The organism is Alcanivorax sediminis (assembly GCF_009601165.1).
Classification (GTDB): Bacteria; Pseudomonadota; Gammaproteobacteria; order Pseudomonadales; family Alcanivoracaceae; genus Alcanivorax; species Alcanivorax sediminis.
Genome location: NZ_WIRE01000001.1, coordinates 2,982,072 through 3,038,854, shown reverse-complemented (window position 1 = coordinate 3,038,854; position 56,783 = coordinate 2,982,072). Strand labels below are relative to the sequence as shown.

At 56.8% G+C, this 56,783-nt stretch carries 54 protein-coding genes (1 of these 54 only partly in view); 39 read left to right on the top strand and 15 right to left on the bottom strand.

Annotation, left to right across the window (positions count from 1 at the left end):
- A protein-coding gene (locus GFN93_RS13895; RefSeq protein WP_153501623.1) for a transglycosylase SLT domain-containing protein crosses the window boundary here: on the top strand, window positions 1-112 show its 3' portion. 473 nt of this gene lie to the left of the window's left edge; the window shows 112 of its 585 coding nt (coding positions 474-585); its start codon lies beyond the left edge, outside the window; its stop codon occupies window positions 110-112.
- A 403-nt stretch (window positions 113-515) separates the two neighbouring features.
- On the top strand, window positions 516-944 hold the full coding sequence (locus GFN93_RS13890; protein ID WP_153501622.1) for a hypothetical protein: 429 nt from the start codon (window positions 516-518) through the stop codon (window positions 942-944).
- Window positions 945-1,095: 151 nt separating this feature from the next.
- On the opposite strand, the gene GFN93_RS13885 is transcribed toward GFN93_RS13890, so the two are convergent.
- From GFN93_RS13885 to GFN93_RS13870, 4 genes are all read right to left on the bottom strand, one after another.
- Entirely contained in the window at window positions 1,096-1,332 is a 237-nt protein-coding gene (locus GFN93_RS13885) for a YheU family protein (protein WP_153501621.1), read from the bottom strand.
- Between the two features lie 237 nt (window positions 1,333-1,569).
- Window positions 1,570-1,962, bottom strand: coding sequence for an MAPEG family protein (locus tag GFN93_RS13880; RefSeq protein WP_153501620.1), 393 nt, complete (start codon window positions 1,960-1,962; stop codon window positions 1,570-1,572).
- The gene (mnmC, locus tag GFN93_RS13875; protein ID WP_153501619.1) at window positions 1,959-3,821 is read right to left on the bottom strand and encodes a bifunctional tRNA (5-methylaminomethyl-2-thiouridine)(34)-methyltransferase MnmD/FAD-dependent 5-carboxymethylaminomethyl-2-thiouridine(34) oxidoreductase MnmC; all 1,863 of its coding nucleotides are present in this window, start codon (window positions 3,819-3,821) and stop codon (window positions 1,959-1,961) included. The genes GFN93_RS13880 and mnmC overlap by 4 nt, the downstream gene beginning before the upstream one ends.
- Before the next feature lie 279 nt (window positions 3,822-4,100).
- Window positions 4,101-4,730, bottom strand: a complete 630-nt coding sequence (locus GFN93_RS13870) for a hypothetical protein (RefSeq protein ID WP_235901854.1) — start codon at window positions 4,728-4,730, stop codon at window positions 4,101-4,103.
- A 175-nt stretch (window positions 4,731-4,905) separates the two neighbouring features.
- Between GFN93_RS13870 and GFN93_RS13865 the strand changes: the two genes are divergently transcribed.
- Window positions 4,906-7,416 (top strand): hybrid sensor histidine kinase/response regulator, encoded by a 2,511-nt coding sequence (locus tag GFN93_RS13865; protein ID WP_235901852.1) that lies wholly within the window; start codon window positions 4,906-4,908, stop codon window positions 7,414-7,416.
- Here the strand turns inward: GFN93_RS13865 and GFN93_RS13860 are convergent.
- Window positions 7,413-7,748: a hypothetical protein gene (locus GFN93_RS13860; protein WP_153501617.1), complete on the bottom strand. Its 336-nt coding sequence runs from the start codon at window positions 7,746-7,748 to the stop codon at window positions 7,413-7,415. The genes GFN93_RS13865 and GFN93_RS13860 overlap by 4 nt on opposite strands.
- A gap of 330 nt (window positions 7,749-8,078) precedes the next feature.
- Between GFN93_RS13860 and GFN93_RS13855 the strand changes: the two genes are divergently transcribed.
- The 3 genes from GFN93_RS13855 to cmoB all read left to right on the top strand — a co-directional run bounded on the left by GFN93_RS13855 (window position 8,079) and on the right by cmoB (window position 10,376).
- A complete protein-coding gene (locus tag GFN93_RS13855; RefSeq protein WP_153501616.1) occupies window positions 8,079-8,525 on the top strand; it encodes a hypothetical protein in 447 nt (148 codons plus the stop codon).
- A gap of 151 nt (window positions 8,526-8,676) precedes the next feature.
- Window positions 8,677-9,408, top strand: coding sequence for a carboxy-S-adenosyl-L-methionine synthase CmoA (gene cmoA / locus GFN93_RS13850; RefSeq protein WP_153501615.1), 732 nt, complete (start codon window positions 8,677-8,679; stop codon window positions 9,406-9,408).
- Entirely contained in the window at window positions 9,408-10,376 is a 969-nt protein-coding gene (gene cmoB / locus GFN93_RS13845) for a tRNA 5-methoxyuridine(34)/uridine 5-oxyacetic acid(34) synthase CmoB (RefSeq protein WP_153501614.1), read from the top strand. The genes cmoA and cmoB overlap by 1 nt, the downstream gene beginning before the upstream one ends.
- On the opposite strand, the gene GFN93_RS13840 is transcribed toward cmoB, so the two are convergent.
- A complete protein-coding gene (locus GFN93_RS13840) occupies window positions 10,356-11,054 on the bottom strand; it encodes a diguanylate cyclase domain-containing protein (protein WP_194285807.1) in 699 nt (232 codons plus the stop codon). The genes cmoB and GFN93_RS13840 overlap by 21 nt on opposite strands.
- 194 nt (window positions 11,055-11,248) lie before the next feature.
- Here GFN93_RS13840 and GFN93_RS13835 point away from each other — a divergent pair, with 194 nt between their 5' ends.
- On the top strand, window positions 11,249-11,578 hold the full coding sequence (locus GFN93_RS13835) for a hypothetical protein (protein ID WP_153501612.1): 330 nt from the start codon (window positions 11,249-11,251) through the stop codon (window positions 11,576-11,578).
- A 49-nt stretch (window positions 11,579-11,627) separates the two neighbouring features.
- Here the strand turns inward: GFN93_RS13835 and GFN93_RS13830 are convergent, their stop codons facing one another.
- Complete coding sequence (locus tag GFN93_RS13830) at window positions 11,628-12,377, bottom strand: SCP2 sterol-binding domain-containing protein (RefSeq protein ID WP_153501611.1); 750 nt, start codon at window positions 12,375-12,377, stop codon at window positions 11,628-11,630.
- A gap of 231 nt (window positions 12,378-12,608) precedes the next feature.
- On the opposite strand from GFN93_RS13830, the gene GFN93_RS13825 reads away from it, so the two are divergent.
- From GFN93_RS13825 to GFN93_RS13800, 6 genes are all read left to right on the top strand, one after another.
- Window positions 12,609-13,829, top strand: a complete 1,221-nt coding sequence (locus GFN93_RS13825) for a hypothetical protein (protein WP_153501610.1) — start codon at window positions 12,609-12,611, stop codon at window positions 13,827-13,829.
- Window positions 13,829-14,155: a hypothetical protein gene (locus GFN93_RS13820; protein WP_153501609.1), complete on the top strand. Its 327-nt coding sequence runs from the start codon at window positions 13,829-13,831 to the stop codon at window positions 14,153-14,155. Before GFN93_RS13825 ends, GFN93_RS13820 begins: the two co-directional genes overlap by 1 nt.
- Window positions 14,156-14,316: 161 nt before the next feature.
- Complete coding sequence (locus GFN93_RS13815) at window positions 14,317-14,760, top strand: phasin family protein (RefSeq protein ID WP_153501608.1); 444 nt, start codon at window positions 14,317-14,319, stop codon at window positions 14,758-14,760.
- 246 nt (window positions 14,761-15,006) lie between these two features.
- Window positions 15,007-18,876, top strand: a complete 3,870-nt coding sequence (locus GFN93_RS13810; protein ID WP_194285806.1) for a beta strand repeat-containing protein — start codon at window positions 15,007-15,009, stop codon at window positions 18,874-18,876.
- Window positions 18,877-18,989: 113 nt separating this feature from the next.
- Window positions 18,990-20,105 (top strand): enoyl-CoA hydratase/isomerase family protein, encoded by a 1,116-nt coding sequence (locus GFN93_RS13805; RefSeq protein WP_328594674.1) that lies wholly within the window; start codon window positions 18,990-18,992, stop codon window positions 20,103-20,105.
- Between the two features lie 261 nt (window positions 20,106-20,366).
- A complete protein-coding gene (locus GFN93_RS13800; protein ID WP_153501606.1) occupies window positions 20,367-21,884 on the top strand; it encodes a cytochrome-c peroxidase in 1,518 nt (505 codons plus the stop codon).
- 216 nt (window positions 21,885-22,100) lie between these two features.
- Here GFN93_RS13800 and ygfZ read toward each other — a convergent pair whose 3' ends face one another.
- On the bottom strand, window positions 22,101-23,039 hold the full coding sequence (gene ygfZ, locus GFN93_RS13795) for a CAF17-like 4Fe-4S cluster assembly/insertion protein YgfZ (protein ID WP_153501605.1): 939 nt from the start codon (window positions 23,037-23,039) through the stop codon (window positions 22,101-22,103).
- 114 nt (window positions 23,040-23,153) lie between these two features.
- Between ygfZ and GFN93_RS13790 the strand changes: the two genes are divergently transcribed.
- On the top strand, window positions 23,154-23,414 hold the full coding sequence (locus tag GFN93_RS13790; protein ID WP_153501604.1) for an FAD assembly factor SdhE: 261 nt from the start codon (window positions 23,154-23,156) through the stop codon (window positions 23,412-23,414).
- On the top strand, window positions 23,380-23,772 hold the full coding sequence (locus GFN93_RS13785; RefSeq protein ID WP_235901850.1) for a hypothetical protein: 393 nt from the start codon (window positions 23,380-23,382) through the stop codon (window positions 23,770-23,772). Before GFN93_RS13790 ends, GFN93_RS13785 begins: the two co-directional genes overlap by 35 nt.
- A gap of 263 nt (window positions 23,773-24,035) precedes the next feature.
- Here GFN93_RS13785 and nadB read toward each other — a convergent pair whose 3' ends face one another.
- Window positions 24,036-25,634: an L-aspartate oxidase gene (nadB, locus tag GFN93_RS13780; protein WP_153501603.1), complete on the bottom strand. Its 1,599-nt coding sequence runs from the start codon at window positions 25,632-25,634 to the stop codon at window positions 24,036-24,038.
- 301 nt (window positions 25,635-25,935) lie between these two features.
- Here nadB and rpoE point away from each other — a divergent pair, with 301 nt between their 5' ends.
- The 14 genes from rpoE (at window position 25,936) to GFN93_RS13710 (ending at window position 37,964) form a co-directional block, all read left to right on the top strand.
- Window positions 25,936-26,520 carry an RNA polymerase sigma factor RpoE gene (rpoE, locus tag GFN93_RS13775; protein ID WP_328594671.1) on the top strand — a complete coding sequence of 195 codons (585 nt, stop codon included), beginning with the start codon at window positions 25,936-25,938 and terminating at the stop codon, window positions 26,518-26,520.
- 4 nt (window positions 26,521-26,524) lie between these two features.
- Window positions 26,525-27,094 (top strand): sigma-E factor negative regulatory protein, encoded by a 570-nt coding sequence (locus GFN93_RS13770; RefSeq protein WP_153501602.1) that lies wholly within the window; start codon window positions 26,525-26,527, stop codon window positions 27,092-27,094.
- Between the two features lie 3 nt (window positions 27,095-27,097).
- A complete protein-coding gene (locus GFN93_RS13765; RefSeq protein ID WP_153501601.1) occupies window positions 27,098-28,063 on the top strand; it encodes a MucB/RseB C-terminal domain-containing protein in 966 nt (321 codons plus the stop codon).
- A complete protein-coding gene (locus GFN93_RS13760; RefSeq protein ID WP_153501600.1) occupies window positions 28,063-28,542 on the top strand; it encodes a SoxR reducing system RseC family protein in 480 nt (159 codons plus the stop codon). Before GFN93_RS13765 ends, GFN93_RS13760 begins: the two co-directional genes overlap by 1 nt.
- Before the next feature lie 10 nt (window positions 28,543-28,552).
- Entirely contained in the window at window positions 28,553-29,986 is a 1,434-nt protein-coding gene (locus tag GFN93_RS13755; RefSeq protein ID WP_153501599.1) for a DegQ family serine endoprotease, read from the top strand.
- Window positions 29,987-30,167: 181 nt separating this feature from the next.
- Complete coding sequence (lepA, locus tag GFN93_RS13750; protein WP_153501598.1) at window positions 30,168-31,967, top strand: translation elongation factor 4; 1,800 nt, start codon at window positions 30,168-30,170, stop codon at window positions 31,965-31,967.
- Window positions 31,967-32,758 (top strand): signal peptidase I, encoded by a 792-nt coding sequence (gene lepB / locus GFN93_RS13745; protein ID WP_153501597.1) that lies wholly within the window; start codon window positions 31,967-31,969, stop codon window positions 32,756-32,758. The genes lepA and lepB overlap by 1 nt, the downstream gene beginning before the upstream one ends.
- Window positions 32,759-33,139, top strand: a complete 381-nt coding sequence (locus GFN93_RS13740) for a DUF4845 domain-containing protein (protein WP_153501596.1) — start codon at window positions 32,759-32,761, stop codon at window positions 33,137-33,139.
- Between the two features lie 20 nt (window positions 33,140-33,159).
- On the top strand, window positions 33,160-33,822 hold the full coding sequence (gene rnc / locus GFN93_RS13735; protein ID WP_153502026.1) for a ribonuclease III: 663 nt from the start codon (window positions 33,160-33,162) through the stop codon (window positions 33,820-33,822).
- Complete coding sequence (gene era / locus GFN93_RS13730) at window positions 33,815-34,729, top strand: GTPase Era (protein ID WP_153501595.1); 915 nt, start codon at window positions 33,815-33,817, stop codon at window positions 34,727-34,729. Before rnc ends, era begins: the two co-directional genes overlap by 8 nt.
- Complete coding sequence (gene recO, locus GFN93_RS13725; protein WP_153501594.1) at window positions 34,716-35,387, top strand: DNA repair protein RecO; 672 nt, start codon at window positions 34,716-34,718, stop codon at window positions 35,385-35,387. The genes era and recO overlap by 14 nt, the downstream gene beginning before the upstream one ends.
- Window positions 35,388-35,586: 199 nt before the next feature.
- Window positions 35,587-36,318, top strand: coding sequence for a pyridoxine 5'-phosphate synthase (gene pdxJ / locus GFN93_RS13720; protein WP_153501593.1), 732 nt, complete (start codon window positions 35,587-35,589; stop codon window positions 36,316-36,318).
- A gap of 439 nt (window positions 36,319-36,757) precedes the next feature.
- Window positions 36,758-37,477 carry a YebC/PmpR family DNA-binding transcriptional regulator gene (locus GFN93_RS13715; RefSeq protein ID WP_153501592.1) on the top strand — a complete coding sequence of 240 codons (720 nt, stop codon included), beginning with the start codon at window positions 36,758-36,760 and terminating at the stop codon, window positions 37,475-37,477.
- 64 nt (window positions 37,478-37,541) lie between these two features.
- Window positions 37,542-37,964: a GNAT family N-acetyltransferase gene (locus GFN93_RS13710; protein WP_153501591.1), complete on the top strand. Its 423-nt coding sequence runs from the start codon at window positions 37,542-37,544 to the stop codon at window positions 37,962-37,964.
- Here GFN93_RS13710 and GFN93_RS13705 read toward each other — a convergent pair.
- The 6 genes from GFN93_RS13705 to mfd form a co-directional block, all read right to left on the bottom strand.
- A complete protein-coding gene (locus GFN93_RS13705) occupies window positions 37,947-39,056 on the bottom strand; it encodes a dihydrolipoamide acetyltransferase family protein (RefSeq protein ID WP_153501590.1) in 1,110 nt (369 codons plus the stop codon). The genes GFN93_RS13710 and GFN93_RS13705 overlap by 18 nt on opposite strands.
- 145 nt (window positions 39,057-39,201) lie before the next feature.
- Window positions 39,202-40,209 carry an alpha-ketoacid dehydrogenase subunit beta gene (locus tag GFN93_RS13700; RefSeq protein WP_153501589.1) on the bottom strand — a complete coding sequence of 336 codons (1,008 nt, stop codon included), beginning with the start codon at window positions 40,207-40,209 and terminating at the stop codon, window positions 39,202-39,204.
- A complete protein-coding gene (gene pdhA, locus GFN93_RS13695) occupies window positions 40,202-41,272 on the bottom strand; it encodes a pyruvate dehydrogenase (acetyl-transferring) E1 component subunit alpha (RefSeq protein ID WP_153501588.1) in 1,071 nt (356 codons plus the stop codon). The genes GFN93_RS13700 and pdhA overlap by 8 nt, the downstream gene beginning before the upstream one ends.
- 10 nt (window positions 41,273-41,282) lie before the next feature.
- The gene (locus GFN93_RS13690) at window positions 41,283-42,323 is read right to left on the bottom strand and encodes a Leu/Phe/Val dehydrogenase (protein ID WP_153501587.1); all 1,041 of its coding nucleotides are present in this window, start codon (window positions 42,321-42,323) and stop codon (window positions 41,283-41,285) included.
- 243 nt (window positions 42,324-42,566) lie between these two features.
- On the bottom strand, window positions 42,567-43,160 hold the full coding sequence (locus tag GFN93_RS13685; RefSeq protein ID WP_153501586.1) for a CsiV family protein: 594 nt from the start codon (window positions 43,158-43,160) through the stop codon (window positions 42,567-42,569).
- Window positions 43,161-43,425: 265 nt separating this feature from the next.
- Window positions 43,426-46,896 (bottom strand): transcription-repair coupling factor, encoded by a 3,471-nt coding sequence (gene mfd / locus GFN93_RS13680; protein ID WP_153501585.1) that lies wholly within the window; start codon window positions 46,894-46,896, stop codon window positions 43,426-43,428.
- A 289-nt stretch (window positions 46,897-47,185) separates the two neighbouring features.
- Here mfd and tesB point away from each other — a divergent pair, with 289 nt between their 5' ends.
- The 10 genes from tesB (at window position 47,186) to nqrF (ending at window position 56,687) form a co-directional block, all read left to right on the top strand.
- Window positions 47,186-48,061 (top strand): acyl-CoA thioesterase II, encoded by an 876-nt coding sequence (tesB, locus tag GFN93_RS13675; RefSeq protein ID WP_153501584.1) that lies wholly within the window; start codon window positions 47,186-47,188, stop codon window positions 48,059-48,061.
- Complete coding sequence (locus GFN93_RS13670; protein ID WP_194285805.1) at window positions 48,061-48,645, top strand: uracil-DNA glycosylase family protein; 585 nt, start codon at window positions 48,061-48,063, stop codon at window positions 48,643-48,645. The genes tesB and GFN93_RS13670 overlap by 1 nt, the downstream gene beginning before the upstream one ends.
- A gap of 316 nt (window positions 48,646-48,961) precedes the next feature.
- On the top strand, window positions 48,962-50,401 hold the full coding sequence (locus GFN93_RS13665; protein WP_328594666.1) for a glyceraldehyde-3-phosphate dehydrogenase: 1,440 nt from the start codon (window positions 48,962-48,964) through the stop codon (window positions 50,399-50,401).
- Window positions 50,402-50,410: 9 nt separating this feature from the next.
- On the top strand, window positions 50,411-50,686 hold the full coding sequence (locus GFN93_RS13660; protein ID WP_153501582.1) for a hypothetical protein: 276 nt from the start codon (window positions 50,411-50,413) through the stop codon (window positions 50,684-50,686).
- A gap of 2 nt (window positions 50,687-50,688) precedes the next feature.
- Window positions 50,689-52,035, top strand: coding sequence for a Na(+)-translocating NADH-quinone reductase subunit A (locus tag GFN93_RS13655; protein ID WP_153501581.1), 1,347 nt, complete (start codon window positions 50,689-50,691; stop codon window positions 52,033-52,035).
- A gap of 2 nt (window positions 52,036-52,037) precedes the next feature.
- Complete coding sequence (locus GFN93_RS13650) at window positions 52,038-53,297, top strand: NADH:ubiquinone reductase (Na(+)-transporting) subunit B (RefSeq protein ID WP_153501580.1); 1,260 nt, start codon at window positions 52,038-52,040, stop codon at window positions 53,295-53,297.
- Window positions 53,297-54,145 (top strand): Na(+)-translocating NADH-quinone reductase subunit C, encoded by an 849-nt coding sequence (locus GFN93_RS13645; RefSeq protein ID WP_153501579.1) that lies wholly within the window; start codon window positions 53,297-53,299, stop codon window positions 54,143-54,145. Before GFN93_RS13650 ends, GFN93_RS13645 begins: the two co-directional genes overlap by 1 nt.
- A complete protein-coding gene (locus tag GFN93_RS13640; RefSeq protein ID WP_153501578.1) occupies window positions 54,145-54,810 on the top strand; it encodes an NADH:ubiquinone reductase (Na(+)-transporting) subunit D in 666 nt (221 codons plus the stop codon). The genes GFN93_RS13645 and GFN93_RS13640 overlap by 1 nt, the downstream gene beginning before the upstream one ends.
- A 12-nt stretch (window positions 54,811-54,822) precedes the next feature.
- The gene (gene nqrE / locus GFN93_RS13635) at window positions 54,823-55,443 is read left to right on the top strand and encodes an NADH:ubiquinone reductase (Na(+)-transporting) subunit E (RefSeq protein WP_153501577.1); all 621 of its coding nucleotides are present in this window, start codon (window positions 54,823-54,825) and stop codon (window positions 55,441-55,443) included.
- A gap of 14 nt (window positions 55,444-55,457) precedes the next feature.
- A complete protein-coding gene (gene nqrF, locus GFN93_RS13630; protein ID WP_153501576.1) occupies window positions 55,458-56,687 on the top strand; it encodes an NADH:ubiquinone reductase (Na(+)-transporting) subunit F in 1,230 nt (409 codons plus the stop codon).
- Window positions 56,688-56,783 lie beyond the last annotated feature (96 nt).

The following is a 56,783-nucleotide window of genomic DNA, read 5'->3' as shown; positions in this document are numbered from 1 at the left end:
CTATGCCCGTGGCACCTGGAAGAATAACCAGTGGATGAAAGGCGCGGCTCAGCGCACGGCGCAGATGGCCAACCAGTATCAGCAGCAGATGCGCGGATGCGGCAGGGGCTAGCGGTTAGCTACGAGCTATGCTCGGATCGCCATGCTTGCATGGCGATCAGACCACGGCGAAGAAGGAGGTGCAGGAGTCGCGAGAAGCGAGTTTCGAACCCCTAAAACCCTTTTAACTCGCACTGTTTTTCCTTTCGCAACTCGAAACTCGTGACTCGCTTCTGGGGCCCTGACTTTGCCATGATCAGAACCTCTCCCTTCGGTCGCCTCGCTTCGCTCGGATCGTCATGCAAGCATGGACTCCTACAAGGGAGAGGGCTGGATGTTTGCGGGGGGTGGAGATTGCGTGAGAGGATTTTGCCAAACAAACCGGTGAATCGTGGCGCTAAACTTGCTAGGTTAGGCAAAACCTTTATCGCGTTGCACCTTGCAACCTGAAACTAGCTCCTGCAGTAGGGTGTTTTTTGGATAACGAATCCATCGTTTACGGCTGTATCAAGCATTTGCCTTTTGGGTCACTTCAGGAGCGCAAGGCCAGCTGTTTCCATAACCGCCGGGCCATCCGCCAGCTACCTCAGGCAGATGAGTGGCCGTTTCTATGCCGGGAGATGTTTTCCGTTCCGGGTGACGACCTCATGGGCGGCACTTTCCAGACCCAGGTGATCCATTTCGGCATGTCCTATCGTGCTGTGGAATACGAGTGGGAACATTGGGTTGCCAAGTTCGAATCCCTGCTCAAGAACATGTATTGGGTGAATGCGGTGGTGCACCTGGAAACCGAGCTCTCTGGTTTTCATACCTTCGTCTGGGATAGCGCAGAGGTCTACCATGAGCCTTCCGACATGCCACTGCGCGTCAGATGTGAGTGGGCTCGGGAAGGAGCGATTTCGTAGGTAATTAATAGTTAATAATGAATAATTAATAACGTCGCGAGACGGCTTTTAACGTTTTGAAGCGCATGAGGCCGCGCCCAGTGTCTGAGCGCGGCCTCATTGCTTTAAGATGACGGAAATCGCTGCTCGCGCAGCTATTAATTATTCATTATTAACTATTAATTGCCTCCCCCGCCTGCTCTTTCCCCATCACCGACACGCTTTCCGTCACCTCATCAAACACGACAAAGGCATCGCCTTTCTTTAGCTGGGAGCGAACCTGCTCCACCTTCGTGGTGGTGGCAATTTCGGTGTCGCCGTAGTCGGTGCCGTCACGGGTAACGAATTCCTCGATGAGGTTGTCGAGGGTATCGGCGGGGATGTCTTTCCAGGGAACGATGAGAGGCATAAAGACCAGTTAATAGTGAACAGTGAATAGTTAATAGCGAAAAAACAGTTTTGAGCTGCGAGGCGCGGAACAGGCGATCGAGCTTCCAGTAGTAAGCTTCAAGCTGCAAGCTACAACGCGGTGGGAGTTTGGGGTTACTTCATAGTTCGTACCCGCGCTTCGCTTTGGCGCGGGCACTGAGTATCAGAAAATCAAAACTCGGCTCGCGCCTTGTAGCTTGAGGCTTGCAGCTTGTAGCTAGATCACCAACAACTGCACTCCGGCCGCGAGGATCACCAGCCAGCTGGTCACGACACCGATCTGGCGGGGCAGGTTGGCGCTGGGTTTGGGGAACAGCATGCCATAGCCGTAGAGGGCGCGGCCGGCGACGAGGGTGATGCCATAGATGTGCAGTGCCGTGTCGCTGGCACCGTTGAGTTCCAGCAGGGCCATGAGGATCAAGGCCAGTGGAACATACTCCACGGTGTTGCCGTGGGCACGGATGGCACGGGTGACGTCCTTGTGGCCACCGTCACCCAGTGACACATGTTTGCTGAGGCGATAGCGCACCACGTTGGCAGCCAGGGCGATGACGAGGAAGGCGCTGAGCGCGGCGTAAATGGCAGTAATCGGCAAGCTGACTAGATTCATGGTTTCCACTCGGGTTGTTTTCGTCGTTTGCGAACAATAAACCGATCCGGGGCGAGGGCGTCAACCAGTTGTTGGTCTACGGGCAGCGGACAGCCGCAGATCAGGTCGGCAATCAGGTCCGCGCAGAGCGGGGTACCCGTGATGCCTCGGCTGCCATGGGCCAGATTAAGATACAGACCACGGGCAGGTCGGTGGGGATTTTCGCTGGCGACGGGCATGGGGCCGCAGAGCGGCAGAAAATCGATGCTCTGACAGCGGAACGCAACACGCCGCTCGACGATATCGATATCACTACCTCCCAGTTCCTGCCAGCGCGCTGGCAGATAGGTTTTCAGTTGTGCCAGGTTTTCGTCGTCGTCTTCGTCCGTGGGACGAGGGTCCGGGTTGTGCAGGTTGAATGTGGCGCCAACGCAATGGCGGTCATTGACGGCAGGCGTCAGGTAGCCACCATGGCAGCGTGCCTGCTGCCATTGCCGGGAGGCTTCTGTGGCGCGGCAGTAACTGACCTGGCCACGGATATGTTTGAGCGGTAGCCAGCTTAATCCCGGCAGTTGGGCGGTGCTGCCAGCTGTGCACAGCACGATGGCATCCGCGTCAATGACGCTGCCATCGGTGAATACCGCGCGAGACTGTTCACCCTCATGCATTTGCGCCAGTTCACGTTGAATCAGGGTGATAGCGGGGTGGTCGAGCAGGTGCTGGCACCAGGCCGCTGGCTGAAGGTATCCCCCTCCCACCAGTTCGGCAGCCTCTTCACCTGCAGGACGCAGGAGTTCCTCCGGCCAGGCGCCGCTTGCCATGGCCTGGATCAGTTTGTCCTTCTGTTTGTCATCCACGAAATGCTGGATGACACCATTCAGGCGGCCCTGTTGGGGGCTGGATGGAAAGCCGTGGCGCTGTAACCAGCGCAGGGCGTGACCGTAGCTTTGCTGGTAAAAGCGATTTTGTGGGGTCAGGTGTGCGCTCGGAGTGCTGTATACCACGCCGGCAAGATTGCCTGACGCCTGTGTGGCTACCCCGGCCGGATCGGCCACGATGACCTTGCATCCACGTTCGGCCAGCGCTCTGGCGGTGGTGGCGCCTGCGAGCCCGGCGCCGACGACCACTACAGTGGGCAAGGCTTGTTGTCTTGCCGGGCTGGCGCTAGACCGGGTGCCGGTCAGCATATGCCGCTTGTGACCGAAGCCTTTGCGCTTCTCTATCTTGAAGCCTGCCTCTTGCAGCCCTCGGCGCACAAAGCCTGCAGCGGTGAAGGTGGCCAGAGTAGTGCCAGGGTGACTGAGACGCGCCAGCTGTCCGAACAGGGCTGGCTGCCACATGTCTGGATTGCAGGCAGGGGCAAAACCATCGAGAAACCAGGCATCAACGGGGTGATTGAATAGCGGCCAAAGCTGCTCGGCGTCACCATAAAGTAGCGTCAGACTGATGCGAGGGTGCAGCTGGAGGCGATGAAGGCCTGGCGTCGGAGCCGGGTACTCATTCAGTAACGTCTCTGCGAGCGCTACAAGCGCCGGCCAGTGGGAGAGCGCGTTCTGCAAATCGTCTCGGCGCAGCGGATGCTTTTCCACCGATACCAGATGCAGGCGGGCGCTCTGCGGTGCCTGCTGGAGAAAACGCTGTGCTGCCAGCAGACAGTTAAGGCCGGTACCAAAACCGGTTTCCCCGATAACAAAATATTGATCAGGTCCCATGGCCTGGAAGCGTTCTGTGAGCTGATTGCCATCCAGAAACACATACTGACTTTCCGCCATGCCATCCTGTCGCGAGAAATACGGATCATCGTAGTCTGAGGCGACGGGGGTGTTGTCCTGCCACTCGATATTGGCGGGTCGGATGGGGGAAAAGGTGGGGAGTGTCATGGTGATTAATAGCTACCAGCGTCGAGTTGCGAGTCGTGAGGGGCAGGCTTCAAGTCTCAAGCAGCAACGCGGTTCCGGGGGTTGTCGGGTATGGAACGCCTGGGCTGCGACGAAAGAGCAATCGCTACGTTCGGGTAAAGACGGAATATACAGGCCATGGGCGTTGGCTGCGAGCTACAAACTTGGACCGGCCCGGGGGCTGTTTTTCGCCATGTGGGTACAACACAGAGCGAGCGTGGCTCGTGTGGCACCGGCATCACTTCGTGTTATCGCTTGCTGTTATTCCTGTGCCGCCTTGATTTCGGCCAGGCTGCGCTTGGCCTGTTGCAGAAGCCAGCGAGTATTCTGTTGGTAGCTGGCGTTACTGATACGGATAAAGCTGCCATCTATCAGGGTAATGAGTACAGACTGGTTCTGGATCGGGTGATTGGGTTCGATCCAACGCATCTGGGCCTGGGCTGCAGGCTCGCCTTCCAGATCCATCAGGTTCTCGCTGAGGATGGACAGGGCGTTGGCCGGGTTGCTCAGCGCTTTTTGTACACGTCTCTGACGGGCTTCGCCGTAATAGCTGGCAACGGCACGCTTAGGGTCCATGGTATCCCAGCCTGCAGGCAGGTTGCTGAGGATGACCTGCAAGCTTTCCCGGCGAGACTCGCTCACGTAGCGGAAGGTCCGCGCGTTGTCAGAGCTGATTTCGCCATCGAGTTTGAGCCCGGCCAGGGTTGGCGGCATGTGGAAGCGTGACAGATCCGTGCGGGTAGCGGGCAAGGAATAGGGTACGGCCTTGACATTGGCGCGGTCTGCCTCGAGGGCTGGTAACTTGTGGGCATTGATCGTATTACCGCCATTCTCGTCTTTTTGTCGGGCACTTTCGCAGCCTGAAAGCGTCAAACTGGCTGTAATAAGCAATAAATAGCAAACTTTTACAGTTTTAAGCTGCTGTCTGGTGCAAGGTATTGTTGTCATTGGGAACGCAGTGTTGTGATGTTGCGACGAATAACCAGTGGCATGATAAGAGCATAGCCGTTTTCGGGACTGGCCGATGGAAAGACCATCACATAATGGATTGCATACGGGGACGGCCATGGCAATGTTGTTTGCCATTGTGACGGTCCCGTTTTTGATCGCCATGCTGCTGATCATCCAGCACCGAATCCAGATACTGGATGCCAATGCCGCCATGCGCAAGGATTTGGCGCTGTTCGAGAGTGGCCTGGCCGCCATGCGGCCCTTGCAGGACATGCGTGATTTCGCGCCGGTGGCCATTCACACCCAGGATCCGGAGATCGTTTCCCGCTACGAGCTGAGCCGCGCCCGCACGGCCAGTCGTCTGCATGCTTTTCTGGAATCCATACGAGACCGTAATTTACCCGCCCTGAACGACCAGTCGGGCCTGATCAGTGAGAGCTGGGCAGGGCTGACCGTGAAAACAGGCATTCCCATCGAGGATGTGTCTGGCCCCTACGATAACGTCAATCAGGTTGCCGACAGAGTGGCCAATACCCTGTCGACGATTCTCTATATTTCCGATATGTCCATCGGCCCGGGGCTGCAGCCGAATGAGGTGCTGTCCCTGCCGCTGACCTCGTTCCGAAAATGCGAAGAGAATATTGGCTTGATCAGGGCGCTAGCCTTGTATGTGAGCCTGCGTGGCGGTTACTTGGGCGATAATGATGCCCGCCGTATGGAAAGCGCCTGGCAGGAATTGAATCGCGAGCTGACCATCATTGATGGAGAGATCAAGGCGCTGGCGGCACGTACCGGTGCAGTGCAGTTGCAGCAGCAATGGCGTCTGGTCCGCCAGGAGCTGGAGAGCTTTCTGGAGTGGAGCGAGAGCGAGCTGATTCTTGCTCCTCAGGTGACGCTTGACTGGGAGCAGGCCTATGATCGCAGCCGCCATGCGATTCAGTCGCTGGATGGCTTGTCGGACATGCTGGTAGAGCTGTCCACTAACCTGCTGGTGGCGTCTCGTCAGGACCGTATTAACGAAAGCATCCTGCTGATTGTCGGCGTGGTGACGCTTTATCTGATGGTGTTGGGGCTCGGTATGATGGTTTACCGAAGTAACTCCCGTGCCATTAGTGCCCGGGCGGAAAGCCAGGCCAAGGATTTGTTTCTGGCTCGAATGAGCCATGAAATTCGTACCCCTCTGAATGGTGTGATTGGCCTGGCGGAATTGCTGCGGGAGACGGATCCGTCCCCCCGGCAGCGCGAGTACATCACCCTGATCGACAGCGCCGGGCGTACCCTCAGTGCGCTGATCAATGATGTGCTGGATTTCGCCAAGATCGAGGCCGGCAAGCTGGAGCTGGTCAACGAATCCTTTGAACTCCCGGAGTTACTGGTGGAGTGCACTCAGATGTTCCAGTTGTCTGCCAGTGACAATGGCGTGCTGGTACTGCTGGATGTGGACTCCGATACGCCTTCCTCGGTGGTGGGTGATCAGGTGAGGCTGCGTCAGGTGCTGATTAACTTGCTCGGTAATGCGGTCAAGTTCACTCGTGGGGGCAGGGTGGTGCTGTCGCTGAATTGCCGTTACGCCCACGGAGAGGATCCTCTGCTTACCTTTGCCGTGACCGATACCGGGATCGGTTTGAGCCAGGAGGAACAGGCCCGTTTATTCCAGCGTTTCTCCCAGGCATCGCCGGATACCTCGCGCAATTACGGCGGAACTGGCCTGGGACTTTCTATCAGTCATGAGCTGGTAGGGTTAATGGGAGGCGATATCCATGTGGATAGCTCTCCCGGAAAAGGGGCCAGGTTCAGCTTCAGTATTCAGTTGCCGGTGGATGAGCCGGCGTTCCCGATGGCGGAAATCACCGCGCCTCTGTCACTTCTGTGGGATGTTCAGGGGAACCTGGCTGATTGGTTGGGGCGAGACTCCCGTTTCCGGCGGGTGCACTGCCTGCGTGAGCTGGAGCAGCTGAACCGGGTACCTGATGACCATGGTCACCACCTGCTGATTAACGGTTTGCCACCCCGGCCCGAGCTGGATGAGATGCTTGCCTGGCTCAACGAGCACAGTCCCGACACCTCCATCATCCTGTTGTTGGGGATGCGCTGTGATATCCCCGGATGGTTGCCTCCGGAAGTTCGCTTGCTGCGTCGTTCTGTATTGACGGTGCACGAGTTGTTGCATCTGTTCACCGGCGGTATTCCTGTGGGGGGCGTGCCGGTTCGCCAGGAGCTGGTGGCGTCCATCGACCAGCTTAATGTGCTGGTCGCGGAGGATAACCCTATTAACCAGCTGGTGACACGTGGGTATCTGGAGAAGCTGGGGGTGGAGCAGGTGGTGATGACGACCAATGGTCAGCAGGCGCTTGAAGCTTTCCGTGACAGCGAGAACCCTTTTGATCTGGTGCTCATGGACCTGGATATGCCAGTCATGAACGGCTTTGCCAGTGCTGCGGCCATGCGAGATCTTGAAGATCAGCAAGGAAGGGCGCCGAGTCTGATTCTCGCTTTGAGTGCGCATGCCGTTGATGAGCAAGCCAGTGCGATTCGACGCGCCGGGATGGATGGGCAGATCATCAAACCCCTCTCCCTCGCTGCCATGTCCAGGGTGCTGTCCGATTACCTGGGCATCCGGGCCTAGGGCATCAGGTATTCGAGATAATCCTGCGCTGCAGCCGGTAGCAGTGGGCTGCTGAAGAGCAGTGCTCCCAGCCCCAGTAGCAGACTGCCATCGGCGGCCCAGGCTAGATTCCTTCGCAGCAGATGAATCAGAAGCCCCAATGTGGCCAACAATGCACCAGAATAGACGCAGGTCAGGCTAATCAGCTGAAGAGACCAGCGAATTTCAAGTGTGGCAATCAGCAGACCAGTGAGGGTTAGGGTGGCTGCCGTCAGGGTCAGCGGACTGAATGCCGCGGTACGTGTGCCGGGCAGACGGGTAAGTCGTTGGGTCTGGGTGGAGATTACAGCCATGGTGAGACGCTTCCTCTATATCCAGCCTCCCTGCTGGAGGTGTGATCATTTCTGGCAAGTCTGTTTGCGGTGAGTCACCAGCAGCAAATTACATGCCGGCCTTTGATATTTCATGACATTTTCAGCCTGTTCGTCGGCAAGTCTCTGATTTTTCAGCTAACGCTAAGCTTGTTGTATGGCAAAGATATGAATTTGGCCCGAATTTCGCATTGCGATATGTCATAAAAGTTCAATGTTTTTGCATCAGAGTGGTTACGCTAGGTAATTATTTGTTCGTATAATTGCCTCCCGTACCGATACGTTGGCTAATCAGAGGCAGAGGGAAAGGGTATGCGGATTCTTGCAGGTACTATTTTGCTGGCTTGTGCTTCGATATCACAGGCTCAGGTCGACCAGACTGTGGCGGAAAAATTGTGTCTGGCGGCGGCTGAAGACAGCGCCTTTGGTGTGCTGGTGGATGACTTGATCGAGCGTGACCAGTTGGCACTTTCCCGGGGCGAAGAGTTGTTGTCTCTGGAATGTGGGCAAGGCCAGACCGTGCTCTCACGTATGGTGCTGTCTCGCCAGGCGGAGAACCTGGAGTACGCTGTGATTGATATGGGTCTTAACCTGTCCTCGTCACAAGTGGAGCTCAACGGCAAGACCTGGCTACTGTCTGACGCAATGAAGGCACTGGCTGCGGCGGCTGATTCAGAAACCCAGGAATTTGTAGAGTCCTATCTGTCAGATCTGGCTGATGAAGAGTTCAACCCGAACCTGATGTTGAGTCTCAAGTAAGCCAGCCCCCTCTGCTAAAGCCTTTCAGGCTCTGGCCTGAAGGGCTGGTGCTGCTCTGCTGCACCTATTCCGGCACTTTCTCAGCCTGATCCCTACATCCCGGTCGCTGCCATCGCTATAATCACGCCGCATATGGCCAACCGGGATAGTCATGTCTGATCATCAGGACAAAATTTACGCCACTGCCCATCAACAGGTGGGGCGCTTCTCCTTTGACGAGACGGTGGTTCGTGTCTTTCCTGACATGATCCGGCGCTCCGTGCCTGGTTACCCCACCATCATCGACATGATCGGGGTGCTGGCGGCTCGCTATGCTCAGCCGGATACCTGTTTGTATGATCTTGGCTGTTCTCTGGGGGCCGCCACTACGGCCATGACGGCACTGACGCAAGAGCAGGGGAACCGGGTTGTTGCGGTCGATAACTCGCCGGCCATGATTCGTCAGGCCGATACCCTTCTGGCTCACGCAGGTCTCAGTGAGCGGGTGACATTGGTAGAAGGTGATGTGGCCGACATGGATTTTGATTCCTGTTCGATGGCGGTGCTCAACTTTACCTTGCAGTTCATTGCGCCCGAGCGACGTGATGCCTTTATCGAGCGGCTGGCTGCAGCCACGGTGCCCGGAGGGATCCTTGTCCTGTCCGAGAAAATACGGTTTGAGGATGATGCCGAGAACACCCTGCAAACGGAGCTGCATCATGCCTTCAAGCGCAATAATGGCTATTCGGATCTGGAAATCAGTCAGAAGCGCACGGCGTTGGAAAACGTGCTGATTCCCGAAACCCTGGCTGCTCACGAGGCGCGCCTGCGTAAAGCCGGGTACCGACATATTCATGTGTGGTTTCGCTGTTTCAATTTCATGTCGTTGCTGGCGGTACGTTGATGCTGGAAAAGTATTTACTGGATTGCGATGCGGCGCTGGCGGACACCTATGCCGATGCTCCTCGGCAAGCCCTGCTGGCCCTGGCGCGTGAGCGGTTGATTGATCGCCCCCATGGGGATTTGCCTCGCTGGATGGCGGCGCTGGCAGCGCTTCCTCAGGGGCCGGTGGATTGTGACCTGGGCGCGAATGCCCTGCGTATTGGGCTGCATGGGCAGCACGACATCGAGGCAGTCAAGGCTGCTCTGGAAGGGCTGATCCCCTGGCGCAAGGGGCCGTTTGATTTCTTTGGTGTGGAAGTCGACACCGAGTGGCGCTCGGATTGGAAGTGGCAGCGTGTGGCGCCGCACCTTTCCCCGCTGGCTGGCCGCAAAGTGCTGGATGTCGGCTGTGGCAGCGGTTATCACTGCTGGCGCATGGCGGCGGCGGGTGCCGCTCAGGTAGTGGGTATTGATCCGACTATCCTGTTCCTGGTCCAGTACCTGGCGGTAAAGCGTTTTGCTGCGGACGCCCCTGTGTGGTTCCTGCCGGTACGCATGGAAGAGCTGCCCGCAGAGCAGCAGAACTTCGATACGGTGTTGTCGATGGGCGTGCTCTATCACCGCCGCTCGCCCCTGGATCATATTCTTGAGCTTAAGGGCGCATTGGTCAGCGGTGGTGAACTGGTACTGGAGACGCTGGTAGTAGAGGGCGATGCACAAACGGTATTGATGCCGGAAGACCGCTACGCGGTCATGCGCAACGTCTTTTTCCTGCCATCCGTCGCGATGCTCAAAACCTGGCTTCAACGATGCGGCTTTGTCGATATCCGGTGCGTGGATGAATCCACCACGACGGTTGGTGAACAGCGCTCTACCGACTGGATGCGCTTCCAGTCATTGCCTGATTTTCTTGACCCTGAGGATCCGTCTTTAACACGGGAAGGGTACCCTGCACCACGCCGCGCAGTGTTAGTGGCGCGCAAGCCCTGAGTCCAGCCGGGTCGACAGATCCAGTAGATGATCCACCAGTTTCATCCTTTCGCTTTCCGGTAAACGAGACAAGGCGGGTTTGAGTGTATCCAGCAGGCCGCTATCGCCCTTGCGGCGTACCTTGGCCAGGAGGCCGGCGGCAAGGGTGTCTGTTGAATGGGGGTGGGGACGTGCCATGGCCTGTCGGGCGCTTTCGGACATCACCAGAGACTCCTCCGGATTCGTATTGTCCAGCAGGGCCAAAGTGGCATTGATTAATGGGGACGGATCAGCGTCCTCGAGTGTTTCGTAGCCATGTAGAGCAATACGGAGCGACACCTCGATCTGGAATTCATCCAGTTGGATGACATCTTCGTCAAAGCGGGCAAGAAGACGCCGAGCCAGTTGGTGCCCGCCCTGAACATCGGTCGCAGGCAAGATCACCAGCATGCGGTGACTGTCCGGGTTAATGATGAGGAGGTCTTCGCACCGTTTGAATTGCTGTAAGTGTTCTGCCATCACACTCACCAGGCTTTCCATGCGGGCTTCGCCAATATCGGCCCGCAAGTTTTCGAACTCGGCCACATCCAGTGCAAGCAGGGTAACCGGGTGCTGGTGGCGCAGACACAGTGAGAGGGCCTGCTCGATGGCGAGCTGATTGTGACTTTCAGCACGACTTTTGGATGTCACGGCAGTCATTGGCAATGGGATCCAGAACGGTAAGATGCTGTCCCTGCGTGATAGTGGCGTCCTGCCATCTTCTATTCTAGTCGGTTCCCTGGACTCAGGAAGTCGGTGCATACTTTATTTAACAACAATGTCCGGGTTTGTAACGCTGAATGGCCTGCTTTCAGGCTGCTCGGTAACAGGTGCGGTCTTAGACGAGGGGTTTCATGAATATCTACGCGATTGTCGCCAGTGCAGTGTTGAGCTCCCTGTTCACGCTGATTGTTGTCGCAGCCTGGGGGCACTTCTACTTCCAGCCCCGCCTACGGGACACTCTTCAGCGCGAGTTGGACGAACAGGTGGAGTCTGCGGCGCAAGTCATTTCCGAGCGTGTTGAAGAAGGCGTTCGCCGCGGACTGGTGGAGGGGGTGCGCAACCTCCCGTCCCGTGAAGTGCTGGAAGGTGCCAGTCGCAGTCTTGCGCGCTCCGGGGCGGAGCTGGTGAGTGAGCGCCTGGGGCAGATTTTTGGCGGGCCACGCAAGGACCGCAAGGAGTAATCGGTAAGGGCTGTGATGCCGAATACCTGAAGGTGAGCAGCCTCGCGGTCTAGTTTCTTGCCGGAAGCAGCCTGGCGACCAGGCAGGCAATGCCGAGGCTGAGCATGGCCAGTGACAGGATATCCTGTTGCAGGGCGTGCCAGGTCACATTCCAGAGATTGGCAGCCTTGAGTACGGATAGCAGCACCAGAAGGGTGCCTGTGAGCGAGAAGAAGAGATCCAGTTTGCGGTTGCGGCGCAGCTCACTTCGAAGCTGTTTCAACTCGTCGAGAATGTCTTCCTGCAGCAGTTGCTGGTGGGCTACCTGTTCCGCCAGCTGACCCATCTGTTCCGGCAGGGTGGCCAGTTTTTCCAGCCAGACAGGGTCTTCGCGACGCAGGATCGTCAGCAACTCCTTGAGTCGAACATGGTCGTCCAGCCAGTTACGGATCAGGGGCCAAAGACTGAATTGTTCGATCAGGGCGGTAAGCTGACGAATCTGTTCTTCGTGGCCGGTAACGCGAAGCTCTTCCTGATCTTCCAGCGCGCTGCTGGAAAACAGCCAATGCAGCATGCCACCAAGCGGACCGCGGATACGGACATCCACGTTGCCTTCATATTCCGGCAGTAGCTCGATGCCATCTTCGTAGATCAGCACATACAGCACCCACAAGGGGCGCTCCGCGCGAATCCGCACAACGGTACCGTGCAAATCCGCAAGATGCTGCCGTCCTGAGGGCGTGGCAGTGAGCGCCTGATTGAGTGCACTTTCAAGTCCACCAAGCACAATCAATTGTGGAAAGCTACCGGTTTGAGGCATGGGTAATGACAGTTCCTGTGCTAAATACGGCCGGATTGTTTAGTTAGGTCGGCTTTTGGTTGCCAAAAATTACGTTATCTTGCTTATATTTGGAAACCCGGCTCCCTATACTATGCATTTTTATAAGAAGACAACATTGGCTTATTTGACCTGGATGGGTGAACACGCAATCTGTTTACATTCTGTTGCGCCTGTTACTGTGCGGCAGCCCTTGGAGGGGAGTAGTTTTTAATGCTGGAATCATTGCTTGCGTACCCTGACTTCTGGAAGTACGTCAGTATTCCTTTTATTGCTGGTGCTGTTGGCTGGACCACCAATTGGATGGCGGTGCAGATGACTTTTTATCCCCTGGAGTTTATGGGGGTACGCCCCTTCTTCGGCTGGCAGGGCATCATTCCCTCCAAAGTTGAGAAGATGGCGGGGATCGTGGTCGACAAGGCGCTCTCGAAGCTGGGGAGCCTGGATGAATTTTTCAGGGAGATGGAGCCGGAGAAAATTGCGGCTTTTTTGACCAAGAATATTCAGTCCCGCGTTGAAGAATACACTGATGAAGTGATGACTGAGCGTAACGCTGTGCTGTGGGAAAACCTCCCTCTGCTGGTGCGCAAGCGCGTGTACAGTCGCGCTCGTCGCGCTATTCCGTCAGTCATGGATAGTGTGGTGGACGATATCAGCCGCAATCTGGACAGCCTGGTGGACATGAAGCACATGGTCATCACGCAAATGTCGGAAGACAAGCAGTTGATGGTGCAAATGTTCCGCGAAGTGGGTGATCCGGAATTTCGCTTTGTGACCAACTCCGGTCTCTACTTTGGTTTCCTGTTTGGCCTGATCCAGGTTCCGGTCTTCATCCTGATGCCCGAAAACTGGGTGCTTCCGTTTTTCGGCTTCATTGTCGGTGTGGCAACCAACTGGTTGGCGCTGAATCTGATTTTTCGTCCGCTTAATCCTGTAAAGGTGGGCCCTTTTCGTGTCCAGGGTTTGTTCCTGAAGCGTCAGAAAGATGTTGCTGAGACGTTTGCCCGCTTGTCCACGGAAGAAGTAATCACCCTGCGCAATATCATGTACCAGGTGGTGAACGGGCCCCGTGGCGATCGCACCAAGGCGCTGATCAAGCGTCACCTGAAACCATTGCTCAATGGCGGTGTGGTGCGAACCGCAGCTCAGCTTACCGTTGGCCCGGAAGGCTATGCCGATCTCAAGAAAGCAGTAGAAGAGAAGGCTGTGGATCTGGCTGTCGAGCCTTTTGAAGATCAGGGCTTCAACCGTGAGCGGGGAGTTCTGGTAGAGAAGATCATGTCTGACAGGATGCAGGCACTGAGTTCCGAAGAGTTTCAGGACCTGTTACGCCCTGCGTTCCAGGAAGACGAGTGGATACTGATTGTCGTCGGTGGCTTCCTCGGTGCCATGGCAGGTGTCTTCCAGCTGATCTTCATGTTTGGCGCAGCCTGATGGAAACGCTGCAGATCGACATTGCCACCCTGGGGTGGCTGTTGTTTGCGGCGGCAGGTGCATCGTCTCTGTTTACCCTCATTCTTGTCGCTATCCTTGGTCACTATGTGGTTGGACCGCGTGTGGAACGCAAGATTGATGTCCGGCTGGAGCAAGGGGCTCAGCGCCTTGAGGAGAATCTGCGAAAGCGCTTTGTGGATCTGCTCACTGGTCGTTCCCGGGAAGTAATCCGCGATCGCGCCAGGGATCTGGCGAGGGGGATGGGGCTCATCGGAGGGGCGCGACGCTCCTCGCTGGATGACCCTGAAGATGACCAGGATCGCTAAACAGATGAGAAATTGATCGCATAAACAAAATGTGACGGATTGTTCGACAAGTCTTTGACCGTCAGTTTCTACCCTTTCCTATAATTCACTCCACGCGTTGATGATGTTGTGTGTTGTTCCCGCTGCATTCGCTCGTGGAATTGCCTTCGGGAGTTTGGACCATGTCCGATGAAAATCAGAACGATAAAGATGGGCGCGTTAGCCCGCTGAAAGCACTAACAGGTGCTTCCAGAGATATTCGCAAGTATACCCACCAGATCTGGCTGGCCGGTCTGGGCGCTTTCGCTCGCGCTGAAGAAGAGGGAAGCGGCTTTTTCGACGCCCTTGTAGAGGCAGGGCGTGAGGTGGAAAAGCAGACCAAGGACAAGACAGAGTCCCGGGTTGAAGAGATCAAGGAACGGGTTCGCCACCATACCGGCGAGACCATGGAGAAAATGGAGCGGGCTTTTGATGACCGTTTGAACAAGGCGTTGTCCCGTCTGGGCTTGCCGAACAAGCGTGAAGTCGAAGAGCTTGAAAAACGGGTGCAGGAGCTGACTCAGGCCCTGGATAGCGCAGAGCAGAAAGCGCCCCCGGTGAAGAAGTCGCGCAAGAAAAGCGACTGATCCAAACAGTGTTGTAGCGCACACCGCTAACCCCTTAGTGGTGTCTTTTGACGGGTACCCGCCTTGGGTACCCGTTTTTTTTTTGCTTTGAAAATGGAAATTGGCGGTACTGCTTCTCTCTCCTGCTGTGTGTAAGATGCTATGAAATTACTAGTATAAATCGTTAGGTGGATAGGAATGAGAAGTGCAAGGGATGCGTGCGGAGCTGAAGTCCATATCTGGCAATTTTTGTCCATGGCAGTGTGCATGTTTCTGTCAGTGATCCCATCCTCAGGTTTTGCAGCAGCAGGCGATCTTGATATCACGTTCGCGCAAGATGGCGTTGATCTGACGTCCGTTGGTGATGCGCTGGATGGTGATGACGTGGCATTTTCAGCTGTGCACCTACCTGACGGTGGATATGTTGTTGCCGGCTACACGAGTAACGGAAGAAATACTGACTTTGCACTGGTTCGTTACGATGAATCTGGTCATCTCGACACCAGCTTTGGCGGTGGGGATGGCATTGTCACAACTGCAGTAGGAAGCGGTCATGATCAGGCCTATTCAGTCATTCTAGATGCCCAGGGAAAACTGGTCGTCGCCGGCTACAGCTCTAACGGTGCTGATGATGATTTTGCTTTGGTGCGTTACACCAGTGATGGAAAGCTTGACCCCAGTTTTGGAGGCGGGGACGGCATTGTGGTTACCGCGGTAGGCAGCGCCGGTGATCAAGCGTTTTCCCTAATCGAAGATAGCAGTGGCAATCTGGTTGTGGCGGGAACGAGCTTCAATGGTAACGATTATGATGTCGCGCTGGTTCGCTATGACAGCAATGGTCTTCTGGATAATGGATTTGGCGGTGGGGATGGGATTGTCACCACAACAGTAAGCAGCGCGAGAGACGCTGCCAATGCGGTGATTGAAGACAGTAGTGGCAATCTGGTCATTGCGGGCTTCGCGGGTGTGGGAGGGACTTACGACTTCTTGCTGATGCGTTATGACAGCACCGGGGCCCTGGACACCACATTTGGTGGTGGGGATGGTGTTGTCACGACGGATCTAGGTACCAATTACGATCAGTCCTATTCGGTGGTGGAAGATAGCAGCGGGAATTTGGTGGTGGCAGGCAGAAGCACTGGTGGCGGGAGTGCCAGCTGGAAGCTTGTCAGGTATCAGAGCTCTGGCGCGATAGACCTCTCGTTCGGAGGTGGAGATGGCATCGTGTCTACCCCCGCACTTGCGGATGCCGCCTTGTCAGTTCTTGAAGACAGTACAGGAAAGTTGGTGATGGCCGGGGCTGCCACCGTCGGATCCTCTGTATACGGAAGTTCCTATGCGATTGTGGTCGCGCGCTATGAGACGTCTGGTCTGCTTGATGCTTCTTTTGGGAGTGATGGCGTGGTCATCACTCCGGTGGGCTCTGGTTACAACACCGCCAGGGCTATTTCAGAGGACAATAGTGGCTCACTGATTGTTGCTGGTTATGCAGATACCGGAGGATACGATGATTTTGTACTTATTCGTTACAACAGCTCTGGGGGGCTGGATACCTCTTTTGGTGATGGGAACGGTATCGCAACAACATCCTTGGGTAGTTCTTACGACAATGCATCCTCATTAATCCAGGATGGGGACGGCAATCTGGTTGTTGTGGGTTCGACCGCTACGAACAACTCTTTTGGTTATATTCACGATTTTGCGATTGCTCGCTATACCAATCTCGGGGGGCTGGATTCTTCCTTTGGCAATGGCACTGGAATTATCACCACCGGTATTGGCGCTGAGGATGATCAGGCGCATGCAGTCATCGAGGACAGCCTTGGGAATCTGGTTGTGGCAGGAACGACCAAGAACGGGTTCTATTATGACTTTGCTCTGGTCCGTTTCGACAGCAAGGGTGATCGGGACACCACCTTTGGTGCCAATGGCATTGTTACTACGTCACTCAGTTCAGGTAATGATCAACTATATTCATTGGTGGAGGATGTTGATGGCGGCTTGATTGCGGTTGGTTATAGCGATAACGGTAGCAATGATGACCTTGCTGTGGTGCGGTATGACAGCTTGGGTGTGCTCGACACATCTTTTGGTGGTGGTGACGGTTTCGTAACCACAGATATTGCAGCAGGAGATGATAAAGCCTACAGCGTGATCATAGATGGTAACGGCAGATTGGTGGTCGCAGGGACCACCAATAGTGGTGATAGTAATTTTCTGGTATTGGCTCGATATTTGAGCTCTGGCGAGCTTGACTCTTCTTTTGGTGATGGTGACGGGATTGTGACCACTCCGATAATCGGGTCAAAGCACACCACAAGTGCTGTTATCGAGGACAGTGCAGGCCGATTAGTGGCAACTGGATACTATTCGACCCAGGCGGAGAATGATGCGCTTGCCTTGGTCCGCTACGACAGCAGTGGGGTACTTGATTCAACATTTGGTGGTAGTGATGGTATCCAGATTTCGGAAGTTAGTGGTTATTCGCAGAGTTATGGTCAATCTGTTATCGAAGACACAGGTGGGCGGCTCCTGGTTACTGGTTATGCTGCCAATGGTGCCGACAACGATGTTGTATTGCTCCGTTACGAGGCTGACGGTATCCCGGATTCCAGCTTTGGCGGTGGTGACGGAGTAGCCCTCCTTGATACCGGTCTTAATGAGTTTGGAAAGGCGCTAATACAGGACAAAATGGGTGGTTATGTGATCGCTGGCTCTTCTGAAGGCCCGGACCACTTCCTTGTTGCACGATTCAAAGGTGACCCTGACAGTGATGGGGATGGAATTTTTGATGCTCAGGATAGTTTCCCTGACGACCCTGCTGCATCGCTGGATGGTGATGCAGATGGGCTGCCTGATGCCTGGAATGCTGGTTGTGATGTCGACTGCCAATCCGGCTCGGGACTGACTGTCGATCCTTTCCTCGATGACACTGACAACGATGGTGTAATCAATGAGGATGATGCCTTCCCTGAAGACCCGGCTGAGTCAGAGGATTCGGATAAAGACTCGGTAGGTGATAACGCGGATGCCTTCCCATATGACCCTGAGGAGTGGGCAGACTCGGATGGTGACGGGATTGGAGATAATGCGGATGAAGACGATACCCGAGATAATAACCCTCCCGTGGTCACTGCTCCTGCTGACTTGGTGCTAAATGCTTCAGGGAACCTCACCGCTGTCGAGTTGGGGATAGCAGTCGCCTACGATGCTTTGGATGGAAGTCTTCAGGCAACGGCTGATAAGCCGGGGCCCTATACTTCAGGGGTTCAGGAAATTGTTTGGTCGGCAACCGATGAGGCAGGGAATACGGGGTATGCCTACCAGCAATTAACTATTTATCCGCAGGTCGGTTTTGAAATCGAAGAGTCGCTGGTGGCAGAAGGCGCCTCCGCCGCAGTGAAGGTCATTCTCAGTGGGCCTTCTCCTGCGTACCCAATACAGATCCCAGTATTTGTGGACCCGGCCGGTTCGGCCACCTTTGGTGGGGATCATAATGCAACAAATGTCATTCTGACCGTCGAGCAGGGTGACGATCCGGAGAATGAGGCAATGTTTGCCTTTGATGCTCTGGATGATGGGCTAACTGGTGAAACCGACGAAAGCGTGTTGCTAACCCTGGACGGTGTGGTTGACAAGCCATATGTCGGTGCCTCAGGGGCCCCTGTTTACTACTTGCCGTTGGCTGATACCGCGACAACTCGTGTTGTAATTACAGAGTTGAACCTGCCGCCAGAAGCATCTTTGAAGATTACCGAGAATGGAGAGGTGGTCAGCTCGGTTTTTGAAGGCGCCAGCGCAGTAAATGTGGAAGTGGTGATCAGTGATCCTAACCCAAACGATACTCATACCCTGGATTGGTATATAGACGACGTCCTGTTGCCTGAATATCTCAATCTCAGCAAGGGGACAATTCCTTCCGAGTTCCTGACGGTGGGCGAGCATAGACTTCGAATCGAAATCTCTGACAGTGCAGCATTACCAAAGACCGTTACCGTTGAGGGCGTCATTACCGTGAATGCAAAACCTGCTGGCCAACAGCGACAGGATCCTGGCGGTGGTGGCGGTGGTGGATCATTGTCGGTCTTTATGTGGCTGACTATCTTGCTGCTTGGAATGCGCTCTCAAGTCGTGTGAAACTGGCCTAATTGCCTCTGGGTGTTCGGTTTATGTGGCTATTTTGCAGAATCGATGAACAGTTGTTGTCACTTTGCTAGTATCGGCAGCGATCTAAGCCCATTGGAGTCGTTGTGTCTGATTGCGTGTTGTTTTCCGAGATTTCCACCGCCTGTGGCCGTGTCATTGCCCGGGCCACCTTAAACGCCCCCAAGGCGCTGAATGCCCTTGGCCTGGATATGATCCAGGCGCTGGATCGTCAGCTGGATGAGTGGGAACAGCGTGATGACATTGTGGCGCTGTGGCTGGACGGGGCCGGTGACAAGGCGTTCTGTGCGGGTGGTGACATTGTTCAGATGCACAAATCCATGGTGAAACATGCCGGTGAAGGACGAAACCCGTTCACTGAGCAATATTTCGCGGAAGAATACGCGCTGGACTATCGGCTCCATCGTTTACCTGTTCCGGTCGTGGTGTTCGGTGACGGCATTGTCATGGGCGGCGGCATGGGTTTGCTTCAGGGGGCGGATTACCGCCTTGTCACCCCGCGTTCGCGAATGGCCATGCCAGAAATCACTATTGGCCTCTTTCCGGATGTAGGGGGCAGCTGGTTCCTTAATCGCTTGCCAGGCAAAGTGGGGCTGTTTCTCGGCCTGACCGGGGTCCACATTAACGGCCGCGAGGCGGTGGAAGTGGGGCTGGCTGACCGGATGGTGGATGGTGATGCTGAAGGCTTGTTGGCGTTGCTTGCCGAACAGCGTTTCTCGCTTGAACCGCGTGATAATCGGGCTGTGTTGTATCGCCTTTTCAAAGAGCAGGCTGCGGACATGACAGCGCTGCCTCATCCTCTGATAGATCATCTGCCTTTAATTAATTCCCTCTGTGATGGGGAAGATCTTCAGACGGTGGTGTCGCAGCTGTTGTCGGCGAAAGACCGTGATAGCTGGCTGGATCGTGCGTTGGGCACACTGGAGAAAGGGTGTCCGCAGACGGCGCACCTGGTGTGGGAGCAGCTTGAGCGGTCAACCTACCTTTCTCTGGCGGAAGTGTTCCGCATGGAATGGTGTCTGGCCGTGCAGTGCTCGATTCGGGGTGACTTCCGTGAGGGAGTAAGGGCGTTATTGATCGACAAGGACGGCAAACCGGCATTTCGTCACCGTAGCATCGCTGATGTGCCGCGTGATTATATCGATGGGTTCTTTTGCTGCCCGGCGCCTGCTCATCCACTGGCATCATTGGGCGCCAGCTAACAAAAACAGGTTCAATCGTGCTGTAAAAAAGGCGCCTCTGGCGCCTTTTTTATTGGCCTTCCAGGCGGTCACCTGCTTTCAAAACAATATAAAGCCTTGTTTTGGTACGGAGGATATTCAGGCGTGCTGATTGCGACTCCGATTCGCAGGAGCGAAAACTTCATACCAAAGAATGATTTTCAGCAATAAGTCTTGTTTTGCATATCTCATTACTAAAAAATCCCGTGCGGGATTTGTGGGTTTTAATAATGAGGGGAAAGCATGTCTGAAGGATTCAGATCCGCAGCGGTGTCTATCGCTGCAGCCGTATTGCTGTCTGCCTGTGGGGGAGAGGGCAGCAGTGACGACAACCGAAATGGGGCCGAGTCACTGACGCTGGACCAGAAAGTGTCGGCCGTTGCCAAGATCAATGGCATCACCGGTGATCCGACCACGGGTCGAACACTGCCTTCCATTACTGATCCGAAAGCCCGCCTGGGGATGCAGTTGTTCTTCAGCAAGGCGTTAGGCGGAGATTTGGATTCTGCATGTGTGTCTTGTCACCACCCGCTGCTGGGAGGCGGGGACAACCTGTCTTTGTCTATTGGTGTGGAGGCGGTGCTGCCCGACCTGCTGGGGCCGGGGCGTGAGCATCGTATGGATGGGCATGAATATGATGGCGGTCCAACGGTGCCCCGAAATGCGCCATCTACGTTCAATATCGTTTTTTACGATGAAGTGCTGTTCCATGACGGTCGTGTGGAAAGTCTCGGCAAGGCGAACCCCAATGGCGAAGGGGATGCGATTCGTACGCCGGACTCCGCTTTTGGCGTAGCGGACGTGAATGCCGGCGCCAATCTGTCAGCGGCTCAGGCCCGTTTCCCCGTGACCTCTCCGGAAGAAATGCGAGGCCATACTTTCCAGGCTGGCACCACCACAGCGGCGCTGCGCACGGCGCTTGAGGAACGCCTGAAAGGGGAAGACATGGAAATGGCTCTGGCGGCCATGAACGACTGGCTGTCTGCATTTCAGACAGGATTTGCGGATCCAATGGGTGTCGCTGATGATTTGATTACCTATGATCATATCGCCGATGCGCTCGCCGCCTACCAGAACTCCCAGGTGCTGGTGGACAACCCCTGGAAGGACTATCTGGCTGGCGACACCAAGGCTATCAGTGATGATGCCAAACGTGGCGCCCTGCTATTCTACACTCCGGTTGCGAAAGGCGGGGCAGGTTGTAGCGGATGCCACAGCGGTGATTTCTTCACTGACGAGCAGTTCCATGTCGTAGGCATGCCACAGGTTGGCCGGGGCAAGGGAGACGGTGTTGTTGAGCCCCATGACAATGACTATGGCCGTTTCCGTGAGACGAAGGAGGACGATGACAAGTTCGCCTTCCGTACTCCTCACTTGCTGAATGTTGCCAAAACCGGACCTTGGGGCCATGCAGGTGCGTACACTTCCCTGGAGGCGGTTGTGCGGCACCACCTCAACCCGCAATTGGCGTTTGATAATTATGACTTGAGTCAGTTGGCGCCATTTGTTCAGACGCAGACGGACAACATTGTGCTCAACACCCAGCAAGCACTGGATCAGCTGGCCGCGTTGCGTCTGGCGGGCAAATCGAAACTGGTGAATGCAGATCTGACGGATGTCCAGGTGTCTCAACTCCTGGCATTTCTGAATGCGCTCACCGATCCCTGCCTGGACGATCGCGATTGCATGGCCAAATGGATCCCAGGTGATGATGTACCGGATCCTGACGGCCTCCGTGTGAAAGCCCTTGGAACTCTGTGATTGAGAAGAGTTGAGAAAGGCGCCTTTTGAGGCGCCTTTTTTTGCTCATCTATTCTCGATTGGAAAACCTGAAGAGTTCACGTCTGTTGGTGCTTTGGGCGACAGCGAGGATGATATTGAATCGAACGGCTCCCATTCCGACAATCGCTTGCAGGCATACCCTGACGAGCACCGAGAGCTACTACAGCGGTTTGACCCCGGGCATCAGGCGCTCATTCACTCCTTCCAGGGCAGAGGGTAGGGCAGCGTGCCCAACTGGCTGTTCAGTGGGGTTTCCTCCTGGAACAGGATCCCGTCAGTATCGCGGCGCAGTACAATGAGTGCGGCGGAGCCGTTGGCGGTGTTGGCGCTGATGACGACCTCACCAGCCGCTTTACCGGCGCCATCGCGGAGTACTTCGCCCGGCTGCAGCGCTATGTTGGCAGTGAAATCGATACGTTGCATGCGCTGCTTGAGCTTGCCTTTGAAGTGCATACGGGCGACGACTTCCTGGCCGGTGTAACAGCCTTTCTTGAAGTTCACGCCACCAGTGACATCGTAATTGAGGACCTGAGGCAGAAAGAGGTCTTCTGCTCCCGGGTAGATCATGCCCACGCCGGCTTCAATGTCTGCCAGAGTGGCGCTGTTGGCGCTGGCGGGGGTGTGTTGGCTGGCCAGTTGGCTCCAGATCACCTCTGCCTGTTCTGATGAAGCCAACAGCAGGGCGTGCTCCGTGTGTGGGTAGCGCAGCCACAACCCCTGATCATTACGCAGTGCCTGACCCGGTCCGGGAAGGGTGTCTGGCAGATTGCCGGCGAGCAATATAACCGCTAGCTCCTCAGCCAGGGTGAACTCGACCTTGGCGCGCAAGCGATACTTCATTAAAGCCTTGATTAGCGGCTCTTCCTGACCTGATGGGGTCAGGAGCAGGTAGTCGGCACCATCGCGAACGACGCGCACACTGACCAGGCCTCGGCCTTTCAGGCTCAGGTGCATGCCCGTGAGGTGGGCCCCTTGGTCGACCTCGCGCAGGTCGCAGGAAAGCTGGCCTTGCAGATAATGGCCCGCTTCTTCCCCGCTGGCGCGAACCACTGCGAGGTGGGTAGCCGGGGCAAGGTAGGGGGTAGCGGCAACCGGAGGAAGAGATTGCTTGCTGAGGAATGCGGACCAGCTCATGGGACTCCTTTAGGAACCTGTGATGGGCGAAGAAGTGTCGAGAATTCAGCGGGCATGATAGATAATGCGCGCGCAGTCTGAAAGTCATCAGCTACCGAGCAGGGTCTGGATGCAATGAGTAATGAAGAGCTGAAACGGAAATACCGCTGGCAGTGCCGGCGCGGGGCTTCCGAAGTAGAGATGGTGCTGTACGCCTACCTGGATGATCATTTCGACGCTGACAGCGCTGAGCATCAGGCGCGCTTCGAACGTTTGCTGGCCTGCCAGGATGCGGACATGTTCGAGTGGTTCACGTATCGCAGTGAGCCGCAGGATGAAGAAATGCGTGAGTATGTAAAGCATGTCCTCGAACTGGTCGCCCACGGCAAGGGTTGAGCTGGGAGCATCACGTTATCCCGCTCGACTGCTGTGGCTGTCGGGGCTGAGTCTGGTCCCGGTGGTGTGGCTGGTGATGTGGCCCATTTGGGCAAAGGGGCTGTTGGTGCTGGCCATCATTCTGCTGCTGCGAGGGTGGCGAGTACCGACCCTGACCGAGTTGAGGTTGCGCGAGGGCGCGCTGACGCTGGTGGGCGACCGGGTACAGATTCTGGAAACACCGGGGCGCGTCATTCGGCTCGGGCCGTGGCTGGCAATGCAGACTCCGCAAGGGTGGGTGCACCTGTTCGAGGATCAGGCTTCCCGGTCACAGCTCCAGCCTGTCTATCAATGGCTTTGGGTGAATCGGGTTAAATAGCGGTCAGCTACGAGCTACGCTCGATTGGATAGGCAAACCCCAAAAGGTTTCCTGGTTTTATAGACGAACGGAAAACCTTCCAGCTCGTTCAGTTCGGCGATTAGCAGGATCTGATGCCCCTGTAGGAGGGCCAACCTGTTGGCCGAAGGGCTGTCGGTTGGTACTGCCTCTGCAGAATGGTCCATGTCCTATTCGGCCAACAAGTTGGCTCTCCCACAGGTAAAATCGCCGTACGAGCTATGCTCCTGCGGAAGAATTCCCTGCTAGAAGCTCCCCGGCACCAGCACGGTATCCACCGGATTGTCTACGCTATCCGGGTAATCGCGCATGAAATGCAGGCCACGGCTTTCCTTTCGGGACAGTGCAGAGCGGATGATCAATTCCGCGATGACCACCAGGTTGCGCAGCTCCAGCAGATCGTTGCTGATGTGGTAATTACTGTAGTACTCGGTAATTTCGCTCTTCAGCAACTCTGCGCGATGCAGCGCTCGCTGCAGGCGTTTTTCTGTCCGGACGATGCCAACGTAATCCCACATGAAGCGTCGCAGCTCATCCCAGTTATGGCTGATCACCACGTCTTCGTCGGAGTCGGTCACCTGGGATTCATCCCATTCTTCGTCGTCGCGGGGCAGAGGGGTCTCGTTCAGGTTGGCGCTGATGTGGTCGGCGCTGGCCTTGCCATAAACGAAGCACTCCAACAGTGAGTTGCTGGCCATGCGATTGGCGCCGTGCAGACCTGTGAAGCTGGTCTCGCCGATGGCGTAAAGACCGGGTACGTCGGTTTGGCCGTGTTCGTCGATAATCACACCGCCGCAGGTGTAGTGGGCGGCGGGTACAACCGGCATGGGGTCGCGGGTGATATCGAGCCCTAGCTGCAGACATTTGGCGTACACAGTGGGGAAGTGCTCGATGATGAAGTCGGCGGGCTTGTGGCTGATGTCCAGATAGAGGCAGTCCGCGCCCAGGCGCTTCATTTCATGGTCGATGGCTCGGGCTACCACGTCCCGCGGTGCCAGCTCGCCGCGATCATCGAAGCGATGCATGAAGCGGGTGCCATCCGGTAGTAGCAGGTGGCCACCTTCCCCTCGGATGGCCTCGGTGACCAGAAAGCTTTTTGCCTTGGGGTGGTACAGGCAGGTGGGGTGGAACTGCATGAATTCCATGTTGGCCACCCGGCAACCGGCACGCCATGCCATGGCGATGCCGTCGCCTGTGGCCACATCCGGATTGGAGGTATAGAGATAGACCTTGGAGGCGCCGCCGGTGGCCAGGACCACAGCCCGGGCCAGAATGACGTCAGTCTCCCCGGTCTTGATGTTGTGGATGTAGGCACCGCAGCAGCGCTTTTGTCCGTCATGTTCCTGCAGAATCAGATCCACCGCTACACGGTGTTCGAACAGGGTTACATTGTTCCGGTTCTTGACCTGGCCTATCAGGGTGCTGGAGATGGCTTTGCCGGTGGCATCGGCGGCATGGATGATGCGGCGGTGGCTATGTCCGCCTTCACGGGTCAAGTGGTAGGGCAGGGTGCTGGCGTCGTCACCGCTGTCCAGACGGGTGAAATCCACCCCCAGATCAATCAGCCAGCGAATGGCATCAGGGCCATTTTCAACGGTAAACCGCACGGCGTCATCATGACAGAGGCCGGCTCCGGCCACATGGGTATCGGCGACATGGCTGTCCAGAGAGTCCTGTTGATCGAGGACCGCCGCCACGCCTCCCTGGGCGTAGTAGGTGCTGGCGCTGGTTAACTCTCCCTTGGAGAGCAGGGCAACCTGACACTCATCGGGCAGCCGCAGTGCGGCAGTGAGCCCGGCAGCGCCGGAGCCAATGATGAGTACATCGTGTCGATAGGTAGCCATGGCGTGTCCTGTGTAGAGGGCCAGAAAACGGCGCCAGTATAGCGGTGAACCGGGTGACGACTAAATGACGAAATAGCGCTCTGGGAGATTATCTGCCCGTTACAGAGGAACTCTCATGCACCGGCAAGGTCAGAAAAGTTCAACAATGATGCAGGCAATGTGAAAAGCTTGCTAAATCAACGGCCTCCGTAGCCTGAAAAGTGGCCGTTGGAATAACACCTGCTACAATGGCGTGTTTTAAGGGGGCCACTAAGATGGCTGGCCACAGACTCACGCACTTCGCGAAGGATCCGGGGGATCGGTGTCAGACGAACAACTGGTGAAAAAAGCCAAAGCTGGCGACCAGCGCGCCTTTGAGGTGTTGGTGCGCAAGTATCAGCAGCGAATTTTCGCGTTGATAAGCCGTTACGTACGCGACCCGGATGAAGTGCAGGATGTGGCGCAGGAAGCCTTTATCAAAGCCTGGCGTGCGCTACCCCGTTTTCGTGGGGATAGCGCCTTTTACACCTGGCTTTATCGCATCGCTGTGAATACCGCCAAGAACTATCTGGTGGCCGCTGGTCGGCGCCCACCACGGTCCGATCTGGATGCCGCCGAGGCGGAGCAATATGCCGGGGCAGAAATGCTGCACGAGATTGGAACCCCGGAGTCCCTGGTGTTGTCTGAAGAATTGGAGGCAGTCATTCACTCGGCTATCGAGGCGCTGCCACAGGAACTGAAAACTGCTGTGACCCTGCGAGAATTCGAGGGGCTCAGTTACGAGGACATCGCGGAAGTGATGGACTGTCCGGTTGGCACGGTGCGTTCGCGCATCTTCCGGGCTCGGGAAGCGATTGATACAGCTGTTCGGCCCTTGTTGGGCACGCAGCGAGGCGATAAAGGGTGAGTCTATGAACAGGGATTTGGAAACGTTGTCCGCATTCCTTGACGGGGAAACCAGCGAGCTGGAAACCCGTCGAGTCATGCGTGATATTGACGATGCAGAACTGGAAACACTGTCGCGTTGGCAGCTGGCTCAGGATGTGATGCACGGTCAACCTTCCATGGTCGTGCCAACGGATTTCAACGCCCGGTTGTCTGCGGCGCTGACTGCAGAAGGTGCGCCTGCCAAACGGCCTGCGTGGCTGGGCAGTATGGCCCGTCTGGCGGTGGCTGCCTCTGTGGCTGCGGCTACCGTTATAGGGTGGCAGACCTGGGAAGGTAATTTCACCGGTACAGGTGATGCTGCGCCTGCGCTGGCGGCCGCCCAGGATTCCCGTTTCAGCCGACCCTTCGCTGAAGCGTCTCTGGTCTCCCAGTCTTTTGGTGCCAGTAACACGACGGTAGCGCCGGTATCCGCTTCGCCACGCGTTAACGAGATGCTGTTGCGCCATAGTGACTTTGCCGCACGCAATAGTGGTCAGGGAATGATGCCACTGGCACGCCTGGTCAGTATGGATGCGCGTAGCGGGGCCAAATAGCGGATGAAGTTGCGTGCCCTTGCTCTTTCCCTGACCCTTTTCGCTCCTGTAGCTGCGCTTGCGGAAGATTCGCAGGCGCATGCCCACCTTCAGGCCATGTCTCAGGCCAATCGTTCTCTTGACTACAGTGGCCGTTTTCTCTACCAGTTTGGTGCTGAAGTAAGCACAATGGAAGTGAGCCATGCCGTGATAAACGGCGAAGAATATCAAAGGCTTACGCACCTTGATGGCCGCTTGGTGGAAGTGCTTCGCCGTGGCGATGAAGTGATCTGCGTGCATCCGGACCGTAGTCTCACCCGCATGCAAAAAAGCCAGGCCGGCCCTATGATCCTTGCACAGCGACTGACGGAGGATGTGCCTGCCCAATACAACATTCTGGTCGATGGTGATGGCAGGGTTGCAGGTCGTCATGTTACCCAGCTACGCGTGGCGCCACTGGATACTCACCGTTACGGCTACCGCCTGTGGATGGATAATGAATCCAGCCTTCTGCTCAAGTCAGAAGTGGTGGATGGCAGCGGTGTGGCGCTTGAGCGGGTTGAGTTTGTCAGCCTGGATCTGGAACCGAATCTGACGCTGTCCCACTTTGAGATTCCCGAGAGTTTGCGTGAAAGCGAGTTGCAGCCGCTTTCCGAAGATCACCAATCCACTTTGATGAGTGTTGAAGCTGAATGGCTACCTGCGGGCTTCGAGGCTGCCGATCAGGATTGGCGCAGCGCCGATGGCAGGCGACAACCGGTTGCGGCCCAGGGGTACTCCGATGGCTTGGCGGCCTTTACCGTGTTTGTGGAAGCGGTAGGAAAGGGGGCTGTTGAAGAAGGGGTAAGCCGTGTTGGGCCCACAGTGGCGGTAAGCCGGCGCCTGACTGCGCCCAGTGGTGCCTATCTGATTACGTTGGTCGGTGAGGTCCCCCAGGCTACTGCAGAGCGTGTGATTGAGGGAATTAGCGTCCGGGACGCGCGCCACTGATGTTATATGAGCAGGGCGTGGTCGTCGCGGTCGCTCCAGATGCGCTCTGGGTTGAGACCGTGCGTGCCTCTACCTGCGGTGCCTGCCAGGCAAAGTCTGCCTGTGGGCACCACATGATCAATCAACAGCAATCTGGCCAGCGTGCGCGATTGCGAGTCCCGATATCGGACTCTTCCAGATACCAGGTGGGTGACCCCGTTACTCTGGGCCTGCCGGAAGGAGCCCTGATGCGCGGAGCATTATGGGTGTATGGCCTTCCACTTCTGTTACTTTTCCTTGGCGCCCTGATCGGCTCATCGCTCTCAGTGACCGCCTTTGATGCCTCTGCCGTGCTTGGGGTGGGTGGGCTTCTGGCTGGTTTTGTGATTAACCGTGTTTTAAGCCGGCGAAGTGGCCATAATCAGGCATATCAACCTGCCTTGGTGTCATCGGGGGATGATGGCTGCCAGGTGATCCAGGTTCAACCGGCAAAAAAATAAGGAGAACTCCATGCGAAGATTGCCAACCCTGACTACATTTTGGCTGTTGGTGGTTATCGGTTTTCTAGCGGGCTGCTCCGATTCAACATCTACTCCTGATCGACCTGAACCACTGGTTACCGGGCTTCCTGATTTTACCTTGCTGGTGGAGAAAGAAGGTCCCGCTGTGGTGAATATCAGTACTGTGACGCATCAGGATCAGGCTGAACTGAAAGAGCAGATGGATCAGATTCCCGAGTTCTTCCGCCGATTTTTCGAGCAGTTTGGCGGTGAGGGTATGCCTCAGGTTCCCCAGGAGCGAGAGGCTCGTTCGCTGGGGTCAGGTTTCCTGATTTCTTCTGATGGCTACGTGCTGACCAACCATCATGTGGTGGCCGAAGCCGATGAAATCATGGTTCGTCTTCAGGACCGCCGAGAGCTTAAGGCCGAGTTGATTGGTGCTGACGAGCAAAGTGACATTGCCTTGCTCAAGGTAGAGGCAGAAGACCTTCCCGTGGTGGATATCGGCTCTTCTGCCGGCCTTAAAGTGGGGGAGTGGGTTTTGGCTATTGGCGCCCCCTTCGGTTTCGATAGTAGCGTGACGGCGGGCATCGTGAGTGCCAAGGGACGCAGTCTGCCCAGCGACAGCTATGTGCCGTTTATTCAGACCGATGTGGCCATTAACCCGGGTAATAGTGGTGGACCGCTGTTCAATCTCCGGGGTGAGGTGGTGGGTATCAACTCCCAGATTTTCAGCCGCTCGGGCGGCTATATGGGTGTGAGCTTTGCCATCCCCATCGATATGGCCATGGATGTGGTATCCCAGCTCAAGGAGCATGGCAAGGTCAGCCGCGGCTGGCTGGGTGTGCTGATTCAGGAGGTGGATCGTGATCTGGCCCAGTCTTTTGGTCTGGATCAGCCCCGCGGTGCCCTGGTATCCCAGGTGCTCAAGGGCTCACCAGCGGAGCAGGCGGGTGTTCAGCCAGGTGACATCATTACCGAATTCAACGATGAGGCAATTTATCGGTCCTCTGAGTTGCCTCGCTGGGTCGGGCTGGTCAAACCGGGTGAGGATGCGGAGCTGACAGTGATTCGTGATGGGCAGGAAAAGTCCCTGACTGTGACGATTGGGCTGTTGCCGGATGATCCTTCCCTGGCCATGCAAGGCATTATTCCGGGTCAGGATGGGGCCGATGCGCTGGGTGTGCAGGTCCGGGCTGCCTCTGAGGTAGAGCTGTCAAAACTGGACCTTAAGGCCGGTGTTGTGGTCACCGAGGTAAAAGAAGGGCCAGCCAGGCTGGCGGGGATTGAATCCGGTGACGTGCTCGTTACCCTCAATAATGTCCCCATTGATAGTCCTGAAACGTTTGCTGAGGCGGTGGCGGCTTTACCGGAATCCGGTACGGTGGCTGCGCTCATCAATCGGGACGGTAACCCACGGTTCCTTGCCCTCAAGCTCAAATAAGGGCCTCTTGGGCATATTTTCACGGCGCAGCGCGGCTGCGTCGTGCAACTACCCCCCGTTATCCGCTAGAATCGCGGCCCTTGTTTGCCGTTTTCTGATTTCCGGTGCCATCGATGGTTCGGTGGTTCAAGGCCCTGATTCCCTGGGCCGGTGCGGCAGCGACTGATTGCTTACAGGCCCTATGACTGACATCACGAATATTCGCAACTTCTCCATCATCGCTCATATCGATCATGGCAAATCCACCCTGGCGGACCGCTTTATCCAGGTCTGCGGCGGGCTGTCCGAGCGTGAGCTCAAGGAACAGGTGCTGGATTCCATGGAGCTGGAGCGAGAGCGTGGCATCACCATCAAGGCCCAGAGCGTAACGCTCTACTACAAGGCCAGGGATGGTGAAACCTATCAGCTGAACTTCATTGATACTCCCGGACACGTGGATTTCTCCTACGAGGTATCCCGTTCACTGTCCGCCTGTGAAGGTGCCTTGCTGGTAGTGGATGCGGCGCAGGGTGTGGAAGCGCAATCGGTGGCTAACTGCTACACCGCCATTGAGCAGGACCTGGAAGTGCTGCCGGTACTGAACAAGATTGATCTGCCCCAGGCAGAGCCGGAAGCGGTGATCAACGAAATTGAAGAGATCATTGGCCTCGATGCAACGGACGCCTGCCGGGTGTCCGCCAAGACCGGCGTTGGTATTGACGACTTGCTCGAACAGTTGGTGGAGCGAATCCCCGCCCCGGAAGGGAATCGTGATGGTGATCTGCAGGCGCTGATCATTGATTCCTGGTTTGATAACTACCTGGGGGTCATCTCCCTGGTCCGGGTGAAGCACGGTGTTCTGAAGAAAGGTGACAAGATCCTGGTCAAATCCACTGGCCAGACCCATGTGGTCGACCAGCTGGGCATTTTTACTCCCAAGCGTACCGAGACCAAGCACCTGGAAGCGGGTGAAGTGGGCTGGGTGAGCGGCAGCATCAAGGATATTCACGGTGCCCCGGTGGGGGATACCCTGACCTTGGCCAAAACGCCCAATGTGGCTGCCCTGCCGGGGTTCAAGAAGGTCAAGCCGCAAGTCTATGCGGGTATGTTCCCGGTGAGTGCGGATGACTATGAAGACTTCCGTGATGCGCTGGCCAAGCTGACGTTGAATGATGCGTCTCTCTTCTACGAGCCTGAGACCTCTGATGCTCTGGGCTTTGGTTTCCGGGTTGGCTTCCTCGGAATGCTTCACATGGAGATTATTCAGGAGCGGCTGGAGCGGGAATACGACCTTGATCTGATCACCACGGCACCTACGGTAGTGTATGAGTTGCTGCTCTCCGATGGGCAGACCGTGTATGTGGACAACCCCTCCAAGCTGCCGGAAGGCAACAAGATTGAAGAGTTCCGCGAACCCATCGCCCGTGTGAATATCCTGGTGCCACAGGAGTTCGTGGGCAATGTGATCTCCTTGTGCGTAGAGCGTCGTGGCACCCAGATCAATATGCAGTACCTGGGCAAGCAGGTTGCCCTGACCTATGACATTCCCATGGCGGAAGTGGTGCTCGACTTCTTCGACCGAATCAAGTCCGTGAGCCGTGGCTTTGCTTCCATGGATTACGCCTTCGAGCGTTTTGAGCCCACCAAGCTGGTTCGCGTCGATGTGCTGATCAATGGTGACAAGGTGGACGCTCTGGCCATGATTTGCCATCTGGACCAGTCTGCCTATCGTGGCCGGGCACTGTGCGAAAAAATGAAAGAGCTGGTGCCACGGCAGATGTTTGATGTGGCTATCCAGTCCGCCATCGGTAGCAAGATTATCGCTCGTCAGACCGTGAAGGCCTTGCGCAAGAATGTGACCGCGAAGTGTTATGGCGGCGACGTATCCCGTAAGAAGAAACTGCTGCAAAAGCAGAAAGAAGGCAAAAAACGGATGAAGCAGGTGGGCAACGTGGAGATCCCACAGGAAGCCTTCCTTGCGGTACTCAGGGTGGATGATTGATGGATATTGATATTGGCTTCTGGCTGTCTCTGGCGCTGTTGGTCACTGTGGTCGTGTGGTGTGTGGACCGGGCGTTCAAGCTGAAGCAGAAAGGAGGGGCGGTTGGTAGTGCCGTTGAAACCTCGAATTCACTGATTTCTGTTTTCTTTATCGTGCTGGTGATCCGGTCCTTTGTGGTCGAGCCTTTTACTATTCCGTCTGGTTCCATGCTGCCGACTTTGCAGGTCAATGACTTTATCCTGGTTAACAAGTTTGCCTATGGCCTGCGGCTGCCGGTGACCAATACCAAGATTATCGAGACTGGCACACCGGAGCGCGGTGATGTAATGGTGTTCAAGTTTCCTGAAAACCGGAACCAGAATTTCATCAAGCGGGTGGTGGGACTGCCCGGCGATGAGATCAAACTTCGCGATAACCGGTTGTTCGTCAACGGTGAACTGGTCTCGCGTAATATGGTCCGTGAAGTGGATAATGGTCGTTACTGGCAATCCGAATTTATCGAGACTCTGGGTGAGGTAGATCACTTCATCTGGCAGGAAGGCAAGGTTAACCCGTTCACCGGCAAGAAAGTCTCCAACATGAACATTGAAGGAGAGTGGACTGTGCCCGAGAACGCCTTCTTTGTGATGGGCGATAATCGTGATAACAGTAACGACAGTCGGGTTTGGGGTATAGTCCCTGATGAGCTGGTGATGGGAGAAGCCTTCCTGATCTGGATGCACTGGAAACCGGTGTTCTCCTTGCCCAGTTTTTCCCGTAATGGTGCCATAGACAAGGTGGAGGCAAATTAAATGAAGACAATGCCCTCTCGGCAACGTGGACTTTCTCTGATCAGCTGGATGGTTGTGTTGGTTGTGGTCGCTATTCTGGGGACAGCTGCATTCAGAATGGTTCCTGCTTATTTGGAATACAACACTATTTCCACCGCGGTTCGATCACTTTTACAAGATAGTAAGGTTGCAATGATGAGTGAAAGTGAATTGCGCCAGGCATTGGACAAGCGATTCCTGATAAACCAAGTGGAAGCAATTAAGGTTGATGACCTTGTATTCAGCAGGGAAGGCGGCGTACTGATCATTTCTACCGACTACGAAGTCCGTGAGCCCATGTTTTACAATGTAAGCATTGTCATGACGTTCAAGGAAGAATTCAGCAAAGACGTTCGCCAGTGACACAAAACCTGGACCGCCTGATGCCCCGCCTGGGGTATCACTTCAATGATGAAGATCTGCTTGCGCTGGCACTGACTCACCGCAGTGTCAGCCGCAATCGCAACTACGAGCGGCTTGAGTTTCTGGGCGATGCCCAGCTCGGTCAAATAATATCGGTTGCTCTATTCGAACAGTTCCCTGATGCCGCAGAAGGCCAGCTCACTCGTATGCGTGCGTCTCTGGTGCGTGGGCAGACGCTGGCCCAGGTCGGTCGGGAGCTGGGCCTGGGAGAACATCTTCTCCTCGGTGGTGGCGAGCTGAAAAGTGGTGGTTACCGCCGTGATTCAATCCTGGCGGATGCCCTTGAAGCGATCATTGGCGCCATGTTGCTCGATGGGGGCGAAGAGGCCTGCCGTCGGGTGGTACTTGGCTGGTTCGCCGACAGGCTTGACGCCATTACGCCACAGAACGCCCAGAAAGATGCCAAGACACGCTTGCAGGAATGGCTGCAAGCCCGCAAATTTGAACTTCCGGTGTATCAAGTCACCAAGGTGCAGGGGCTGGCGCCCAAGCAGACCTTTGATGTGAGTTGCGAACTGGAGCAGATGCAACAAACCTTCGTGGCCCAGGGGGCCAGCCGTCGCAAGGCAGAGCAGCAGGCGGCAGCAGAGGCGTTGACCTGGCTGGAGCAGCAGTATGACTGATCAACTGGATACCCCAACCCGTTGCGGCATGGTCTCCATCGTCGGGCGCCCCAATGTGGGCAAGTCGACACTCATGAACCATCTGATTGGTCAGAAGGTCAGTATCACGTCCCGCAAGCCGCAGACTACCCGCCACCGGATCCATGGTATTCACACCCGCGATCATTATCAGATTGTGTTTGCCGACACCCCCGGAATTCATACCGGCCAGGAGCGCGCACTCAACCGCGCCATGAACGATGCTGCTGTCTCTACCCTGAGTGGCGTTGATGTGGTGTGCATGATGGTGGATGGCCTGAAGTGGACTCCCGGGGATGAGCACGTACTATCCCTGCTGCCAACCAACCCCGAAGTGCCGGTGCTGCTGATCATCAACAAGGTAGACAACCTGGAAGACAAGGGTGAGCTACTGCCCTACATCGAGAGCTTGAGTGCCCGTTATCCCTTTGATGCGGTGATCCCGGTGTCTGCGCTCAAAGAGCAGAACCTGGAGCAATTGGAAAAAGCGCTGGTTGAACGTCTTCCGGAGGGCGATTTCTGGTACGACGAGGACCAGCTCACTGATCGTAGTCTCCGCTTCATGGCCGCTGAAATTATCCGTGAGAAAGTGGTTCGCCAGCTGGGGCAGGAGGTGCCGCACCAGGTCAGTGTGGAAGTGGAGTTGTGGGAAGATGGCCCTCGTGTGACGGACATTTCGGCAGCGATTTTGGTGGAGCGGCGCGGACAGAAGAAGATTCTCATTGGCGACAAAGGTGAGCGGATCAAGCAGATAGGCACCCAGGCCCGGGAAGATATTGAGCGCTTGATTGATCGCCGTGTCATGCTCAACTTGTGGGTGAAGATCAAGGCCGGCTGGTCTGATGACGCCCGTGCCCTGCGTTCACTCGGCTACGATGAGCCGCGCTGAACAGGATCTGCAACCGGCCTGGTTGTTGCACCGACGCCCTTTTCGTAACACCAGTCTGATCGTCGAACTCTTTGTGCCTCGTCTCGGTCGGGTAGGGGCTGTGGTCAGGGGAGGGCGCAAGGACCCCTCTCTGGCGCCGTTCCGCCCGTTACTGGTTGAATTGAAGAAAGGCGGCGAGCTGTATTCACTGCGCGGCTGTGAGCCCCGCGCTTCCTCCCTCAGGCTTGATGGCAAAGCGCTTTACTGCGGTTTTTACGTCAATGAACTGCTGACCCGTTTGCTGCATCGTGATGATCCTCATCCTGATCTGTGGCCTCTGTATGAGCAAACCCTGACGGCCCTGAGCCACGGTGAGATGCTGGATGTGGTGCTCAGACAATTTGAAATGGGGCTGCTGGAAGAGATGGGTTACGGTATCTCGCTAAGCGATGATATTCAGGGTGACCCAATCAGCTCAGCGCTCTTTTATCAGCTGGACCCAGAGCAGGGGCTGGTGTCTGCGGGTAGTGGATATGCCGGCGCTGACCTCCTGGCCATGCTTAACGGAGACTGGCAGCCCAGCGTAAGGAAAGCGGCAAGGCAGATCTGCCGGGCACTGCTGGCACCCCATCTCGGTGACAGACCTTTGAAGAGTCGCGAGTTGTTCCGGGAAAAATGAGCTCAAAGTTCAAACGCGCATTCAACGCTGTTGTAACTTGAAACGCTTTCCACGCGATGGCATGTCTTAACGCAGCGTCGACTGCCCGATTCTCGATCGTAGCTCGCGCTTTTCAACTTTGAACTTTAAACTTTGAATCAAAGGCTGTTCGGCGAACTATCCCGACCGGCAAGCGAGACTTCTCAACCAGGTGAAAAACATGTCCAGAGTCCTCCTCGGCGTTAATATTGATCACGTTGCCACCCTGCGCCAGGCAAGAGGAACCCGATACCCGGAGCCGGTTCAGGCGGCGCTGGTGGCGGAACAGGCAGGGGCAGACGGCATTACCGTGCACTTGCGTGAGGACCGCCGCCACATTAATGACCGCGATGTGGAGTTGCTGGCGCAGACCCTGCAGACCCGCATGAACCTGGAAATGGCGGCTACGGAAGAAATGGTCGCTATCGCCACCCGCATCAAGCCTGCGCACTGCTGTCTGGTGCCGGAGAAGCGTGAAGAGCTGACCACAGAGGGTGGGTTGGATGTGGTGGGCAACCAGGCCTGGATTGCCCAGTGCTGCAAGGCGCTTGGGGAGGCTGGCATTGATGTATCCCTCTTTATCGATGCAGACCCGGCCCAGATCCGTGCAGCGAGTGAATGCGGTGCTCCGACCATTGAGATTCATACTGGTCACTACGCGGATGCGGAAACGCCTGAGGAACAGCAAAAGGAGCTGCTGCGGATCCGTGAAGCCACTGCACTGGCGTTGGAGCTGGGTCTGGTGGTCAACGCTGGCCACGGCCTGCACTACCACAACACTCTGCCCATCGCGGAAATTCCCGGCATGAACGAACTGAATATCGGCCACGGTATTATCGCCCGGGCGGTAATCAGCGGCTTGCATCAGGCCGTGAAGGACATGCGGGAACTGATGGATAGTCTGAACGCCTGAGGTGAGTAGCCCGATAAAGAGGCTTCCGTTGCCGAGAGCTGGCGGAGGCTTTTTTGTCAGCCGCCGGGCATCAACCGTCAGGTGTTCTCCATATTGGCAACCCTTCAACCTTTTCCGGTTTCTGTGAGTAGCGCTCGTCGGCTTGCTGGTCACGGGGCCCGAATTTCAGGAAGACACGACCTTTGCAGGCCCAGATAGACCTCATCTGTAGCGAATTCCGCATCCTTAACAATAAAGGTATGCAAATGCGGAGCCTTATCGATCATTGTTTCCGTCAGGATGAGGCACAAGGCCGCTATGCGGAACGGCTGACAGAAAACCCTGGAACAAGGAACGGTAACGGTTTGGTAGAACCGAGTTTGTGGATTTATGGCATAGGTAAATCGGCAATTTTCGCCTAAAATCCACCCTTTAATTTCATATTCGGAGCAGCAGCACTATGGGGCGCGCCTTTCAGAACCGCAAAGAATCCATGGCCAAGACCTCGGACATGAAAGCCAAGGTGTATAGCCGCTACGGCCGTGAGATTTATGTCTGTGCCAAGTCCGGGGGGACGGACCCATCAGCCAATCTGGCACTGCGCAGCATGATTGAGCGCGCCAAGAAGGATCAGGTACCTTCCCATGTGATTGAGAAAGCACTGGACAAGGCCAGCGGCGCGGGTGGGGAAGATTTCGCCCCGGCCCGCTACGAGGGCTACGGTCCTGGCGGCTCCATGGCCATCATCGAGTGCCTGACCGACAACCCCAATCGGACCTTCGGCGATGTGCGGGTGGCCTTCACCAAGACCAAGTGCAAGATTGGCACTCAGGGTACCGTCGCTCACATGTTCGACCATGCCGCCATTTTCCGTTTCGCCGGCGATGATGAAGACGCCGTGCTGGAAGCGCTGATGGAAGCGGATGTGGATGTGACAGATGTGGAATGTGAAGACGGCATGATCACTGTGTTCACGCCCAACACCGAGTTCGCCAAGGCGCGCCAAGCATTGACGGAAGCGTTTGACGGCATTGATTTCGAAGTGGAAGAGATTCAGTTCATTCCACACGCCTACACGACGGTGGAAGGCGATGATCGTGAGTTGTTCGATAAATTCCTTGCCATGCTGAACGACCTGGATGACGTGCAGAACGTCTATCACAACGTGGAACTGGACTAGCATTGAAACTACCGGGCGGCTTTATTCCGTCACCAATACGGGAAAGTCGGGGGGCTGAGCCAGGATGGCCATTGAGTATCGGGTAAATGCCCCGGTGACTGCTGATCAGTTCATCGAGTTATTGAACGCGTCTACCCTGGGGGAGCGGCGTCCGGTGGACGATCGCGCCTGCATGGCGGGAATGATCAGCAACTCCAACCTGACAGTGTCGGCCTGGGAGGGGGATACCCTGGTGGGTATTTCCCGCTGTGTAACCGATTTCCACTATGCCTGTTATCTCTCTGATCTGGCGGTGCACAAGGGCTACCAGAAAATGGGGATTGGCAAAAAGCTGCAGGCGTTAACGCAGCAGCAGCTGGGCCCCCGGTGCAAGCTGATCCTGATTGCCGCGCCAGGTGCGGCGGACTACTACAGCCCCCTGGGTTATTCCCATAGTGAACGCTGCTGGGTACTGGAACCGGGTGCCTTCCTAGGGAACGCTGGCTGAAAGATCGGCGAGTATGGCTGCCAGGAATCGGGCAGCTTGCCCACCATTCAATGCCCGATGGTCAAAGGTGAGGCTTACCGGTAACTGCACGTCCTCGAACACTTCTCCATTTTTTATTCCCGGTTGGATGAAACGTTTACCCGCTCCCACAATGGCCACCTGAGGCGGTACGACCACGGGGGTCGCGAAGCGGCCACCCAAAGTGCCGAAATTGCTCAGGGTGAGAGTGGCTCCCTGCAGCTCCTTGGCGGGGATCTTGCGTTTTTCCACGTCCCTACGGAGCCGATTGAGCCCATCGCGCAGATCGGCTGGCTCCCGGTTGGTCACATCACGGAGTACCGGTACAAAAAGCCCATCCGGCGTATCCACGGCAATGCCGAGGTCCACTTTTTCCACCACCCGCATACTGAGTCGTTCACCATCGAACCAGGCGTTCACGGCAGGCTCTGCCCTGCAGCCGGCGACAATTGCGCGGATCAGGCGCAGGGTGATGTCGGTGTTGGTGGTCCAGTGGCTGACGCTGACTTGATCGAACAGGCTCACCGGTACTACCTGCTGGCCGGCGCTGGCCATGGCCTTTGCCATGCTGCGGGCGACACCTTTCAGCGGTGTACTGTCCCCATGGCTTTGTTTCAAACTGGCCTGTTGCTGAACATCTTCAATGGTAATGATGCCTGCCGGTCCACTGCCTCGCAGCTGTTCCAGATTGACGCCGAGATGCCTGGCAAGAGAACGAATGGCGGGTGTGGTGCCGGTCGCTGTTGAACCTGCGACGGCGCCGACGACAAAGTGGTCTGGGTTATTGGTATCTTCCTTGCTTTGCAGGTTCCCGACGACGGTCTGACTGCCAGTGCCTTCTTCACCTTCGAAAGCCAGCAGCGGTTCGCCGGTGTGGATCAGGTCTCCGTTGTGAACAAATAGTGTGGCGACCTTGCCGTCACGCGGGGCGGGGATATCGACGATAGCCTTGGCGGTTTCCACGCTTAGCAACAGTTCATCCACCTTCACGGTGTCGCCTTCCTTGACGTGCCACTCCACCACTTCCGCTTCCTGCAAACCTTCGCCCAGATCGGGCAGAGTGAAATAAGGCATTTTATCGCTCCTTCCTCGCTCGCTGGCATTCTTCAGCCAACTGGCCACAGGCAAACGCTGGGTTCCGAGTTACGAGAATCTAGTCTCGAAAGGCAAAAGAAATGTGATTTTCGAAACTCGCTTCTCGTAACTCGTCACTGCTCCTTCAATACTCCATCACCCGCTTCGCCGCCGCCACGATCCGTTCCACGCTCGGCATATATTGCTGCTCCAGATTGAAATAGGGCATCGGGCTGTCGTAGCCGGTGACCCTTTCGATGGGCGCGCGCAGATGCATGAGCGCGTGACTGGCCAGTGTGGCGGCGATCTCCGCGCCGAAACCACCGGTAAAGGGGGCTTCATGAACGATGACCACCCGACCGGTCTTGCTGGTGGTTGCGATCAGCGTGTCCCGATCCAGCGGATTCAGGGTGGCTACATCGATGACATCTGCCTTGATGCCCTCGCTTGCCAGTTGATCCGCCGCACTTAGCGTTTCGTGAATCATGGCCCCCCAGCTGATCAGGCTCACGTCTTCACCTGCACGCAACGTGAAGCAACGATCCAACGGTAGCGGCTCTTCGCTGATATCCACAGGTAGCCTTTGCAGGCGGTAGAGCCGTTTGGGTTCCAGGAACAGCACAGGGTCCGGGCAGGCGATGGCGGCCCTGAGCAACCCGTAGGCTCTTGCAGGCGAGGAGGGCACCACCACACGCAGGCCGGGGATGTGGGCAAACAGGGCCTCAGTGCTTTCACTATGATGTTCCGGGGCATGGATGCCACCGCCAAACGGGGCGCGGATAACGAGTGGGCAATGCAGACGCCCTCGGGTTCGGTTGCGCAAGCGGGCGGCATGGCTGATCAGCTGTTCAAGGGCAGCGTAGATGAAGCCCATAAACTGTATCTCTGCCACGGGTTTCAGGCCCTGGCTGGCCATGCCCACACTCATGCCAGCGATAAGGTTTTCTGCCAGCGGAGTATCCATGACCCGACGCAAGCCAAAGTGATCCTTGAGGCCTTCAGTAGCGCGAAAGACGCCGCCGTTGGTGGCGATGTCCTCGCCTAACAGAACCACGGTTTCATCCTCTTGCATGGCCTGGAACAGCGCCCGATTGATAGCTTCAACCAGATTCAGGGGAACGGCATTTTGCGGTGCTTGTTGTGCGCTATGCATGATGGCCTCCTGATTGTGCTGACAGCGCAGCGCGCTGTTTCTGCAGACTCTCTGGTAGTTGGTCGTACAGGTAGTCGAGCATGTCAGTGGCAGGCTGTGGTGGCTGGTTGAGGTAAGTCTGTACGGCCTTGTCTACATCCTGCTGGCATTGTTGCTGCCATTGCTTTTCCCGGTCCGCATTCCAGTGCCCCAGATCCACCAGTACCTTGCGCAGCCGGGCCACGGGTTCCCGTTGCCAGGCGTGGTGTAGATCGCTGGCCTTGCGATAACGGCTGGCGTCATCCGCTGTGGTGTGGTCGCTCAGCCGGTAGCTGACGGCTTCCACCAGCGTGGCACCCTTGCCATGACGGGCTTTGGCAAGCGCGTAGTCCAGCACTTCCAGCATGGCGGGAAGATCGTTGCCATCCACCCGTATGCCCTCAATCCCGGCCGCTTCGGCTTTGTGGGCGATGGATTTACTGGCTGTCTGAAGCTGGCCGGGCACCGAAATGGCCCACTGGTTGTTGTTGACCATCAGTACCATCGGCAGCTGCCATACGCCGGCTACATTGAGGCTTTCGTAGAAGTCTCCACGGGAGGTGGCGCCATCGCCGCAGGTGGCGAGGACGGCGGCGGATTCGTGGCAGAGCTTGGCTTTGGTAGCAATACCCGCAGCGTGGGTGAGCTGGCTGGCAATGGGCACACAATTGGGCATGTCGCGTTCCGCAGGCGTGCCTGTAGGGAAGGCGTTGCCACGCTCGTCACCGCCCCAGTACTGCAGGATCTGGTGCAGGGGGACGCCACGCAGGTGCTGGGTAGCGTGATCCCGGTAGTAGGGCACGAAATAGTCACTGGCCTGCAAGGCTAGCCCGGCCGCAACGGTGATGGCTTCTGCCCCCAGGCAGGAAGCGTAGGTCCCCAGCTGTCCGGTGCGTTGCAGGTTCACCGCTTTCTTGTCGAAACAGCGGATCAGTACCATCGCCTGGTAGGCGTCCGTCAGACGGGACCAGTCGCTGTTGTTGTCCAGTGAAGCCAGGCGCTCGTGAAGCGCGTAGGGGCTGGCAGAGGGCTGAGTAATAAACATGGCATCCTCCTCAGGCCGCTCGTTCCTGGGCATCATGCAGTCGCTGCTCGGCGATCCTGTCTGCCATGATCGCAGGAGACACCCGCAGACGTTCAGCATCATTGAGCAGATGCCTGAGGGTTCGTCCGATGGCTTTCACCTTGCGCCGCACCAGCTCGTTGCCGAGCTTTTGGTGATGCAGGGTGAGGGCAATCAGGCCGCCGGCATTGTTCACGTAATCCGGCGTATAGAGGATCTGTCGCTCCTGCAGGAAACGGGCATCGTCCAGGCTGGCCAACTGGTTATTGGCGGCTCCGACGATCATGCGTGTATCCAGCCGCGCGATGGTGTCGGCATTGAGAATGCCGCCCAGGGCGCAGGGCATGAAGACATCACAGGGCACTTCGTAAATCTTGTCCGGGGCAACGAATTCGGCCTTGAGGCGTGCAGCGAGTTTTTGTCCGTGCTCAGCATCCAGATCAGTCACCGTCAACCGGGCACCAGCCCAGGAAAGCATCATCGCCAGCCGCCTGCCTACATGCCCCAGCCCCTGAATGGCCACATGAAGCCCCGCGAGATCCTGTCGGTAGAGTTGACGTTCGCAGGACACTTTCAGAGCGGTATAGACACCCAGTGCAGTAAAGGGGGAGGGATCCATTCCATCACCGGAATACCCCCACACATGGTCGGTTCGGGTAGCCACCTGATCCAGGTCAGCCATTTCTGTCCCTGCATCCATGGCGGTGATATAGCGCCCGCCAAGGGATTCCACCGCTCGGCCAAAGGATTGAAACAGGGCTGCCCGATCGTAGGGTTTGGTGGGTTCGATGATAACCGCCTTGCCGCCACCCAGTGGCAGGCCTGCCATGGCTGCCTTGAAGCTCATGCCGCGGGCAAGGCGACAGACATCCACCTCGGCGGCGTTTTCATCAGGGTAGGGGAGGAAGCGACAGCCCCCGAGAGCGGGGCCCAAACGGGTGGAATGCAAAGCAATCAGGGCACGAAGACCGGTTACCGGATCCCGGAACTGATGGAGTTCGGCAACGTCGGTCTGTTCGAGGGTAACGAACATGACAACGCTCCTTTCCCTTGGGACAGGGTAAGCCCGTCAGGGAAGTGGGTTAAGCCCAGGTAGGGGCACACTTTTACCTTAACGCTGCCTTTCAGCGGATGCCTGTATCGAGTTTGTTTTTCTGACAAGCGGCAGGTTTCCCGGCGGGAATAACACTTCGGGGTTTGCGCCCTGCAAAGATTGCGGGTTTGGATATGCAGAGGAATGAATAAGGCTGGCAGGGGCTGCCAGCCCTGGCGGCTATTATTGGGCAACCCGGACCAGCATGCCGAACATGGGGTGGTCGAAGTAGTAAACATCGCTACCGGTCAGGCGACGGCCCTGACTGATGTCGACGTAGAAACGCTCGCCGTTGCTTTCCGTATTTAGCCAAAGGCGGGGCGAAACATGAACGAAGCGGGATTCGCTGAACTGAAGGGTGCCCTCCAGTTCCGGGACCGCGCCGTCATCAGTGACGATGCTGCGACCGCCACTGAGATACACCGGCGTGGTGTCAGATTTGTTACCGATGGGCTGGCGCCAGCCAGCATGGTAAAGCTCGCGGTAGTCACCGGTGCTGGCCATGCGCTCCATCATAAACTGCAGCGAAGTTTCTTCTTCGGATAAGGGTTGCCAGGCGCCTCGCGCGACAGCATTGGCACTGACATAGTCACTCTGCTCAGGTGCACCGATGGTGACCGACTGGCTGGCATAACGGGGCTGCAGGCCGGTATCCCAGATCTCATCGGAGACAGGGTAGTTACGGGCAAAAACCAGCACCTCCACTTTGTACCAACCAGCGGCCAAGGCGGAATTGGCCATTGTGGCCAGAATCATCAGCAGTACTGCGCGACGCATGAAAAACTCCTTTTACCGCCTGACGATCAGGCGTTGATAGCGATGCAGACTATACCACTCTGGCCGGGCAATTCACCGGGGAAACCGGCCGGGAGGGGGAAATTGTGACGGTGTTGAGCTTCAAGCTGCAAGCTGCAAGGCGCGGTTTGGGGTTAGCTGGCGTTGACCGGCCGTGCCCGCGACCGGGCATGCTGCGCGGGGAGGGCCTTTCAGTCTAACGGCCCACCGGGATTCGCGTTGCAGCTTGTAGCTTGCAGCTCGCTCCTCAGTCCTTCTTGATACTCTGCGCCGACAAACGCTTGAGCAGCTCGCCCACCACCCCGATCCGTTCTTCCGCTGTCTCACTGCCTTCCACAAAGCGCAACATATTGGCCCCTTCCAGTTTGAAACGGTTAGGACCTGACTGGACCAGTTTGACGATGGTGAGCGGGTCCACGGGGGTGCGTTCACCAAACTCCAGCTTACCGCCGGTGGCGTGGGCATCCAGGCGGATGATGCCGAGCCGGTCGGCTTGCTGGCGTAGTTCGGTGACGGCAAACAGATTTTTCACCGGTTCCGGCAGCAGACCAAAGCGATCAATCATTTCCACCTGCAACTCTTTCAGGCCGTCTCGGGTCTTGCAGCCGGCGATGCGCTTGTAAAGGGTCAGACGGCCAAACACATCAGGCAGATAGTCCTCCGGAATCAGGGCGGGAATGCGCAGGTTCAGTTCCGGTCCGCCGCTGAGTGGTTTTTCCACATCCGGCTGCTCGCCCCGTTTCAGTGCCTCCACGGCCTGTTCCAGCATCTCCATGTAGAGGCTGAAACCGATCGTCTCGATATTGCCGTGCTGCTCTTCGCCCAGCAGTTCGCCGGCGCCACGGATCTCCAGATCCTGGCTGGCCAGCATGAAGCCGGCGCCCAGATCGGTGGCCTGCTCGATGGCTTCCAGGCGCTTGAGGGCATCCTTGGTCATCACCTTGGGGCTGGGGGTAATGAGATAAGCGTAGGCCTGGTGATGGCTGCGGCCGACACGGCCGCGCAGCTGATGCAGCTGGGCCAGACCCAGCTTGTCGGCCCGGTCGATGACGATGGTGTTGGCGCTGGGCACGTCGATGCCGGTTTCCACGATGGTGGTACACACGAGAACATTGAAGCGGCGGTGGTAGAAGTCGCTCATCACCGCTTCCAGTTCCCGTTCGCGCATTTGCCCGTGGGCAATGCCAACGCGGGCATCAGGCACCAGCTTGCGGATGTTCTCCGCCGTTTTTTCCATGGTGTCGATGTCGTTGTGCAGGTAGTACACCTGACCGCCGCGGAGCAGTTCCCGAAGCAACGCCTCCTTGATGGCGGTGTCGTTGTGCTGCTGCACGAAGGTTTTCACCGACAGGCGTTTCTGCGGCGGGGTGGCGATAATGGAAATATCGCGCATGCCGCTCATGGCCATGTTGAGTGTTCGCGGAATCGGGGTGGCGGTGAGCGTGAGGATGTCACACTCGGCACGCATCTGCTTGAGACGCTCTTTGTGGCGTACTCCAAAGCGGTGTTCCTCATCCACGATGATCAGGCCCAGATTGTCAAAGGCCACGGTTTCCTGAAGCAGCTGGTGGGTGCCCACCAGAATATCCACCTTGCCCTCCTGAAGTCGCTGCAGTACCTGGGTCTTTTCCTTGGCGCTCCTGAAGCGCGACAGCACTTCAATATTCACCGGCCAGTCGGCAAACCGGTCGGTAAAGGACTCGTAGTGCTGCTGGGCGAGGAGGGTGGTAGGCACCAGCACGGCGACCTGAGTCTGGTTTTCAACGGCAACAAAGGCCGCGCGCATGGCCACCTCAGTCTTGCCGAAGCCCACATCGCCACACACCAGACGATCCATGGGCTGGCTGGACTGCATGTCTGCGATCACGGCTGCGATGGCGGCCTGTTGATCCGGGGTTTCCTCGAACGGGAAGCCGGCACTGAAGCGATCGTAGTCGTTCATGTCCACATCGAACTGGCGACCTTCGCGGGCCTCGCGGCGGGCATAGGTATTGAGCAATTCGGCAGCCACATCGTGGATCTTTTCAGCCGCTTTCTGTCGTGCCTTGCTCCACTGCTCGGTACCGAGTTTGTTCAGCGGAGCCGTGTCGCCGCCACCATAGCGGCTAATCAGATGTAGTGATGACACTGGCACATAAAGCTTGTCGCCACCGGCATATTCGAGCAGCAGGAATTCATGTTGCTGGCGGTCCACTTCCATGTGGGTCAGGCCCAGGTAGCGGCCAACCCCATGTTCAAGGTGTACCACCGGGGACCCGACGGTGAGTTCGCCCAAGGAACGAAATGCCTGTTCGGCAGCCCCGTCATCGCTACTGGATTTGCGTCGGCGCCGCTGCAATACCCGTTCGCCATAAAGGTCATTTTCGGTAACGACGAGAAGGTGATGCTGCGGCGCGTAGAAACCGGCGTCCAGTTCGCCGCGGGTCAGGCTCCAGCGGGCAGGATCGGCGATAAAGTCCGGCCAGTTGTCTTTCATTACCGGCTGGATCTGGATCTTTTGCATCAGCTCCAGCAACGCTTCACGGCGGCCGGCGGTTTCAGCACAGATCAGAATGCGGGTTTCCGGGTGCGCATCGGAAAAGGTGTGCAGCAAGGCCAGCGGGTTGCTGGCGCGGACATCAGCAGTGAGCGCCGGCATGGGCGCGACATCGAACTGGACGGCGGCGTCACTGTCGTTCTGACGTGCACGCGGGTGTTGCTTGAGGGCGGCGCCCAGTTCTTCCGGTCGCAGATAAAGCTGCCAGGGGGCGAGAATGGGCCGGTGAATATCATGGCGACGGGATTCATAACGTTGCTCCACATCGTCCCAGAAGTGCTCGATAGCAGGCTGACAACCTGCCAGCTCCACCAGTCGCACGTCGTCGGGCAAATAGTCGAACAGGGTGGCCATGTGCTCGAAAAACAGTGGCAGGTAATACTCAAGCCCCGGGGCGGCGAGCCCATCCGTTACATCCTGGTAGAGGGGCACATGGCGGGTATCCACGTCGAACGTGTCGCGGAAATTACTGCGAAAGCGGGCTATGCCCTCGGCACTGAGCGGGAATTCAGCCGCAGGCAGCAGGGTGATGTGGTCGACTTTGCCGGTGGACCGCTGGTTCTCCGCTTCGAATAAGCGCAGGGACTCGATCTCGTCATCGAACAACTCGATCCGGAACGGTTGCGGCGCGCCCATGGGGTAGATATCCATGATGGCGCCACGCACGGCAAACTCACCGTGCTCGTAGACATTGTCCCGTTGCCGGTATCCGCAGGCCACCAGTCGGGCACGGGTAGCTTCCATATCAAAGATGTCACCGACCTTGAGCAGGAAACTGTTGCCGGTGACATGCAGCGGTGGGGCCAGGCGTTGCATCAGCGTATTAACAGGTACCACCAGGATCCCTTTGTGGGTGGTGGGCAGCTGATGCAGAACCCGAATCCGGTCACTGACGATATCCTGATGGGGACTGAAATGGTCGTACGGCAGGGTTTCCCAATCCGGGAACAGCATGACCGTGGCGTTAGCAACACTGTCAGGGCTACTGGCCAGATAGAAACTCAGGGAGTCGGCAATCTGCTGGGCGCGCCCGGTATTAGGGGCGAGCACCACGAACAGGTGCTCCTCGCTGCGTGCCAGCTCAGCCAGTACCGCGGCCATGCTACCTGTATCCAGGCCGGCCCAGTCCTTGAAATGTTCGCGTCCACTGGGGAAGAGATTGCTGTCAGGGAGTAACTTCATTCCGTCCCGGTTCCTGCTGTTTGCTGGAGGCATTGGTTGGAGGGTAAGGCGGCGTATTGTAGCGGTGTGGGCGTCAAGGGGCCATGGAGGCGAATCCTGAGTTGCGAGAAGCGAGTTACGAGTTGCGAAAGGCATAGAGGCGTGTGCGCCTGGGGTTTGGCTTTTCGCAACTCGCTGCTCGCAACTCGTCACTTCCTTTTTTTCACTTCGTCCCGGCATGACTGAACAAAGCGTTCCCGGAGGCGTTACCATGGTGGTCTGATTTCAAGATTTGCGCTGAGGATCGATTATGAAAGCACCGGTTCAGGAGCTGTTGCACTTGTTTGACCTGGAACAGCTGGAAGACAACCTGTTCCGCGGGCAGACCCAGGCCAATGGTCAACGCAGTGTATTTGGCGGGCTGGTGGCTGGTCAGGCATTGCTCGCGGCGTCGCGCACCGTCCCGGAGGAGAGGCCGGTACATTCTCTGCACGCCTACTTTCTGCGCCCTGGAGACTTCAATGTGCCCATCGTCTACGACGTGGAGCGCATCCGTGACGGCAAGAGCTTTACCACCCGCCGGGTGAAGGCCATCCAGCATGGTCGGCCGATTTTTTCTCTGGCTGCCTCCTACCAGGTAATCGAAGAGGGGGCTTCCCATCAGGCTTCCATGCCCGAGGTGCCGGCCCCGGAAACGCTGGATACCGATCAGGCTATTCGTATGAAGTTGGTGGAACGTTTGCCTGAGCAATATCGCAACGATTTTCTCACCGAGCGACCCGTGGAATTCCGCCCGGTGACACCGCTGGATCCAATTTCCTCAGAGCCCAAGGCGCCAGTAAGGGAAGTCTGGTTCAAGGTCATTGATCGCGTGGATGCCAGTCCGGTACTGCATCGGGCCTTATTGGCCTACTGTTCTGATTTTGGCCTGATGGGGACCGCCATGCTCCCCCATGGCATGAACTTCTGGCAGGCCAATACCCAGTGCGCCAGCATTGATCACGCCATGTGGTTCCATAATGATTTCCGCATCGATGAATGGCTGTTGTATCGCAGTGACAGCCCCTTTGCCGGTGGTGCCAGGGGAATGAACTTCGGCTCCATTTATCGTCAGGATGGTACTTTGGTGGCGTCGGTGGCCCAGGAGGGACTGATTCGCCAGCACCGCTCTGACAGCCCGGCCTGATGAAGCGGCTGCCTGCGCTACTGGAGGAAGTGAGTGCCTGCCGGTTGTGTGAGGCGCATCTGCCTCTGGGCCCCAGGCCAGTCGTTCGGGCGGGTGAGGGTGCCCGCCTGTTGATCGTGGGGCAGGCGCCTGGCACCCGGGTACACGAAACCGGTATTCCGTGGAATGACCCCTCTGGTGACCGGCTTCGAGACTGGCTGCAGTTGGACCGAGGCGCCTTCTATGACGAGAACCGCATTGCCATTATTCCCATGGGCTTCTGTTATCCGGGCAGGGGGAAGGGCGGTGACCTGCCGCCACGCCCTGAATGCGCCCCGCACTGGCATGAGCGGCTGCTGGCGGAGCTGCCGAATCTGGGGCTGACCCTGCTGGTGGGCCAATACGCCCAGCGCTATTACCTGCCTGAGCCAGGAAAGACCCTCACCGATAACGTGCGGGAATACTGTCAGGCACTTGAGCATGGCTTTTTCCCCTTGCCACACCCCAGCCCGCGCAATCGCCTGTGGTTGCGCCAGCGTCCCTGGTTTGAAGAGCAGGTGCTGCCGGCGCTGCGGGAGCAGGTGGGGAGGGTACTGTCTGGATAGGTGGCACTGAGAAGCAAGTTTCAAGTTGCAAGTTTCAACGCGGATAAAGGCCGTTGCAGCCCGCAATGGGCATTTTTTCGCGCATTGTCGCTTGCGCGCGGGCAGGGTCTGGACGCTGGTTTTGCCTCAGACCGCGCCTTGCTTCTTGAAACTTGTAACTTGCAACTCCCAACTGGCCCTTCCCGGGTGGATAAACGCGCCGTTTGGCGGTATTATCCGCGCCCCAAACTCCACCGCTGGTGACCAGTGAAGCCGGGCCCTGCAGAGCCATTCAACGGTTTCCGTCGCCTGAACCCATACTGAGAGGGGCATCTCCGTGAGCAAACTGGAAGACCATTTCGGCCGCTGGAAAAACCGCGAAGAAATTGCAGAGGGCATGATTCCGGTCATCGGCCGCCTGCAGCGCGAAAAGAACGTGACCACCACCGTTTACAGCCGCGCCCTGGTCAACAAGTCTGTTATCCAGATCCTGAAAGCACACCGTTTCGTCAAACAGGTCGAAGATACCGAGCTGTCCGTGGTGGACACTTTCCCGATCATGCAGGAAGTGGCCAAGCTGGACCTGGGTCCTTGCCGTGTTGATGTGGGCAAGCTGGCGGTGGAGTACAAGAAAGACAACCGTGGCCTGTCGATTGAAGACTACGTTCGTGCCGAGCTGGCCGAAGCCGTCAGCAACAAAGCTGCCATGCCTGAGCCAACGGATGTCGTCCTGTACGGTTTCGGCCGTATTGGCCGTATTCTGGCTCGTCTGCTGATCGAGAAAGTCGGTTCCGGCAACGGCCTGCGCCTGAAAGCCATCGTGGTACGTGAGTCTGGCAAGGGTGACCTTCAGAAGCGCGCCAGCCTGCTGCGTCGTGATTCCGTTCACGGCCCGTTCGCCGGTACGATCGCCGTTGATGAAGAAGAAAATGCGATTATCGCCAACGGTAACTTCATCAAGGTGATTTACTCCAACGACCCGAACACCATCGATTACACCCAGTACGGCATCCATAATGCTGTGGTGATCGATAACACCGGTAAGTGGCGCGATGTGGAAGGTCTGTCCCAGCACCTCAACCGCCCGGGTGTGTCCCGTGTGATGCTGACGGCGCCTGGCAAGGGTGATATGAAAAACATTGTTCACGGTGTGAACAATAATATCATCGAAGACAGCGACAAGATCATTTCAGCTGCCAGCTGTACCACCAATGCCATCGTGCCCCCGCTCAAGGCGCTGGAAGACAAGTTCGGTATCGAATTCGGTCACGTTGAGACCGTTCACTCCTACACCAACGACCAGAACCTGCTGGATAACTTCCACAAGGGGCCGCGTCGTGGTCGTGCTGCGCCGCTGAACATGGTGCTGACCGAAACTGGTGCAGCCACTGCGGCTGCCAAGGCGCTGCCGTCTCTGGCGGGTAAGCTGACCGGTAACTCCATCCGCGTTCCTACCCCGAACGTGTCCATGGCGATCCTGAACCTGACTCTGGAGAAGGAAACCACCCTGGAAGAGCTGAACGAGTACCTGCGCTGGGTGAGTCTGCACTCTCCGCTGCAGCGTCAGGTGGACTTCGTGAGCAGCCCGGATGCCGTTTCCACCGATTTTGTCGGCTCCCGTCACGCTTCCGTCATCGATGCAGAGGCTACCATAGTCAACGGGCGTCATTGCGTGCTGTACGTGTGGTACGACAACGAGTTCGGCTACAGCTGTCAGGTGCTTCGTATCCTTCAGCAGATCTCCGGGGTGGAATTCCCGCAGTATCCGAAGGATTGATCCTGATCAATGAAAAAAGCCCGCAGACCTGCGGGTTTTTTTTGGGTTGCCGAAAGGCGCCAAAAATGTGCACTGAGGTCGCGCCTTAATGGTGCGATGCGACAAAAGTCGGTTGCCAAGCCTCTGGCGGATGTCCTGTCGCGTCTTTATAATGTGCGCCGCCAGCTCTGGCTGGCTCCCAAGTGCAAATTCCGGATTTTGCGTGAATCGCCGGCAATTGCCCGTTTTCAGGGTGATTTCTGGAGATTTGCCTCGACTTCAGCAACACGCAACGTGGGCAAGTAGCTATGATTAAAATCAGGAAGGGCCTGGATCTGCCCATCACTGGTGCACCGCGCCAGGAGATTGAGGAAGGTCACCAGGTTCGTTCTGTTGCCGTGCTCGGCGGTGACTATGTGGGTATGAAGCCCACTATGGAAGTCCGCGAAGGCGACGTGGTCAAAAAAGGCCAGGTCCTCTTCTCAGACAAGAAAACCGAGGGTGTGAAATACACCGCTCCTGCAGCTGGCAAGGTGATCGCGGTCAATCGCGGCCACAAGCGCGTGCTTCAATCTGTCGTGATTGAAGTGGCTGATCAGGAAGATGAAGTCACCTTTACCTCTTACAACGCCGACCAGCTCTCCGGTCTCGACCGGGCTGCTGTTCAGCAACAGCTGGTAGATTCCGGTGAGTGGACCCTGCTGCGTACTCGTCCTTTCGGCAAGGTGCCTGCGCTGGATTCCACCCCGAACTCCATCTTCGTTTCCATTCTTGATACCAACCCGCTGGCCATGGAGCCGGCTGTTGTGATCAAGGAAAACGAGCAGGCTTTTCGTGCCGGTCTCACCGTGCTGAGCCGTCTCACTGACGGCCCTGTATGGGTCTGCCGCGGTCCCAAGACAGATCTGCCCAGTTTCGCTGGCGGTCAGGTGCGCGAAGAAACCTTCGCAGGTAAGCACCCGGCCGGCAATGTGGGTACCCAGATCCATTTCCTGGACCCGGTCAGCATGAACAAGGCCGTTTGGTCCCTGGGCTATCAGGACGTGATCGCCATTGGCAAGCTGTTCACCGAAGGCAAGATCTCCAGTGAGCGTGTGGTCGCCCTGTGCGGCCCCCAGGCCAAGACCCCGCGCCTTATGCGTACCCGTGTGGGCGCCAGCGTGGACGATTTCACCCAGGGTGAGCTGAAAAGCGGTGACAACCGTCTGGTGTCCGGCTCTGCGCTGAGTGGCCACAATGCCCGCGGTCCTCTTGCCTGGTTGAACCGTACCGCCAATCAGCTGACTGCCCTGCGTGAGGGGCATGAGCGTGAGTTGCTGGGTTACATTTCCCCCGGCGTCAATCGCTTCTCTCTGATGAATATCTACCTGTCCAAGCTGATGCCTGGCAAGCGCTTCAATTTCACCACCACCACCAACGGTTCCGAGCGTGCCATGGTGCCGGTGGGGGCGTATGAAGAAGTAATGCCGCTGGATATCCTGCCCACCCAGCTGCTGCGTTCCCTGATCGTTGGGGATACTGACAGTGCGGTGGCGCTAGGCGCTCTGGAGCTGCTGGAAGAAGACCTGGCCCTGTGTACCTTTGTGTGCCCTGGCAAGTATGAATACGGTCCGATCCTGCGCGACAACCTCACTACCATTGAAGCGGAGGGCTGAGCATGGGCTTGAGAAACTATCTGGACAAGAATGTCGCTCCGCATTTCCATGAAGGCGGCAAGTTCGAGAAGTATTACACCTTCTACGAAATGTTCGACACCATGCTGTATAGCCCGGATTCCGTTACCCGGACCGGCGCGCATGTACGTGATGGTCTCGACCTGAAACGCATCATGATGACAGTGTGGTTCTGCACTTTCCCTGCGATCCTGTTCGGTTTGTGGAACGTTGGTTATCAGGCAAACATGCAGATTGCCGAGCTGGGTGCGAGTCCGCTTGCCGGCTGGCGCAGTGATGTGGTGATGGCCCTGACCGGCTTTGATCCCAATAGCTTGTTGGCGAACGTCCTGCATGGCGCTGTCTACTACATCCCGATTCTGCTGACTGTCTACATCGGTGGTTTTATCTGGGAAGGCCTGTTTGCCTGGAAGCGCGGTCATGAAGTGAACGAAGGTTTCTTCGTGACAGGTATCCTGTTCACACTGATTCTGCCACCGGCGATCCCTCTGTGGCAGGTATTCCTGGGTATTTCCTTCGGTGTGGTCATCGGCAAGGAAGTGTTTGGCGGTACCGGCAAGAACTTCCTCAACCCGGCACTGGTTGGCCGTGCATTCCTGTACTTCGCTTACCCGGCACAGATGTCCGGTGATGCAGTCTGGACCGCGGTGGACAACTTCTCAGGCGCGACCTCCCTGTCACTGGCGGCATCCGGCAATCTGGACTATGCGGTGGGTCTGACTGCCAACGCGCTGACTGAAGGTGCTGCGGCTGCCACTGCCAGCCTGGCCTGGATGAACACCTTCCTGGGCAATATTCAGGGTAGTATCGGCGAAACTTCTACTCTAGCCATTCTGATCGGTGGTGCTGCACTGCTGCTGACCAAGATTGCTTCCTGGCGCATCGTGCTGGGCGTGTTCCTGGGCATGGTTGGCATGTCTGCCATCTTTAATGGTGTCGGTTCCGATACCAACGCCATGTTCGATATGCCGTGGTACTGGCACCTGACCGTGGGCGGTTTCGCTTTCGGTATGATCTTCATGGCAACTGATCCGGTTTCTGCGTCCATGACCAATACCGGCAAGTACATTTTCGGTGCCTTGATTGGTGTGATGACCGTCCTGATCCGGGTAATCAACCCGGCCTTCCCGGAAGGCATCATGCTGGCAATCCTTTTCGGTAACCTGTGTGCGCCGCTGATTGACTACTTCGTCACTCAGGCAAACATCCGTCGTCGTCTGCGTCGTACCGGGGGAGTAGCGTAATGGCTGGAAAGAACGAAACAGTTGGTAAAACACTGCTGGTCGCCTTCCTGGTATGTGTTGTCTGCGGTGTAGTGGTTGCTACTGCTGCAGTCAGCCTGCGTCCGGTTCAGAATGAAAACAAGCTGATCGACAAACGCATGAACATCCTGCAGGCCGCAGGTATGTACGAAGCGGGTGTTGATGTAAATGAGCAGTTCGCGACCATCGAGCGAAAGTTTGTGGACATCGACACTGGCGACTACGTGGACATGCCGGAATCCTACGATCAGCGCAAGGCTGCCAAGGATCCCAAGCAGTCCGTGCGTCTGAGTGGTGACGTGGACAAGGCTTCCATCAAAAGCCAGGCCAAAGTAGCTGAAGTTTACCTGGCCAAGGATGACAACGGCGAACTGAGCCGCATCATTCTGCCGGTTCATGGCTATGGCCTGTGGTCTACGCTGTACGGGTTCCTGGCGCTTGAGCCGGATGCCAACACCGTGGCGGGCCTCGGTTTTTACGAGCATGCCGAGACCCCGGGTCTTGGTGGCGAAGTAGATAACCCGAAATGGAAAGCGCTGTGGCACGGCAAGAAACTGTTCGGCGAGCAGGGTGAAGTGGAAATCCAGGTGATCAAAGGTACCGTGGAAGCCAACACTCCGAATGCCGAGCACAAGGTTGATGGCCTTGCCGGTGCGACCCTGACCAGTAACGGGGTCAACAACCTCTTGCGGTTCTGGGTTGGCGAAAATGGTTTCGGCCCTTACTTGCAGCGCATGCAGCAAGAGAGCAATGTCACTGGCCAAAGCAGTGAAGCGGCTGCAGTCAGTGAGACTGTGGAATCCAGCGAGCAGCCGGAAGGAGAAGCGTAATGGCGGAGAAAACCAAGGACATCCTGTTAGGTCCGATTTTCGACAACAACCCCATCGCGCTACAGATCCTCGGTATCTGTTCCGCGCTGGCGGTGACCAGTAACCTGAGCACCACGGTGACCATGTGTATCGCGCTGACCGCGGTAACGGCGTTCTCGAACCTGTTCGTGAGCTCCATCCGTAACAGCATCCCGTCCAGCATCCGGATCATCGTACAGATGACCATCATTGCCTCATTGGTAATCGTGGTAGACCAGTTCCTGAAAGCCTATGCCTACAGTATTTCCAAGCAGCTGTCGGTATTCGTGGGGCTGATTATCACCAACTGTATCGTGATGGGCCGTGCGGAAGCTTTCGCCATGAAGAACCCGCCCATTCCTTCCTTCCTGGATGGTATTGGTAACGGTCTGGGTTACTCAGTGATTCTGTTGGGCCTCGGGTTCACTCGCGAGTTGCTGGGTGCAGGCAGCCTGTTCGGTCACCAGATCTTGCCCAAGGTTTCCGACGGCGGCTGGTACCTCACGAACGGCATGATGCTGCTGCCGCCGAGTGCGTTCTTCCTGATCGGTCTGTTCATCTGGGCAATCCGTTCCTGGAAGCCTGCTCAGGTGGAAGCGGATGACTTCAAGATGAAGCCCAACACCCGTGTCAGCGACGCGTTTTAACGGAGACGAGGAATGTTTGAACATTATCTGAGCCTGTTCGTCCGCGCCGTCTTTGTTGAAAACATGGCGCTGGCCTTCTTCCTGGGTATGTGTACCTTTATCGCGGTATCCAAGAAGATTTCCACTGCAATTGGTCTTGGCGTTGCCGTGGTCGTGGTGCTAACCATCACGGTACCCGTCAACAACCTGTTGCTGACTTACCTTTTGAATGAAGGCGCACTGTCCTGGACCGGGATTCCCGAGCTTGCCAAGCTCGACCTGCGTTTCCTGGGGCTGCTGAGCTATATCGGTGTCATCGCGGCACTGGTGCAGATCCTTGAAATGGCGTTGGACAAGTATGTCCCCAGCCTCTACAACGCACTGGGCATCTTCCTGCCGTTGATCACCGTAAACTGCGCCATCATGGGGGCGTCCCTATTCATGGTGGAGCGTGATTACAACTTCGGTGAATCCGTGGTGTATGGCCTGGGTGCGGGTACTGGTTGGGCGCTGGCTATCACATTGCTGGCGGGTATCCGTGAGAAGCTGAAGTACAGCGATGTACCGGATGGCCTGAAAGGCCTGGGCATCACCTTCATTACTGTGGGCCTGATGTCGCTTGGCTTTATGTCATTTTCCGGCGTGCAGCTGTAAGGGAGAGTTGAACAATGAGTGTCGAGATTATTCTCAGTGTCGTCATGTTCACTGCCATCGTGATTGCGCTGGTGGCCGTGATCCTGACTGCACGTTCCCGTTTGGTCAGCACTGGTGATGTGCACATCGATATCAATGATGATGCAGAAAAGGGCATTGATGCCCCCGCTGGTGGCAAGCTGCTGGGGACCCTGGCTGATCAGGGTATCTTCCTGTCTTCCGCCTGTGGCGGTGGTGGTACCTGCGCACAGTGCCGTTGTCAGGTACTCGATGGTGGTGGTGACATTCTGCCTACCGAAGAAGGTCACTTCACCAAGGGTGAGATTCGCGATGGCTGGCGTCTGAGCTGCCAGGTGAACGTGAAGCAGGACATGAAGATTCAGGTTCCTGAAGAGTTCTTCGGGGTGAAGAAGTGGGAGTGCGAAGTCGTTTCCAATGACAACGTGGCCACCTTCATCAAGGAGCTGACCCTGAAGCTGCCCGAAGGCGAGAACGTGGATTTCCGCGCTGGCGGTTACGTGCAGCTGGAAGCACCGGCCTATGATATCAACTTCTCTGACTTTGATATTGCCGAGGAATACCGTGGTGACTGGGAGCGCTTCAACTTCTTCGATTTGAAGGCGAAGAATCCGGAAACGGTTATCCGTGCCTACTCCATGGCCAACTACCCGGAAGAGAAGGGCATCCTCAAGTTCAATATCCGGATCGCCACTCCGCCTCCGGGCTCCAAGGATATCCCGCCGGGTATCATGAGCTCCTTCGTGTTCAACCTGAAGCCAGGCGACAAGATCACCGTATTCGGACCCTTCGGTGAGTTCTTCGCCAAGAAGACCGATGCGGAGATGGTATTCATCGGCGGTGGCGCGGGTATGGCTCCCATGCGCAGCCACATCTTCGATCAGCTCAAGCGCCTGAACTCTGATCGCAAGATGAGCTTCTGGTACGGTGCCCGCAGTGTTCGCGAGTGTTTCTACACCGAGGAATACGACCAGCTGGCAGAAGAGAACGATAACTTCGAGTGGCATCTGGCGCTGTCCGATCCGCAACCCGAAGATAACTGGACTGGTCTCACCGGTTTCATCCATAACGTGCTTTACGAGCAGTATCTCAAGGACCACCCGGCCCCTGAAGACTGCGAGTTCTACATGTGTGGACCGCCGATGATGAACGCGTCGGTCATCAAGATGCTTGAAGACCTGGGCGTGGAGCCGGAAAACATCCTGTTGGATGATTTCGGCGGCTGATCCCGAACGCCGGCCCTCGGGCCGGCGTTTTTGTTTGAGCTACAAGCTACAACGCGTGCCAGGGCCTGATGTTCAGGAAGGTTTGATCCCGCGTCT

Excerpts from the sequence above, each read along its gene's own strand:
- GFN93_RS13710 (WP_153501591.1), top strand. The coding sequence starts at position 37,542 with ATGGCCATTGAGTATCGGGTAAATGCCCCGGTGACTGCTGATCAGTTC.
- GFN93_RS13785 (WP_235901850.1), top strand. The coding sequence starts at position 23,380 with ATGTCCTCGAACTGGTCGCCCACGGCAAGGGTTGAGCTGGGAGCATCA.
- mfd (WP_153501585.1), bottom strand. The coding sequence starts at position 46,896 with ATGAAGTTACTCCCTGACAGCAATCTCTTCCCCAGTGGACGCGAACAT.
- recO (WP_153501594.1), top strand. The coding sequence starts at position 34,716 with ATGAGCCGCGCTGAACAGGATCTGCAACCGGCCTGGTTGTTGCACCGA.
- GFN93_RS13865 (WP_235901852.1), top strand. The coding sequence starts at position 4,906 with ATGGCAATGTTGTTTGCCATTGTGACGGTCCCGTTTTTGATCGCCATG.
- GFN93_RS13770 (WP_153501602.1), top strand. The coding sequence starts at position 26,525 with ATGAACAGGGATTTGGAAACGTTGTCCGCATTCCTTGACGGGGAAACC.
- GFN93_RS13760 (WP_153501600.1), top strand. The coding sequence starts at position 28,063 with ATGTTATATGAGCAGGGCGTGGTCGTCGCGGTCGCTCCAGATGCGCTC.
- GFN93_RS13855 (WP_153501616.1), top strand. The coding sequence starts at position 8,079 with ATGCGGATTCTTGCAGGTACTATTTTGCTGGCTTGTGCTTCGATATCA.
- GFN93_RS13800 (WP_153501606.1), top strand. The coding sequence starts at position 20,367 with ATGTCTGAAGGATTCAGATCCGCAGCGGTGTCTATCGCTGCAGCCGTA.
- GFN93_RS13885 (WP_153501621.1), bottom strand. The coding sequence starts at position 1,332 with ATGCCTCTCATCGTTCCCTGGAAAGACATCCCCGCCGATACCCTCGAC.
- GFN93_RS13650 (WP_153501580.1), top strand. The coding sequence starts at position 52,038 with ATGGGCTTGAGAAACTATCTGGACAAGAATGTCGCTCCGCATTTCCAT.
- nadB (WP_153501603.1), bottom strand. The coding sequence starts at position 25,634 with ATGGCTACCTATCGACACGATGTACTCATCATTGGCTCCGGCGCTGCC.
- GFN93_RS13830 (WP_153501611.1), bottom strand. The coding sequence starts at position 12,377 with ATGCCTCAAACCGGTAGCTTTCCACAATTGATTGTGCTTGGTGGACTT.
- GFN93_RS13705 (WP_153501590.1), bottom strand. The coding sequence starts at position 39,056 with ATGCCTTATTTCACTCTGCCCGATCTGGGCGAAGGTTTGCAGGAAGCG.
- nqrF (WP_153501576.1), top strand. The coding sequence starts at position 55,458 with ATGAGTGTCGAGATTATTCTCAGTGTCGTCATGTTCACTGCCATCGTG.
- GFN93_RS13815 (WP_153501608.1), top strand. The coding sequence starts at position 14,317 with ATGTCCGATGAAAATCAGAACGATAAAGATGGGCGCGTTAGCCCGCTG.
- pdhA (WP_153501588.1), bottom strand. The coding sequence starts at position 41,272 with ATGTTTATTACTCAGCCCTCTGCCAGCCCCTACGCGCTTCACGAGCGC.
- GFN93_RS13670 (WP_194285805.1), top strand. The coding sequence starts at position 48,061 with ATGAAGCGGCTGCCTGCGCTACTGGAGGAAGTGAGTGCCTGCCGGTTG.
- cmoB (WP_153501614.1), top strand. The coding sequence starts at position 9,408 with ATGCTGGAAAAGTATTTACTGGATTGCGATGCGGCGCTGGCGGACACC.
- lepB (WP_153501597.1), top strand. The coding sequence starts at position 31,967 with ATGGATATTGATATTGGCTTCTGGCTGTCTCTGGCGCTGTTGGTCACT.
- GFN93_RS13835 (WP_153501612.1), top strand. The coding sequence starts at position 11,249 with ATGAATATCTACGCGATTGTCGCCAGTGCAGTGTTGAGCTCCCTGTTC.
- GFN93_RS13820 (WP_153501609.1), top strand. The coding sequence starts at position 13,829 with ATGGAAACGCTGCAGATCGACATTGCCACCCTGGGGTGGCTGTTGTTT.
- GFN93_RS13825 (WP_153501610.1), top strand. The coding sequence starts at position 12,609 with ATGCTGGAATCATTGCTTGCGTACCCTGACTTCTGGAAGTACGTCAGT.
- nqrE (WP_153501577.1), top strand. The coding sequence starts at position 54,823 with ATGTTTGAACATTATCTGAGCCTGTTCGTCCGCGCCGTCTTTGTTGAA.
- GFN93_RS13690 (WP_153501587.1), bottom strand. The coding sequence starts at position 42,323 with ATGTTCGTTACCCTCGAACAGACCGACGTTGCCGAACTCCATCAGTTC.
- GFN93_RS13880 (WP_153501620.1), bottom strand. The coding sequence starts at position 1,962 with ATGAATCTAGTCAGCTTGCCGATTACTGCCATTTACGCCGCGCTCAGC.
- era (WP_153501595.1), top strand. The coding sequence starts at position 33,815 with ATGACTGATCAACTGGATACCCCAACCCGTTGCGGCATGGTCTCCATC.
- lepA (WP_153501598.1), top strand. The coding sequence starts at position 30,168 with ATGACTGACATCACGAATATTCGCAACTTCTCCATCATCGCTCATATC.
- GFN93_RS13660 (WP_153501582.1), top strand. The coding sequence starts at position 50,411 with ATGAAAAAAGCCCGCAGACCTGCGGGTTTTTTTTGGGTTGCCGAAAGG.
- GFN93_RS13655 (WP_153501581.1), top strand. The coding sequence starts at position 50,689 with ATGATTAAAATCAGGAAGGGCCTGGATCTGCCCATCACTGGTGCACCG.
- GFN93_RS13765 (WP_153501601.1), top strand. The coding sequence starts at position 27,098 with ATGAAGTTGCGTGCCCTTGCTCTTTCCCTGACCCTTTTCGCTCCTGTA.
- GFN93_RS13640 (WP_153501578.1), top strand. The coding sequence starts at position 54,145 with ATGGCGGAGAAAACCAAGGACATCCTGTTAGGTCCGATTTTCGACAAC.
- GFN93_RS13715 (WP_153501592.1), top strand. The coding sequence starts at position 36,758 with ATGGGGCGCGCCTTTCAGAACCGCAAAGAATCCATGGCCAAGACCTCG.
- tesB (WP_153501584.1), top strand. The coding sequence starts at position 47,186 with ATGAAAGCACCGGTTCAGGAGCTGTTGCACTTGTTTGACCTGGAACAG.
- GFN93_RS13740 (WP_153501596.1), top strand. The coding sequence starts at position 32,759 with ATGAAGACAATGCCCTCTCGGCAACGTGGACTTTCTCTGATCAGCTGG.
- rnc (WP_153502026.1), top strand. The coding sequence starts at position 33,160 with ATGCCCCGCCTGGGGTATCACTTCAATGATGAAGATCTGCTTGCGCTG.
- GFN93_RS13840 (WP_194285807.1), bottom strand. The coding sequence starts at position 11,054 with ATGACTGCCGTGACATCCAAAAGTCGTGCTGAAAGTCACAATCAGCTC.
- GFN93_RS13860 (WP_153501617.1), bottom strand. The coding sequence starts at position 7,748 with ATGGCTGTAATCTCCACCCAGACCCAACGACTTACCCGTCTGCCCGGC.
- GFN93_RS13645 (WP_153501579.1), top strand. The coding sequence starts at position 53,297 with ATGGCTGGAAAGAACGAAACAGTTGGTAAAACACTGCTGGTCGCCTTC.
- pdxJ (WP_153501593.1), top strand. The coding sequence starts at position 35,587 with ATGTCCAGAGTCCTCCTCGGCGTTAATATTGATCACGTTGCCACCCTG.
- GFN93_RS13700 (WP_153501589.1), bottom strand. The coding sequence starts at position 40,209 with ATGCATAGCGCACAACAAGCACCGCAAAATGCCGTTCCCCTGAATCTG.
- cmoA (WP_153501615.1), top strand. The coding sequence starts at position 8,677 with ATGTCTGATCATCAGGACAAAATTTACGCCACTGCCCATCAACAGGTG.
- GFN93_RS13755 (WP_153501599.1), top strand. The coding sequence starts at position 28,553 with ATGCGAAGATTGCCAACCCTGACTACATTTTGGCTGTTGGTGGTTATC.
- GFN93_RS13685 (WP_153501586.1), bottom strand. The coding sequence starts at position 43,160 with ATGCGTCGCGCAGTACTGCTGATGATTCTGGCCACAATGGCCAATTCC.
- GFN93_RS13810 (WP_194285806.1), top strand. The coding sequence starts at position 15,007 with ATGTTTCTGTCAGTGATCCCATCCTCAGGTTTTGCAGCAGCAGGCGAT.
- ygfZ (WP_153501605.1), bottom strand. The coding sequence starts at position 23,039 with ATGAGCTGGTCCGCATTCCTCAGCAAGCAATCTCTTCCTCCGGTTGCC.
- mnmC (WP_153501619.1), bottom strand. The coding sequence starts at position 3,821 with ATGACACTCCCCACCTTTTCCCCCATCCGACCCGCCAATATCGAGTGG.
- GFN93_RS13790 (WP_153501604.1), top strand. The coding sequence starts at position 23,154 with ATGAGTAATGAAGAGCTGAAACGGAAATACCGCTGGCAGTGCCGGCGC.